This is a genomic window from Serratia sp. EC4, assembly GCF_059652115.1.
In genome coordinates this window covers 114566-172236 of the sequence record NZ_JBNIDE010000005.1, presented here as the reverse complement: position 1 = coordinate 172236, position 57671 = coordinate 114566, and the positions used below count along the sequence as shown (strand labels likewise).

Below are 57671 nucleotides of genomic sequence, written 5' to 3'. Positions count from 1 at the left end.
GAGAGTATAGTGCGCATCCATCGGACGCGGGGTGGAGCAGCCTGGTAGCTCGTCGGGCTCATAACCCGAAGGTCGTCGGTTCAAATCCGGCCCCCGCAACCAACCGATGCCGCATTGGCGGTATTTGCGTTTGGCTTCGATAACAAAGTATTATACGGACGCGGGGTGGAGCAGCCTGGTAGCTCGTCGGGCTCATAACCCGAAGGTCGTCGGTTCAAATCCGGCCCCCGCAACCAACCGAATGTCGTACCAGCGGCATAACATGAACGGTGGTTTCGTCGTAATACAGCATCAAGACGGACGCGGGGTGGAGCAGCCTGGTAGCTCGTCGGGCTCATAACCCGAAGGTCGTCGGTTCAAATCCGGCCTCCGCAACCAACTCTTGATGACAACAGATAAGCACCCTTCCGGGTGTTTTTTTGTATCTGCAATCCGCAAAAATAGCCGGACTCGCGCCCGGCCCTGCTTTTATCGGCTCGCCAGCGCGCCGCCGTTGGCGAAATAAGCCTTGATGCCCGCCAGAATCGACTCCGCCACCTGCTGCTGGAAGTGGCTGGTGCGCAGCTTGCGCTCCTCTTCAATGTTGCTGATAAACGCCGTTTCCACCAGGATCGACGGGATATCCGGCGCCTTCAACACCGCAAAACCGGCCTGATCGACACGATTCTTGTGCAACCGGTTGATTTTCCCCATCCGATTCAACACTTCCTTGCCAAACTTCAGGCTGTCGTTGATGGTCGCGGTTTGGATCAGATCGAACATGGTGTGATCGAGATAACGGTCGCCACTCTTGCTGACACCGCCGATTTGGTCCGACGCGTTCTGCGTCTGCGCCAGGAACTTGGCCGCCGAGCTGGTGGCGCCCTTGGTGGACAACGCGAACACCGATGAACCGCGCGCGGCGCGGCTGGTGAAGGCGTCGGCGTGAATCGAAACGAACAGATCGGCGCGCTGCTTGCGCGCCTTGGCGACGCGCACCTTGAGCGGAATAAACACGTCTTCATTGCGCGTCATGAATACTTTCATGTTTGGCTCGCGCTTGATCATGGCGCTCAGCTTGCGGGCAATCTGCAGCACGATGTCTTTCTCGCGCGTCTTGTACTTGCCGATAGCGCCGGGATCTTCGCCGCCGTGGCCGGGATCCAGCATGATGACGATCGGCCGATCGCGCCCCGCCTTGCCGGCCTGCGGCGCTTCCGGCGGCAGCGTGCGCTCCAGATCGCCCTTGTTGTAATCTTCCAGTAACGCCAGTAGCGGATCATACTCCTCACCCCCGCTGCCGCCCTTGGTCGGATAGAGATCCATCACCAGACGGTTGCGATACTCCGGCACCGGCGCCAGCGTGAAAATATGCGGGCTGACGCTTTGTTTGAGCTCCAGCACCAGCCGCACGGTATTCTGATCAAACTGGCCGACGCGCGCCTGCTTGAGATAAGGATCGTCGGCGCGCACCTGCCCGGCGATGCCTTTCAGCACGCTGTTGAGGTGAACACCTTCGATGTCCACCACCACGCGATCGGGATTGGTCAGGGCGAACTGCTTGTATTTCAGTTCGACGTTGGATTCCAGCGTGACGCGGGTATAGGTGGAGGATGGCCAGACGCGCACGGCGATCACGTGCGATGATGCGGCGAAGCCCGTACGACTCACACTCAGCAACCAGCTGGCGGCAACGCCCTGTAATAAACGACGGCGGCCCAGATTGTGATTAGCGTTTGGCATGCGGCTCCGGCAGTAATAGCTGTTTACAATAGATGAAAAAAACACCAATGAAATGGGGATGCCGAAAACTTTAACCAATCATTCCAGCCCTGTCATCAGAAAATCTTTTTATGGTTTTTCAATTTATTAACGATTTAGCGCCCTTAGCGCACGCTTCATGACGATTTCCCACTTGCCATCGGCGCAATAAAAGAATAAAAATACAAAAATATCGTATAAATATGCAAAGAGGTTTGGCCGTGAAGGAACGTAGTACAGAGCTGGTGCAAGGATTCCGTCACTCAGTCCCCTATATCAACGCCCACCGCGGCAAGACGTTCGTCATCATGCTCGGCGGGGAAGCCATCGAACACGAGAATTTCTCCAACATCGTCAACGATATCGGGCTACTGCATAGCCTGGGCATTCGCCTGGTGGTGGTTTACGGCGCACGGCCGCAGATCGACGCCAATCTGGCGCAGCACAATTATGAGCCGATCTACCACAAACACACTCGCGTGACCGACGCCCATACGCTCGAGCTGGTCAAGCAGGCCGCCGGCCTGCTGCAGCTCGACATCACCGCTCGGCTGTCGATGAGCCTCAACAACACGCCACTGCAAGGCGCGCACATTAACGTGGTCAGCGGCAACTTCATCATCGCGCAGCCGCTGGGCGTCGATGACGGCATCGACTACTGTCACAGCGGCCGCATTCGCCGCATCGATGAAGAAGCGATCCACCGCCAGCTCGACAGCAACGCCATCGTGCTGATTGGCCCGGTCGCGGTTTCGGTCACCGGCGAGAGCTTCAACCTGACCTCGGAAGAAGTGGCCACCCAGTTGGCGATCAAGCTGAAGGCGGAAAAAATGATCGGTTTCTGCTCCTCGCAGGGCGTGACCGACGCGGAAGGCAACATCCTTTCCGAGCTGTTCCCCAACGACGCGCAAAAGCGCCTTGAAGAGCTGGAGGAAGGCGGCGATTACCATTCCGGCACCGTGCGTTTCCTGCGCGGCGCGGTGAAAGGCTGCCGCAGCGGCGTGCGCCGCAGCCACCTGATCAGCTACCAGGAAGACGGTGCGCTGGTGCAGGAACTGTTCTCGCGCGACGGCATCGGCACCCAAATCGTGATGGAGAGCGCCGAACAGGTGCGCCGGGCGACGATCAACGACATCGGCGGCATCCTGGAGCTGATCCGGCCGCTCGAACAGCAGGGCATTCTGGTGCGCCGTTCGCGTGAACAGCTGGAGATGGAGATCGACAAATTCACCATCATCGAACGCGATAACCTGACCATCGCCTGTGCGGCGCTGTACCCGTTCCTGGAGGAAAAAATCGGTGAGATGGCCTGCGTGGCGGTGCATCCCGATTACCGCAGCTCTTCGCGCGGCGAGATGCTGCTGCAGCGGGTAGAAAACCAGGCGCGGCAGATGGGGCTGAAGAAGCTGTTCGTGCTGACCACCCGCAGCATCCACTGGTTCCAGGAACGTGGCTTTACCCCGGCGGAGGTCGACGTGCTGCCGATGCAGAAACAGGCGTTGTACAACTACCAGCGCCGCTCCAAAATTCTGCTGGCGGATCTGTAATCCCAGTGGGCGCGGCCGTTGCCGCGCCCGTTCATCGTTTATTCCGTTGCCTGCAGCCGTTCAGCCAATCCGCTGCGGCGCTGGGTCGGCATACGAATGGCCCGCAGCAACACCGCCTCCGTGGCATACAGCGAGAGCTGCTTACGCGCGCGAGTGATCGCGGTATAGACCAATTCACGCGTCAGCACCGGCAGGAAGTGATTCGGCAACACCAGAACCGTATGGTCAAATTCCGATCCCTGAGATTTGTGCACCGTCATGGCATAGGCGGTTTCATGCGCCGGCAAACGGCTCGGCTGCACCGACTTGATGCTTCCATCCGGCAATTGGAAATGCACGCGCAGATCGCCGTGCTCATCCGGCAGCGTAATGCCGATGTCCCCATTGAACAGCCCCAGCGCGCTGTCGTTGCGGCCGATCATCACCGGCCGCCCCCGATACCAACGGCCGAGCACGCCCGGTTTGCGGTCGATCAGACCGGCGCGCTGCAACCCGATCTCAATGCGCTCGTTCAGGCCGGCGACGCCAAACGGCCCTTCACGCAGCGCGCACAGCACCTGGAAGCGGCCAAAGGCCGCCAGCACCGCCGCCGCGTCTGCGCCTTCGGCGGTCAGCCGCAAATAGTCGCGATAGCCCGCCACGCAGGCATCCAACAGCGTCTGATACTCTTCGCTCGTCGCCAGCGCATAACCCATGACATCGCCGAAACTGCCGTTTAGTGCCGCCAGCGCGCGCTCCCCCGCTCCGGCGTTGACCGCCAACGCCAGTTGACCGATGCCGGAACGGGCGTCGAAGCGATAGCTCTTGCGCAGCAGGCACAGGCTGTCGCGCACCGCCGCTTCCGCAACGGCCTGCTGTCCTTCGATCGAACAGCCGGTCAGGCGGCTCAGCTCTGCAGCGCGCGCATCGCTGTATCCCTGCTCGGCAAAACGGCAAATATCCCCCAGCACCGCGCCGGCCTCCACCGAGGCCAGCTGATCGCGGTCGCCAAGGAAAATCACCCGGGCCCGATCGGGCAACGCGGCAATCAGGCGCGCCATCATCGGCAGATCGACCATCGAGGCCTCATCCACCACCAGCACATCCAAATGCAGCCGGTTGCCGCGGTGATAGCGCATGCGCTGACTGTTCGGTTGCGCCCCCAACAGGCGGTGCAACGTCGCCGCCTCCGTCGGGAACAGCGCCTGCTGCGCCGGGGTCAACGCCAGCTGACGGCTGGCGCTGCCAAGCGACTCCGTCAGGCGCGCCGCCGCCTTCCCAGTCGGCGCCGCCAGCTGAATGCGCAAGCGCGCGCTTTCATCCAACTGCACCAGCGCCGCCAACAGCTTGGCGACGGTGGTGGTTTTACCGGTGCCCGGCCCGCCGGAAATGACCGCAATGCGCCGCGTGGCGGCCACCGCGGCGGCGATCTTCTGCCAATCGGGTTCGTCGCTCGCCGAGCCGAACAAACGGTCAAGAATAGTGCGCAGTTCAGCCTCCGGCACCGCCAGCGACTCGCCTTCGCCGCCGATAAACGCCGCCACTTCACCTTCGTTTTGCCACATGCGCTGCAGATACAAGCGTGGCCCGCGCAGCACCAGCGGCGTAGCCTCGCTGCCGTCCCCGACCGCCGCGCTGGCCGCCAGGCGCTGCTGCCAACGCACGCCATCCGGCCGCCCGGCCGCCTCCCACACCGCCAGCGCCAGCGCCGGTTGGCGCCCTTCAAACAGCGTATCCGCCTGCAGCTGCTCCAGCAACAGGCAGACGTGACCGGCCCCCGCCTCTGCGCTCAGGCAGGCGGCGGCCAGCAAAATATCGGGCTCGTCTTCGTTCGCCACCACGCGGGCGAACTGCACGTCCAGTGGGCGCAACACGCCAAGCGCCACCGCCTGCTCCAGCAGTGCGATCATGATCCATCCTCCGTCGCAGCAGCCTCGCCGCTGAACAAGCGATCCATCCCCGCCACCAGCTCAAACTCGGGAAGACAGGTGAAAATGCCGTTGCCCGGGTGCGCCGCATCCACGCCGCGCAGGAACAGATAAATCACCCCGCCGAAATGGCGCCGGTAATCGTAATCCGGCAGCCGATGACGTAGATAACGGTGCAGCGCCAGCGTATACAGCTGATATTGCAGATCGTAACGATGCTCCGCCATCGCCTGCTCCATCGCCGGCCGGGTATAGGCGCTGCTGTCTTCCCCCAACCAGTTGGACTTGTAGTCCAGCAGGTAGTATTTGCCCTGCCAACAGAACACCAGGTCGATAAAGCCTTTCAGCATGCCTTGCACCTGATGGAAATCCAGCGCCGGACAGCGGGCGGAAAGCGGATCGTAACGCTTCACCAGGGCATCGAGCTCCTTCGCCTGCAACAGCCGGTTGATCGGCAAATAGAACTGCAGCTCGGCCTGCTTATGCTGCGGCGTCAGCGCCGCCAGCGTCACGCCGCTGTCGTCGAGCGACGTATTGAGCAGCACCTGCATCCACGCCAGCAGAATCGGTTGCCAGTGTTCGGCGAACCCTTGCTGCTGCAGCTGTTCCAGCAGCCACTGTTCGTCGAGCGGCTGGGTGAAGTCCAGCGTTTCAAACAGGCTGTGCAGGAAGGTGCCGGGCGTTGCGCCGCGCGGGAAGGTATGCGGTGTAAGCGCTGGCTCACTTTCTTCCCCGCGCTCACCGGCCGCGTCGACATCCAGACGCGGCAGCAGATCCTGCATCAAGCTCGCGCCGTGCTGTTGCAAACCGGTATAGCTGGTCACCCGCCAAAAATCCTGGATCCGCCGGGTAAAGCTTTTCGCCGCCAGCGCTTCGGCCAGTGACGCCTGGGGTTGCCAGGGTTCTTCGTCCGGCGGTTCAACCAGCGACAGCGCGATACCCCCGCCCGCCAATTGCTGCAGACGTTCCTGCAGATACACGGCGTCGCCGGCCTGCCCGCCCTGCACCAGATAACCCAATGCGCTGCGGTGCAGATCGGTATCGCCCTGTTTCTTGCGCGTGCCCTGGAACAACGGCGCGATGCCGATGCTGCAGTGGTACACCGAGCGGGTCAGCGCCACGTACAGCAGACGCAGATCTTCCGCCAAGCGCTCCTCCTCCGCCCAGGCCTGGCTCTCTTCATTAGCGTCGAGATCCAGCAACGCCTGGAAACTGTGGCGATCGTGATACAGCGCCTGTTGCTGCTGGCGGAAGTTGCCGACGAACGGCAGCCACACCAGATCGAACTCCAGTCCCTTGGATTTGTGGATCGTGATCACCTGCACCAGATGCCGGTCGCTCTCCAGCCGCAGCTGCTGATTATCGGACTGACGATTAGGCTGGGCGATCTGCTGCGCCAGCCAGCGCACCAGCGCATGCTCGCTGTCGAGCTGCGCCGCCGCCTCTTGCAACAGTTCCCCCAGATGCAGCACGTCGGTCAAGCGACGCTCGCCGCCGGCGCTGGCCAACAGGTTCTCCGCCAGCTGGCGCGCTTTCATCACCTCGCTCAGCATCGGCAACACGCCGCGGCGCAGCCAGAGCGTGCGGTAATTGTCGAACTCGTTAACCAGCGCGTCCCAGGCGCGCTCATCGCGGCTCAGGCCGTCCAGCGTCGGCGCGTCCAACCCCATCAGCCCGGTGGCCATGGCGCTGCGCAGCGTGCGCTCCTGCTCCGGCGCCAACACCGCCTGCAGCAACCACAGCAGGTCTTTGGCCTCCGGGGTGTCAAACACGCTGTCGCGGTTGGACAGATAGACCGACGGAATAGACAGCGCGCTCAGCGCATCGCGCACCAACGCCGCCTCATTGCGGCTGCGCACCAGCACCGTGATATCAGAGGCTTGTACCGGCCGTGACGCCTTGCCGCTCTGCAGCCGCGCCTGGCCCTGCTGCCCGGCGCTGAGCCAGTCGCGAATTTGCGTGGCGCACAGGCGCGCCATCAGCTGTTGGTAATCACTTACACCCGCGCCTTCCCCCTGCTGCAGCCAGAACTGCATCGCCGGCTGCGGCTTGCCGTGCAATTCAAACGCCAGCCCTTGGTTCTTTTCCGCCGCGTTAACTTCAATAAAGGGGATTTGGCCGAACAGGAAAGGCTTTTCTACCTGAGAAAACAGGTGATTGACGCTGGCGACCATCGACGGCGACGAGCGCCAGTTGGTCTCCAGCGTATAGTGGGCGCTCACCTCTGAACGCGCGCGCATGTAGGTAAAGATGTCGGCGCCGCGAAAGGCGTAAATCGCCTGCTTGGGATCGCCGATCAACAGCAGGCCGCAATCAGGCCGGCCGACGTAAAGTTTTTGGAAAATACGGTATTGCTGCGGATCGGTATCCTGGAATTCATCGATCATCGCCACCGGGTATCGCTGGCGGATCGCCTGCGCCAGCTGTTCGCCGCCGCCGCTTTGCAGGGCGCCGTCCAGCCGGCTGAGCAGGTCATCAAATCCCAGTTCGGCGCGCTGGCGCTTTTCCTGCTGAATGGAGGTGCGGATCTCGCTGAGCGCGCGCGCCATGATCAGGTCGCGCAGCGTCAAGGGTTCATCGCACAACTCATCTATCGCCGTGAACAGCGTATGCCGCGGCGGCTCACCTTTCTTGGTCTTCTCCAGCAGCACCGTCTGGCGAAATTTATCCAGTTCCTTCGGCAACTGGTAGTCCTGAGTCTCCTGCCCGCTCCATTCGCCGACCTTGTTCAGCCAGTTCGGCAGGTGTTTACTGCTGTAGCTGCGCTTATCGACGCCGGACTGGGCGATCAACGCTTCCAGATCGCCCGCCTCCGCCCGCCATTGCGCCTTGATGGCGTCGATGCGCGCGACGATCTGCTCGTGGCGCATCAGGACGGTTTCTTCATCCTTCGGCGGCCGACGCAGCGCCGGCGCTTCACCGTGCAGATAGCCGGAGAGATCGGCCAGCAACGCTTCCGGGCCGCTCCACTCCTGGCTGACCGCACGCGCCACGCCCAGCGGCAACGGATAGCAGTGGCGACGCCAGAAATCGGCGCAGGCCTGCCGCCGCAGCGGCAGCTCGTCCTGCACCAGCGTTTGTTCAAACAGCATGCCGGACTCGAAGGCGTTGTGCGTCAGCATTCGTTGGCAAAAGCCGTGAATGGTGTAGATCGCCGCTTCGTCCATCTGCCGCTCCGCCGCCAGCAGCTGCGAGGCGGCGTCGGTCAAATCGTCAATTTCAGCCATCAGCGCCGAAAACAGCGGGTTGGCGCTGACACCGCGCACGCAGGCGATGCGTAATCCGTGAATATTGTCGCGGATGCGCCCGCGCAGCTCCTCGGTGGCAGCCTCGGTAAAGGTCACCACCAGGATTTCTTCGACCGTCAGCAGGCGGGGAAACGCGGCTTCACCGCCCAACCCCAGCAGCAAACGCAGGTACAGCGCGCCGATGGTAAAAGTTTTGCCGGTGCCCGCCGACGCTTCTATCAGGCGTTCGCCGAACAGCGGCAGCGACAGAGGCTCCAACCTCTGCGGGGCAATTTCCGTCATGGCGTCGCCACTTTACGCGGCAAAATCTGCTGCAATGCCGACGCGTTCGGATAGGTGACCCAGTCCTTAGGCGCCGCGTAATCCGCCTTGTCTTGCCCGCTGCCGCTGACCTGCGACAGCACCGCCAGCCCCTGCGGCTGGATCACCGCCTGGTGGAAATAATCCGCCAGTTTGGCCGGCGTCAGCTGTTGCACCTGCGCGATCAGCTTCTGACGGGTATCAAAGGCGAAGTTGCCGCGATCGAAATCGTTGGCGAACCGGCTGGCCTCCTCGCTCAGGGTTTGCGGCCGCTGTTTCAGCTCATTGATCAGCGCCTGTTTGTACTGTTCAAAGTCCGCCTCGCTCATGTCACGCAGGCGTTTCTCGGTTTTCGGGTAGAAATCCTGATAGCGCTGGTACAGGTAGGCCGGCTGTTTGCTGTTGCTCTGCAACAGGAAGCCCACGCCCCACTGGCGCCCTACCGACATCGGGAAGGCGAAGACCGCGTACCCCAATTGCTCCTGCGTGCGCAGCTGGCTGTAAAACCACGGCTGAATAATCTGCCCCAGCAGCGAACTGTAGGCCATGCCGGTCACTTCGTCGTAGCCGGTCGGCACATAAACCGCCGCCAGCGCCGAGTCAGTGCTGCTGCCCACCTGTTGCAGGTTGGCCAGATGATTCTTGTCCACCACCACGTCTTCGCCGTGCCACCATTCGCTACCGGTACAGCCCAGACGATGTTTTAACGTCGACGCCAACGTGTCGACCTGCTGCTTGCTCATGTTGCCCACTACCAGCAGCTCCGGCGTGGCCTCGGCCAGCAGGCTGTCGCGATAGGCCAGCACGTCTTTCAGCGTTAACGTCTTCAGCACCTCGCGGCGCTCGCTGCGTTCGGAGTACGGCACGCGGGAAACCATCTGCACCGGCTGAATGGCCAGCTCAAACGCCTTGCCCTTCTCGGCGGCGTCCAACTGCTCCAGATACCAGGATTTGGCTTGCGCCAACTGATCTTCCGTCGGCGTGAAGCTGGAATAACCCTCGATCAGCGCCGTCAGCAACTGCGGCAAACGCTGGGTGAAGCCGTTGGCGTTAAACATCAGACCGTTGTTCGGCGAGGTCGAGAAGCTCAACCCGCCGACCGACGCCTGATAGCTCAACTGATCCAGCGCGAGGCCGGCCAGATAATCCGTCAGCGAGAACAGCACCTGATTGCGCGCGGAATCCATGGTTTTGGCGTTGCGGAAAGCGACGGTGACGTCGGCCTTCGGTTCGTCGGCGAAGTAACGACTCGGCATGTACAGCACGCGCAGGCCGGGTTTATCCACCACCCTTTCCGGTTTTTTGAACTCGTGCGATGGCTTGGTCAGGGTAAAGTCATCCGGGATGTACGGGTTGAGCGCCGGCAGCGACAGGGAAATGCCGCTCTCCAACTGCTGCCACTGCGTAAAGCGCTGCGGCGTGATTTTGTCGACCTGGTAAGGCGCGTTGACGAAATAGGCCGTCTTGTTGTGCGGTTCATCCGGGCTGACGAACCAGATGCGCGCGTTTTGCGGCGTCATGGCGTCCAGGCGTTCGGCGATCGCCTTAGGATCATAACGGTCGGCCAGATAAGGCGCGTCCAGCGCATGCTCAACCGGAACGCGCAGCATGGTGTCCACCAGCCATTCGATATAGTCCATGTCGCGCGTGATCGACGGATAACGGAAGTCCAGGTTCAGAACATGCGAGATTTCATCGAAGTAGCTCTGCTTGATGCCTTCGCTGCGCAGCATTTTCAGGTAGTTGAAAATAGCGGCGACGACTTGGTCGCGCTGGGCCAGGCCTTTGTCGGTCAGCGAGACGCTGATAGCGAAGACGCCGCCGTTGCGATCCACCATCGGATCGGCGCCGGCATTGATGGCGTCCGCCAGCCCCTGCTTCTGCAACCAGTCAGACAAGGTATTTTTGCTGCGGTTGCCGATCAGGTAGCTGATGTAGGTATCGGTTTTGCTGCGAAACGCGGCGCTGTTGTTATCGATGCGGAACTCGACCTTCAGCTGCTTGCGCGGCTGCGCCGGCACATAGTGAATGATGATGCCCTGCTGTTCCGGCGTCACGGCCGGCACGGTGATCGGCGGCACGCTGGCGTCATGATTCGGCACGCGGCCAAAGGTTTTCGCCGCAATGTCAGCCAGCTGCGGCAGCGGCTGATTGCCGTACAAAACGCCCATCATCAGATTGGCGGAATAGTAGCGCTTATAGAAGCCGGTCAGTTCATCGTGCAACTTGCTGTCCGGCTTGTCTTTCAACGTATCGAGATTGCCGCCGGAGAAGCGCGCGCTCGGGTGCGCCGGGTTAAGGGTTTCCGCGCCGACCTGCGCCATGCGCATGCCGTCGCGCGAACGCGCCATCGTCAACTCGGCGTTCACCGCATTGCGCTCGCGATCGGCATTGCCCGGATCCAGCAGCGGCTCGGCAATAGCGTCGGCCATGCGGTCGACCGCCGGCTCCAGCGCATCATTTTCCACTTCCAGATAGAAGGCGGTGCGATAAGAGGCCGTGCTGGCGTTGTGGCTGCCGCCGTGCTTTTTCAGGAATTCGGACAGGTTTTCCGGCTCTGGATAGCGTTTGGAGCCCATCAGCACCATATGTTCCAGATAGTGCGCCAATCCCAGTTGGCTGTTCGGATCTTCGAGCGATCCAACCGGCAATGCCAGCGCCGCCAGCGATTTCGGCGCCTGGGCATCAGACACCAGCAACACCGTCATGCCGTTAGCCAACTTGATCGCTTCATACTGACGCGGATCGTGTTCGCTCTTGTTGATCTTCTCCGTCAGCGGTTGCCATCCTTGCGCGGCCCAACTCAACGGTGCCCAACACATAGCCAATAGTACCAGCCCGGTGATACGGACCAACTGTCTGCGCATATCCAAAATAAACCCCTATTCTGACGTCGCTACGCCCACTCCCTGACGTTGGCGACGTGCATCAAAACCACATAACCAAATCTGTACTCGCCGGGATCTTCGCCAATGTGGCGGCCCGAAACACGGCGGGTATATGCCTGTACGTTATGTAAGACCGGGAATCACCCCAATGGTTGAATATAACCTTCGTTATTTTTACCACCTCCCGCCGTACAGCACCACCGGCGGATTGTTACCCCAGGTTATGCCGCGCCACCGGCAGCAGATAACGCTCTGTTTCGGCCAGTATTTGCGCTAAGTATTCATTATCCAATTGGCGGAACACGCGCTGCACGTAGGGATCTTCCCCTTCTCCGGGAATGCGCTGATCGCCCTGCCAAGCCTGCAGCAATTTGGCGCGTGCCTTAATTTGCGCTTCTTCCTCCCAGTCGATTTGCTGCGTTTCCGGCTGATAGCACTGACTCAGCCACGCCCAGCCGCTCTTGTTCAGCAACAGCAGCGGCTGACACAAACCGCGCTGATAGCCCGCCAGCAGTTCCGCCAGCTGCGCCTGCGCCTCTTCAGGCGCCAGCGCGGCAAAGCGCCAGGCGGAGTTCTTGCGACCGTAGATGCGGCTCTCGCCGGTGCCGCCGGCGCAGCAGTACACTAGGTGCTCCAGCCACAGCAATATGCCGTCCACCGCCGACAACGTGGCGGGCCGCCAGCGCAACAGGCCGTCATCCTGCACCTGATGCAGCCAGCCGCTGAGACGTACGCCGGCGATATCGATATCCAGCTCCAGGCTATGGCTCTCTGCGCGTTCCGCACGCACCTGCTCGGCCAGTTCGCTCATCTCTTCCTGCTGCTTTTGCCAATAGATCTCGCCGAAGGCGCCATAGGGCAAGCCGCCGGCGGCACGCACCCGTTGGAACAACCGTTCGGGATCGTCGCCGTCGATCAGGGTATTCAGCAGTTGGCTGTTGAACTGGTAGCGGCTGAGGTTATCCAGCGTGAAGGGCTCTTCGTCCGGCAGCTCAGTCTCTTCCAGGATAAAACTGACGCCCAGCCGCAGCTGGAAGAAGGCGCGGATAGGATGGCGGTAAAACCGCAGCAGCTCATCCAACGATATTTGCTGCAGCGCTTCGGCGGGCAGCGGTTGGTTGAAGGCCGGGTGCGCCGCACCGCGACCATCGGCGGCGGGCAGCCACTCGGCGGCATAACTTTGTTCCTCCGAGCCCGGCAAGAAATTCTCGGCGGCGAACGGCATGCGCGCGTGCCACTTAAGCAAATGCTCACCAACCCGCCGAGCACTGTCGTCTGCGCTGAGTTCTTCATCTCCCGGCAGGCAATAGCTTTGTTCCAGGTACTCCAGCAGCTCGGTGACCAGCACCGAAGGGTAGCGCGGGCTGTTGTCCTGAATGGAACGGCCGATGAAACTGATATACAGCCGCTGTTGCGCGGACAAAATCGCTTCCAGGAACAGGTAGCGGTCGTCATCGCGCCGGCTGCGGTCGCCGCGTTTGACCTGCTGCGCCATCAGATCGAAACCCAGCGGCGGCAGCGTGCGCGGATACACGCCGTCGTTCATGCCCAGCAGGCACACCACCTTGAACGGAATGGAGCGCATCGGCATCAGCGTGCAGAAGTTGATTTGCCCGGCAAGGAAGCGCTGGCTGATGCGCTCCTGATCGAGGCGCGCCGCCAGATCGTCGCGCAGAATGGTCAACGGCACCTCATCGGGATAGCGCGCCGCCAGGCCAAAATTGATGGCCTGCTGCCACTGCTGCTCGATCAATGCCAGCACCACTTCGGTGTCGCTCTCCGCTTCGAAGAAGGCATCCAGCAGTTGCCGGCACAGCGGTAGCCACGCCTCGAGCGGGCGCGCTTCGCTCAAAATTTGCCGCCAGTGGCTGAGCTGCGCCAGCAGGTCTGCCAACTGCCCCGCCAGTTCGGCGACCAACCCGCTCGATTCGTCGTAAGGTAAAATGCCCTGCCAATCGCCGGCATTGCTGTCCATCGCGTAGCCGAGCAGCATGCGCGTAATACCGAAGCGCCAGGTATGCTGACCGGTGGCGGGCAGATCCAGTTCGCGCACGTTATCGTCGTCCAGGCCCCAGCGCACGCCGGATTCACCGACCCAGTGGCGCAACAGACGCAGCCCCTCTTCGCCAATGGCGAAACGGGCGGCCAGGGCCGGCACCTCCAGCAGCGCCAGCACCTGTTCCGAGGTAAAGCGGCTTTGCGGCAGATCGAGTAGTGAAATGAACGCCTGCAGCGCCGGATGCGCCTGCCGCGCTTTGCGGTCAGAAATGGCGAACGGCAGGTAGCGCTCGGCGGGGGCATTGCCGAACACCGCCTGAATATAAGGCGTGTAGCTGTCGATATCCGCCACCATCACGATGATATCGCGCGGCGTCAACGTGGGATCCTGCGCCAGCATGGTCAGCAGTTGATCGTGCAGCACCTCCACTTCCCGCTGCGGGCTGTGGCAGGCGTGCAGGCTGAGGGAGCGGTCGTTCTCATCAAGCGGGCGTTTGCTGAAGCTGCTTTCCAGCGTTTCCGCGGTAATACCGATCACCGCATGATCTTCCAACTCCAGCATGTCGCGCTGAACGGCGTGCAGCATGGTATCCGCCGGGATATCGACAAAGGCGTCGACCTCTTGCGCCCCTTCCATCTGCGACAGCAAATAGAGGTGATCGCGCCCCAGCTTGCCCCAAGAGGCCAGCAGCGGGTTGCTGAGTTGCTGCTGCCCTTCGGCGTCAAACAGGCGCGCCGCGTCGGCCGGCTCGCGAAACAGCCCTTGCTCGCGAGCCTGGTGGTAATGACGACGCTTGCGGCTCTGCAAGCGGGCCAGGAAAGCGTAATCCTGAATGTCGCCCCAATAGTAGCGACAAGGGTTGGTGAACATCAGGTGGATGTCGATATGCCGCCCCAGCGCCTGCAACGCTTCCAGATAGACCGGCGGCAACGCCGAGATGCCGCAGATAAACACCCGCGGCGGCAAACCGGGCGGGCACGTTGTTGCCTGCTCGAGCGCGTGGATAAAGCGGCTGTACAGATTGGCGCGGTGCCATTCCGGCTGCCCCAATTCGCGCGTGTACTCCACCAGCCGCGCCCAGAGCGGCGCCTGCCACTGCTGAGCCTCGGGCAGACCGTCGATGCGCTCGCCGCGCTGCCAGCTCTCCAGCCACTGCGGGCGATAAACCAAATACTGGTCGAACAGATCGGCAACCCGGCCGGCCAATTGGTGGATTTTGCGCTTGTCGCCGTCATCGGTGAGATAGTGCTGCAGTGGCGCAAACGCAGGCTGAGTCAGCATCTCCGGCAACAACCACATCAGCTTCCAGGTCATGGCATCCTTGCTGAAGGCGCTCTCTTTCGGAATATCCGGCAACACCCGGGTGAACATGTCCCAAATGAAGGTCGCCGGCAGCGGAAACGCGACATTGGCTGCGATACCGAACTGTTCCGCCAGCTGCATCTGCAGCCATTGCGCCATGCCGGGGCTTTGCACCAGCACCACCTCCTGTTGAAAAGGATCGGTCAACGGATCTCTGGCTATCAGCGCGCTGGTCAGCGTTTTCAACAAATCCAGCTGATTGGAATGATAAACAGTGAACATGAAGACTCCTTTAAAACAAAAGACATACGGCTCAAAAACGGGCGCAATACCAGCGGCTCAGCGTTGCCCACTGCCGCTGCGGCGTTTGGATCCTGACCGTCAATCGGCGACAATCGCTCCCCGCATCGTCAAGTGCCGTCTCGCGCCGCCACCCTTCCGGCAGCGGTTCAGCCTCGAGCCGGCCGATGACGGCGAACGCCTCCAACTGCTGGTGCGCCAGCCCCCAGGCTTGCCGGTAGTGCCACTGGCGCTGGAACGACTGCAACAGCACCTGATGATACTGTAACAAGCCAAGCAGCGACACCGAGAACAGCAAGGCCGCCACCAACACTTCCGGCAGACTGAAGCCGTTGCGGGATATCCACGCTGCCCGAGCGTTAGCCGTCACAGTCGGCCAACCTTTTCTCGGGACAAAAATCCAGCCGACCGCCCGGCTGTGCTTGCAACTTGCCAGCAGCCTCAGCGCCGTTAAAGGTGCCCCATTGATACAGCCATACCGGTTCACCGCCGCGCATCTCACCAAGGCCGCGTACCGTCACCACCCCCGCTCTGGCTGACAGCCGAGCGCAAGCCGTCAGTTCCACGCGCTGCCTGCATAGCCAGGCCGCTGCACTCAGTTCGGCGCGCGGCCAACGCTGGCTCATGCCCCAACTCAGCGCCGAAGCTGCCTGATTGTAAGCCTGAAGGTAACGCTGCTGATCGGCGGCCAGTAACAGCGCGTTATCCAATTGCCGCTGTTGCGCATTGAGCAACATCAGCCCCAGCGCCAGCAGCAACATCACCGCCGCCAGGGTGCTACCACCTCGCTGGTTTCGCCGCTTCATGGCAGCGCCGCCATTTCGACGCTCCCGCTCAGACTGCGCCTGATACGCGTATCGCTGACGGAGCGCCCCGTCAGCGTCAGGCGAGCCAATGCCGCGCCGTGATCGCCCCGCTCTATCGCCACATGAAACCGCTCAATGCGCACTTCGTCATGATCGAGTAGCCGCTCCCAGCCACCGCCCTCGCATTGGCTCACGCCGCGCTGCCCTTCCAAGCCGCCATTACGTAGCCGATAACCGAAATAGCCTGCATCCTCACCCGAAGTGAGCCATTGCCCGCTGCGAGCAATGTCGTAGGCAACGATAACGCAGCTGCCAGCCGTTTCTCCCGATGCCTGGCCCATCAGCAGCGGCCGGCCAGCGCACTGCCCGGCGCAAAAACCGGCGCGGCGCAGATCTTTCTCAATGCCGAACGCCAACTGTCGCAGCGTTGACTCCAGCCGAAAGTGCTGACCGACGGCCACGTTCTGCTGGCGTAACAGCGGGTAAGTTTTCGCCGCGCCGAGCGCGATCATGCTGCCGAACACCAGCGCCAACATCACCTCCGGCAAGGTAAAACCGCGTTCGAGAGTCAGCATGGCGCGATCCCTCTTATCCGGAGCCCTTCGCTGCACAAACGCAGCCGCCCACGGGCGGACAGCACCAGCCGCAGGCTGCCTGCGTCGTTGCTGAGAAGGATGTGCCCCGCCTGCGCAGTATTGCGCAAACCATAAAACCCAATCTCTTTGCCGGAGTAGCCGCTCAGCACAACGTCGCGATAAGGCGGCAAGAAAACGGAGCCTTCGGCGGAAACGCAATCCGTCGGTGGCACACCGCCGCCCAGGCACCAGGGCGTGCCATTCTTGAACCACAGCAGCGCCGTGCGGTTACGCCAGTTGGCGTCCGCCTGTAATCGCAGCAAAAACGCCAGCAGTTGTTGGGCCGTGTGTTCCAGCCGCAGCGCTTGCTGATGATAGCGCCATTGCCCGACGCCCCAGCCGGTGAGCATGGCGGCGATCAGGATCGCCGCCATTAGCTCAATCAGCGTCATGCCCCGTTGGCGATCATCGATGTTCGAGAGAGTATTGTCGTTCATGCCGCCAGTGTAAGGGCCGTAACAACGCGGTAAAGCCGCATGCGCAAGCGCTGCGGCAAGCTGCGCAATGTTTTCTCTACGATGGCAGACGGCGACAAAAAAATGCGGCGCGGTACGCAATGCGGATAAAAAAAGGGGCGCAATCGCTGCGCCCCTGGTGTGATGCGGTTAAGGTCAGATCGCGACCGGCGCCTTGATGGCCGGGTGCGGATCGTAACCTTCGATCTCGAAGTCTTCGAAACGGTAATCGAACAGTGAAGCCGGTTTGCGTTTGATCACCAGTTTCGGCAACGGACGCGGTTCACGCGTCAGCTGCAGCTGAGTCTGTTCCATGTGGTTGCTGTACAGGTGGGTATCGCCGCCGGTCCAGACGAAGTCGCCAACTTCCAGATCGCACTGCTGCGCCATCATGTGCACCAACAGCGCGTAGCTGGCGATGTTGAACGGCAGGCCGAGGAAAACGTCGCAGGAACGCTGGTACAGCTGGCAAGAGAGCTTGCCGTCCGCCACGTAGAACTGGAAGAACGCGTGGCACGGCGCCAACGCCATCTGATCCAGCTCGCCGACGTTCCAGGCGGAAACAATGATGCGACGCGAATCCGGATCTTGCTTCAGCTGTTGGAGCACGTTGCTCAGTTGATCGATCTGACGGCCGTCCGCTGCGCCCCAGGCGCGCCACTGTTTGCCGTACACCGGGCCGAGATCGCCGTTTTCATCGGCCCACTCGTCCCAAATGGTGACCTTGTTGTCACGCAGGTAGGCGATGTTGGTATCGCCGTTCAGGAACCATAACAGCTCATGAATGATCGAACGCAGATGACATTTCTTGGTGGTCACCAACGGGAAACCTTCCTGCAAGTTGAAACGCATCTGGTGGCCGAAAATCGACAATGTGCCAGTGCCGGTACGGTCGGCTTTAGGGGTGCCCTCAGCGAGCACCTTATTCATCAAATCCAGATACTGTTTCATTTGTTCCTCACGACAGTTGTTGCTGTGGGCGACGACGGTACGCCCAAATCATCATAATAATACCGGCCACCACCATCGGGATGGACAGGATCTGCCCCATGCTGATCACGCCGTCGAACAGGCCGAGCTGGGCATCCGGCTGGCGGAACGCTTCAACGATAATGCGGAATGCGCCATACCCGATCAGGAACAGGCCTGATACGGCGCCCATCGGCCGCGGCTTGCGAATAAACAGGTTCAGAATGATAAACAGCACCACGCCTTCCAGCAGCAATTCATACAGCTGCGACGGGTGGCGCGGCAGTACGCCGTACTGATTCAGCAAGGGCAACAAAGAGGGATCGGCGGCGGCGAGGGCCACGTCTTCGCTGCGCGAACTTGGGAACAACATCGCCCAAGGGGTATCGGTGGTCACGCGGCCCCACAGTTCGCCGTTGATAAAGTTGCCGAGGCGGCCGGCGCCCAGGCCGAATGGGATCAATGGCGCGATAAAATCGGAAACCTGGAAGAAGGTGCGTTTGGTGCGGCGAGCGAACCAGAACATCACCAGAATCACCCCCATCAAGCCGCCGTGGAACGACATGCCGCCATCCCAGACCTTGAACAGATAGAGCGGGTTATCCAAGAACAGCGGCAGGTTGTAGAACAGCACATAGCCGACGCGGCCGCCGACGAATACGCCCAGGAAGCCGGCGTAGAGCAGGTTTTCCACTTCGTCTTTGGTCCAGCCGCTGCCCGGCTTGTTGGCGCGACGCACCGCCAGCCACATGGCAAAAACGAAGCCGACCAGGTACATCAGGCCGTACCAATGCAGAGAAACCGGGCCAATGGAGAAAATGACCGGATCAAATTTAGGAAACGCCAGATAGCTATTGCTCATCTATCACCACAACATGTCTGTTATTTTTCCCCATGCGGGGGCGGCAGGTGCCAAGCGGCGACGGAGATTATCCCGCGCCTTGCAAACGGCGGCATTGGCCGCTGCGGTCTGCAAGGCGACGAGCATGCGCCGCGCTGAGGTTGCGCATCATAACATAGGCTTAGCGCGGTCCGGTCCGGCAGGGCGGGAAAAGTTCTGTAAAAAAATCACACCGCGCGGCGGTTATCGGCCCCCGCGGATCAGCCCGCCCATGCCGCGCCGCTCCATAAACGCCGCCACCAGATGGCGCACTTCGGTGGTCATCTGGGTGTTCAACACCCGGTGAGCCAGCATTTCGGCGTCGGCCAGGTCGATATGTCGCAGCAGGTATTTGATGCGCGCCACGCTGCGGCCATTCATGCTCAGATTGCGATAGCCCATGCCCACCAGCAACAGCGCGCCCATGGGATCGCCGGCCAACTCACCGCAGAGGCTAAGCTGCAGCCCGGCCGCTTTCCCCTGCTCGGCGATCAAGTTCAGCACCTGCAACATCGCGGGATGCAAACTGTCATACAGCGCGGCGACCCGCGTGTTATTGCGATCCACCGCCAGCAGGTACTGGGTCAAGTCGTTGGTGCCGACCGAAATGAAATCAACGCGCCCGGCCAAATGCGGGATCAGGAAAATCATCGATGGCACTTCCAGCATCACGCCGATTTTCGGTTTCGGGATCGCGTAGCCGAGCACCTCTTCCACCTCGCGCCCGGCTCGGTCAATCAGGCGTTTAGCTTCGTCGACCTCTTCAAGGCTGGTGATCATCGGCAGCAAAATACCCAGGTTGCCGGTGCCAGCATTGGCGCGCAGCATGGCGCGTACCTGAATCAAAAAGATCTCCGGCTGATCCAGAGTGATGCGGATGCCGCGCCACCCCAGGCAAGGGTTCTCTTCGCTGATCGGCATATAGGGCAGTTGCTTGTCGGCGCCGATATCCAGGGTGCGCAGCGTAACCGGCTTGCTCGGATAAAGCTGCAGCATACCTTGATACTGCGCGACCTGTTCTTCTTCGGAGGGGAAACCGCTTTGCAACATGAACGGGATTTCGGTGCGGTACAACCCCACGCCATCCACTCGGCCGCCCAACAGTTGTTCATGTTCCGGGCTGAGGCCGGCGTTCAGCATCACCTGGATACGCTCGCCGCTTTTCAGCTGCGCCGGTTGCTCGACGTCGTCTTCCGCCAGCTTGCTCAACTCCAGCTCTTCGCTGATCAGCCGTTGATATTCCTGCACCAGCACCGGTTCAGGATCGACCAACAGTTCACCGCGATACCCATCGACGATCAGCAACCGCTGGCTGAGCAGAGAAGGCTGGATGTCGGCGCCCATCACCGTCGGCACCCCCATCGCCCGCACCAAAATCGCCGCATGCGAGTTGGCGGCGCCGTCGCGCACCACCACGCCGACCAGGCGATCCTGCGGCACTTCGGCCAGCAATGTCGCGGTCAGCTCATCCGCCACCAGCACAAAACGCGCCGGCCACTGGGTGGCGCCCTGGGTGGTGTCATCGAGGTGGAACAGCAGGCGCTGGCCCAGCGCGCGCAGATCGCTGCCGCGCTCGCGCATGTAGGTGTCCTGCAGTTTGGCGAACTGTTCGGCAAAGGCTTCTATCACCTGTTTCACCGCCCACTCCGCCACCGAGCCGTTGTCGATTTCGGCGAACAGTTCGCGCTTGAGGCGGGCGTCGTTTAACAGGTGAGAATAAAGATCGAAGATCGCCGCGCTCTCTTTTTGCGAGCTGGCGGCAAAACGCTTGCTGAAGCGGCGAAACTCCGCGCCGGCCTCTTCCAGCGCCAGCGTCAGGCGCTCGCGCTCGCTGGCGGTGTCCAGCGTCGACGCGCGGTAAACCTGATCGAGCGAAGGCTGGCTACTGTCCTGCCACCCTTCAGCCACCGCCACGCCGGGCGAGGCCGCCAGCGCGCGCACGCGCGTTTGGCGATACTGGCCGAAAATGGCGTTGAGCTGCGACTGTGACAAGATCCCGGCCATCTGCGTGGCCAGGGTGACCATGAAAGACTCTTCGCTTTCATCGAACTGGCGCAGCTCGCGCTGCTGCACCACCAGCACCCCCAGCAGTTGGCGCCGATGAATGATCGGCACCCCGAGGAAGGATCGGAAACGATCCTCTTTCACCTGCGGAACGTATTTGAAACTGGGGTGGCTTTGGGCATCGGCCAGGTTGATAGGCTCGGCTCGGCGGCCGACCAACCCGACGACGCCCTCGTCAAACGCCAATGCGATAGTGCGCCCACGCGGCTTTTTCAGCCCGCGCGTGGCCATCAGGTAGTAGCAGCGGCGATCGTTGTCCGCCAGGTAGATGGAACACACTTCGGTGTCCATCGCCAGACAGGTTTCATTGACCAGCAGATCCAGCGCATCCGTCAGACTGGCCGCCGCGGCCACCTTCTCTACAATTTCTCGCAAGCGCGTGAGCATAGTCGGCTTAACTTAACCTCTCTTTCGGCGATAAGCGGGAGCCTGCCGCGGCGCCGCCTGCTCTTGCATCGGCATCACGGTCACGGCGAATTCTTTCATCACCCGGCGGTAGACGTCGCGTTTGAACGACACCACCTGGCGCACCGGATACCAGAAGCTCACCCAGCGCCAACCGTCGAACTCCGGCGTGCTGCTGCGCTGCATATTGATATCAGCGTCATTGCACAGTAGCTGCAACAAAAACCATTTTTGCTTTTGGCCGATACAAACCGGCTTTGTGTCCCAACGCACCAAACGTTTCGGCAATTTATAGCGCAACCAGTTGCGGGTCGAAGCCAGGATGCGCACATCCTTTTTACTCAGCCCCACTTCTTCGAACAGCTCACGGTACATCGCCTGCTCCGCAGTTTCGCCAGGGTTAATCCCACCTTGGGGAAACTGCCAGGAGTGCTGACCGTAACGGCGGGCCCATAAGACCTGCCCCTGACGATTACAGATTACGATACCAACATTCGGGCGGTAGCCATCATCATCGATCACCGGACTACCTCGATAAGCTTAAATTCGCATAGATGTCCTGATTGTTTCACACAAGCTACAGGCGGTAAACCACTGCTTTACGGCGCTGCGGGCCGGATAACATTGGGATAACTCACAGATATTGGCAAAGTTATAAACATACCCCAGCCTTTCAGACCGGTTTTATTCACTTTTTCTGTGGATAGGTGTGTGCAGAACTCGAGGGATAAGCCGGTAAAACTCTCGTCCCCTAAAATCCGCCCTCATACCTAAAAACAAATATTAAGACTAAAAACATATAGTTAAGTAATATCTCGCAGTGATACACAGGACAAAAATGTGATCTATGCACGGTAAGGATCTTACCCTGGCGAAAGATCCACCAACGCCGTTTTTATCCACAGATTATCCGGGCAAGTTACGCACAAAACGGACAAATTCGTAAAAACCCGCCTGAGTCAAGGCTGTAAATTGAACCAGTGATCGGTAAAAATTTGGGTTATCCCATAAATCTGTGGATAAATAGGTGTAAGATCCTGTTTATTGTCGGTGGCTTCAGGTGAACAAGCCCCGCGAGTGCATTGTCGCCCGCGTAAAGAAAGAAAAAAAGTCATGTAAAATCATGCTACTATTATTCTTTTCCCCAGGCGATAGCGGTTATCGCTCGCCGTGTATAATTGCAGTACGTTTTTCAACCAAATTCGACAGGCTTGATTTATGGCATTTTTATCCCCTTTGCCGCCCCCGCCGGAAAATGAACGGCAGCTGTTCGAGCGCGCTCAGGCGCTGGCCGGCTTCAGCTTTGGCGAACTGGCCGCCCGTGCGCAATTGCCGATCCCCAAGGATCTGAAACGCGATAAAGGCTGGGTGGGCATGCTGCTGGAGCTGTACCTCGGCGCCATGGCCGGCAGCAAACCGGAACAGGATTTTCCCGAGTTGGGCATTGAGCTAAAAACCATTCCTGTCGACGCCGCCGGCAAACCGCTGGAAACCACTTTCGTCTGCGTCGCCCCGCTCACCGGCAACAGCGGCGTCACCTGGGCCAGCAGCCACGTTCGCCACAAGCTGGCACGCGTGTTGTGGATACCGGTAGAAGGCGAACGGCAAATCCCGCTGGCCCAGCGCCGCGTCGGTTCGCCGCTGCTGTGGAGCCCGAGCCTTGCAGAAGAAGAGAGGTTGCGCCGCGATTGGGAAGAACTGATGGATCTGATCGTGCTCGGTCACGTAGAACGCATCACCGCACGCCACGGCGAAGTGCTGCAACTGCGCCCCAAAGCGGCCAACAACAAGGCGCTCACCGAAGCCATCGGCGAACAGGGGCAACCTATCATGACGCTGCCGCGCGGTTTCTATCTGAAAAAGGGTTTTACCGGCGCGCTGCTGGCAAGACATTTCTCAATCTAAGCGATTTCGTTTAACTCTGGTTTAGCTAACCCTGTCAGCGCCGCGATAAACGCGTATAATTCACGCTTTGCATTTATTAAGGTGTGTCGGGCAATGTTCGAATGGATTATGGATCCCAATGCCTGGTTAGCGTTAGGTACGCTAACCATTCTTGAGATCGTACTGGGTATTGATAACATCATTTTTCTGTCGCTGGTGGTAGCCAAGCTGCCCAAAGCGCAACAGAACAAAGCTCGCCGGCTCGGGCTGGCCGCCGCCATGCTGATGCGCCTGGCGCTGCTGGCCTCCATCGCCTGGGTGATCCGCTTGACGCACCCGCTGTTCACCGTGCTGGATCACGCCATTTCCGCCCGCGATTTAATCCTGCTGCTGGGGGGATTGTTCCTGATCTGGAAAGCCAGCAAAGAGATCCACGAAACCATCGAAGGTTCGGAAGAAGAGCACCACACCAAGGTGCACAGCTTCTTCGGCGCGATCGTGCAAATCATGCTGTTGGATATCATCTTCAGTCTGGATTCGGTGATTACCGCCGTGGGGCTTTCCGACCATCTGTTCATCATGATGGCGGCGGTGGTGATCGCCGTCGGCGTGATGATGTTCGCCGCCCGGCCGATCGGCGAGTTCGTCAACCGCCATCCGTCGGTAAAAATGCTGGCGCTGGCGTTCCTGATCCTGGTGGGCTTCACGCTGATGCTGGAAAGCTTCCAGGTGCACGTGCCGAAAGGCTACATCTATTTCGCCATGTTCTTCTCCATGTCGGTAGAAGCGCTCAATCTGATGCGCAGCAAAAAAAATCACGCGCCGGAATAACGCGATATGGAAGCCGCCACCGGCGGCTTCCGCCGTTTCATTGCCCCCTCATTTCACTTTTTCTTATCAGATAAAGACTTATCTGAGACGCCCCCGGCCGAGAGTTTGCTAATCTTGAAAGAACATTGTTTTCTGCATAATCGAGGATCCGCAGGATGAAAAAGTGGGTAATGGCAGTGTCTGCGCTGGTTATGGCCGCCGGTTTGGCGGGATGTTCCAGCGACTACGTCATGGCGACTAAAGACGGCAACATGATCCTGACGCAAGGCAAACCGGAGATCGACACAGACACCGGACTCATCAGTTATAAAGACGAGAAAGGCAACCACCGCCAGATCAACGGCGATCAGGTTTCCCAGGTTATCGAACGCTAATCACCGCTCGCCGGCTATCGCCCGTTCAAGCGCGGTAGCCCTCATTCGCCTGCGCACTGAATCCGCTTCCCCCATCTTCACCGCTTGGTTATAGTCAGGAAAGGCGACATCGCCGCCCGACGGACTTTGCGCCGTCTTCTGAATTGGGCTCCTGTTTCACCGGGCCGCGCGGCCCGTCAGCGCTAACAAGAAAGGAAGGCCGTTAATGCAATACCACCGTATTCCCCACAGTTCTTTAGAAGTGAGCGTGCTGGGACTGGGCACCATGACCTTTGGCGAACAGAACAGCGAAGCCGACGCCCATGCGCAACTGGACTATGCATTGGCCGCAGGCGTGAACCTGATAGACACCGCCGAACTGTACCCGGTGCCGCCCCGCCCGGAAACCCAGGGCCTGACCGAGAGCTATATCGGCAGTTGGATCAAGGCGCGCGGCAATCGCGAAAAAATCGTCCTGGCCAGCAAAGTTTCGGGGCCGGTGCGCGGCACCGACAGCAGCATCCGCCCGCAGCAGGCGCTCGATCGCAAGAACATCCGCGCCGCGCTGGACGCCAGCCTCAAACGGCTGAACACCGATTATCTCGATCTTTATCAATTGCACTGGCCGCAGCGCGCCACCAACTGCTTTGGCAAACTCAACTATCAATACACCGACGACAAAGCCACGGTCACGCTGTTGGAAACGCTGGAGGCGCTGACCGAGCAGGTGCGCGCCGGCAAGATCCGCTATATCGGGGTTTCCAATGAAACGCCCTGGGGCGTGATGCGCTACCTGCAGCTGGCGGAGAAACATGAGCTGCCGCGCATCGTGTCGATTCAAAACCCGTACAGCCTGCTGAACCGCAGCTTTGAGATTGGCCTGGCCGAGATCAGCCAGCACGAAGGGGTGGAACTGCTGGCCTATTCCAGCCTGGCGTTCGGCACCCTGAGCGGTAAATACCTCAACGGCGCAAAACCAGCCGGCGCGCGCAATACGCTGTTCACCCGCTTCAACCGTTATTCAGGGCAGCAAACCCAGTTGGCGATCGCCGAATACGTGGCGCTGGCCAAAAAACACGGACTGGATCCTTCGCAGATGGCCTTGGCCTTCGTGCGTCAGCAGCCGTTCGTCGCCAGCACCCTGTTGGGCGCCACCTCGGTGGATCAGTTGAAAATCAACCTCGACAGCCTTGACGTCATTCTGGATGAGGACGTGCTGCAGGCGCTCGAAGAAATCCACACCCGGTTTACCATTCCGGCGCCTTAATTCCTCTGAGGGCGCAGCCAGGCTGCGCCCCGTTTCACCGCCGCTGAGACCACCACAATGCGCTAATCGCCAGCGCAAACACCACGCCAAACCCTACGCCGACGCCCACCACAGGCACGCCCAGCTTCACGACCAAAGAATACAGGCCCAGCATCAGCAACATGGCGGCGTTTTCACCCAGGTTTTGCACCGCGATCGCATTGCCGGCGCCGACCGAATGCTTGCCCCGCTCCTGCAGCAACGCATTGAGCGGCACCACGAAGAAGCCCCCCAGCATGCCGATGATCGCCAGCAAGACGTAGGCATTGAGCATGGTCGTTTGCAACGCAAACACCGCGACCGCGACGCCGATCAGGATCCCGGCCGGCATGCAGCGCTTCACCGTCTTCAGCGTGACGAAGCGCGCGGCGGCGCCGGCGCCGACCACGATGCCGACGGCCACCATGGCGTTCAGCAGCGTCGGCGTGGCGTTATCGGCGATGCCAAGCGCCACCGGCACCCACAGCACCAACAGAAAACGCAGCGTCACGCCGGCCCCCCAAAACAGGCTGGTGCCGATCAAAGAGAAACGCGTCTGCCCATCGCGCCATAATGTGACGCAGGCGGTAAGGAAGCTGTTCGTCATGGCCCGCGGCCGCCATGACGCCCCTGGGCGCGCCGCCGCCAGACGTGGAATATACAGGTTGGCGACCACCGCCCCTGCGTAAACCAACGCGCAGGCCGCCAGCGCCGCGACCACGTGCCAGTCCGCCAGAATACCGCCGGCCACCGAACCGGTGAGAATGGCGGCGATGGTCGAGGCCTCCATCAGGCCGTTAGCCTTGACCAGCTTCTCGCCGCTGGTGATCTCGCCCAGAATGCCGTATTTGGCTGGAGAATACGCGGCGGCACCCACGCCGACCAGGCTGTAACCCCAAAACGGGTTCCCCCCAAAACAGATCATCAACGCCCCCGCCAGCTTCAGGGCGTTGGCGAACATCATCACCCGCCCTTTGGCGAAGCTGTCGGCCACCTGGCCGACAAACGGCGCCAGGATGATGTAGGTGGCGACAAAGGCCATCTGCAGGATCGGCTGGCTCCAGTCCGGATACAGCTGCTGCTTGATCAGCGCCAGCGTGGCGAACAGCAACGCATTGTCGCCGAACGCCGAGAGGAACTGCGCGCTGATCACCGCGATCATGCCGCGTGACAACAAAGGGGATTCGGTCGAAGGATTCATCAGGCACTCTCCGGCTGTTCGGCCATATGACGCAGGGTGACGAAATCAGGTTTGCCGCTGCCGAGCACCGGCAGCGTTTTCAACAGGCGAATATCGCGCGGCACCGCCAGCTCCGGGCTGCCCAGCTCGCGCGCCACCCGCAGCAATGCCTCGCGGGTAATGGCGGGATCGGTGGTGAACAGCACCAGCGCCTCGCCTTTGCTGCTGTCGCTTTTGACCGTGGCGGCATGCAGCTTTTCCGGCGACAGCCGTTGCGCCAGCAATTCGACGCTCTCCAGCGACACCATCTCGCCCGCCAGCTTGGCGAAGCGCTTCACGCGCCCGCGAATGGTGCAGTAACCCTGCTCATCCAAGCTGACGATATCGCCGGTATCATACCAACCCGGCTGCAGCACGCCGTTCGCATCTTCCGCCGCCGGCGGTTCCAGCTCGCCGGGACGTTCAACCCGCAGATAGCCTTTCATGATATTCGGCCCCTTCAGCTGCAGACGGCCGCCGTTATCGATGCCCGGCACCGCGATCAAGCGCGCCTCCATCTGCGGCATGATGCGGCCGACGGTGCCCACCTTGGTCGCCAGCGGCACGTTGATCGACACTACCGGCGCGCACTCGGTCACGCCATAGCCTTCCAGAATGCGGATGCCGTATTTATCCTGATAGATCTGTTTGGTGCTGTCCGCCAGTTTCTCCGCGCCGGCCACCACATAGCGCAGGCGGGCGAAATCATACGGATGCGCGAAGCGCGCATAGTTGTTGAGGAAGGTCGCCGTGCCGAACAGCACCGTGCAGTTACGGTCATACACCAACTCCGGCACCACGCGATAGTGCAGCGGGCTGGGGTAGAGGAAAATGCGGCTGCCGGTGATCAGCGGCGTAAGCAGCCCCACCGTCAGGCCGAACGAGTGAAACAATGGCAGCGATGACATGAAACGGTCGCGCGGCGTGAAATCGGCGATGGTGCGAATTTGTTCTACGTTGGCCAGCAGGCTGGCATGCGAATGCACCACGCCCTTGGGGTGGCCTTCGGAGCCGGAAGTGAACAAGATCAGCGCCGCGTCCTCCGGGCGTTGCGGCAACGCCGCGCGCTGCGGTTGCAGCAAGTGCCGCAGGATCCACAGCTTGTCCGCCAGCGTAACGGTGTCTTTCAGATCCTCCAGATACACCCAGTTGGCCTGCGTCACCTGCTCCGGCAGGTGGGTCAGTTTGCCCTTCTCCAGGAACTGGCGCGAGGTGACGATGGTCTTGATGCCGGCGGCGGTCATCGCGCTGTTCAGGCCGTTGGCGCCGGCGGTGTAGTTGAGCATCGCCGGAATGCGGTTGCGCAGCGAAGCGCCGAAGATCGCCGCCGCGGTGATGGTGGCGTTCGGCAACAGCAGCCCGACGTGTTCCCCTTCGGCGGTAAAGCGCTGCAGAATGCGGCTGACGCCCAGCGATTTCTTGATCAGCGTTTGGTAGCTGTCCTCTTTGAAAGCGATGTCTTCGATACACGGCTTGCGACGCCCATAGCGGCGCTGCGCCGCCAGCAAGGCATGGAACAGCGTCTGCGGTTCGCGCGTCTCCATGCGCGCCCGCATCATGATCTGCATCAGCCGATCGCCAGCCAGCGCCCGACGCTCGCGCGCACGCGGCGCCTCCGGCATCGGCAGCGTGGTCGGCGGCAAGATGCGGATGCTGATTTGCGGAAACCAGCGGATCTTGAACACCCCGGCCATACGGCCGAACGGACTGAATTCGGGGCCGTCGATCCGCACCGGCACCACGGTGGCGCCCGATTTGGCGGCGATAAACGCCGCGCCGTCGTAGATTTTCATCAGCGCGCCGGTCACGGTGATGCGCCCTTCAGGGAACACGACGATCGGCCGCCCCTGTTCGACCATGCGCACCAGCTGCTTGATGGCCATCGGTTTGGTGGGATCGAGCGAGACGAAATCGATGTAGGGCCGAAGCCAGCGCATGAACCAGCTCTCGCCGATGCTGGCGTAAACCGCAAACACCGGTTTTATCGGCAGGAACAGCGCCAACAGCACGCCGTCGAGGAAAGAGACGTGGTTCGGCGTAATCAGCAGTTTTTGCCGTTCGAAGTGCTGGACGCCCCCTTCGACCCGAACCCGAAACAACAGGCGAAACAGCGCGCGCAGCAGTGAAAAGATCATGCCCTTCTCCCTTGGCCATGGAGGCGTAAATCGTTGTAGGGAAAAGAATACTATATGGCAGGCAAAAAAAAACCTACGCATCCGCGTAGGTTGGTGCAATTGAAAATGGCTTCAACATACAGAGTATGCTGATTTCTCACCAATCAATACCTCTGGGATCACCTACTCTAGAGAGATGGCGTGCAGGAAACTACCGCCGAATCGCAAGAGTTCTGCTCCAAATGCAACCAGCTGTAAATTTCCCGCGATCTGCTGTAATAACTCAATGAAACTTAAACCTTCCCGCAGCGACAAAAATAAATATAACAACGACGAGCCAGTGACCCAGACGTGAAATCTTCACTCATCGCGCGCTGACCTCGACCAGGCAGCTCATGGCGTTCGGCCCCTGCGTCAGCGGCGAGGTGCCAATATCCAGCGTCAGCACATTCGGGTTGCCCGCCTGCTCGAGCGGCCGGCGCTGCGCGTCGAAACCCGGCTCGAACCAGGCGCCGGTCGCCATCAACACCACGCCGCGCGTCACGCCATCGGTGAGCGATACCCCCGCCAGACAGCTGCCGCGCGCATTGCTGACCAGCACTTCGGCGCCGTCCGCCACCCCGCGCGGCGCCGCATCGTCCGGATGCATATACAGGGTTTCGCGCCCGGCGGTCTTGTTGCCCTGCGCCAGCGGCGCCGGATCCATCTGGCTATGCAGGCGATCGCTCGGTTGAATGGAGATCAGGTGCAGCGGCCAATGCTTGGCCTGCGGCGCGCCCAGCCACTCCACCGGCGGCCGCCACTGCGGATGCGGAGCGAAATCTTCGTAGCGATAGCCGGCGATCCGCTCGCTGAACAACTCGATCTTGCCGCTGGGCGTTTGCAGCGGGTTAACCTGGGGATCGGCGCGGAACGCGTCAAAAAATACAAACTCTTTGGCCGGCGCGGGCAGCTCGACATAGCCCCGTTGCCAGAACGCCTCAAACTCGGGCCAGGCGACGCCGGCGCGGCGCTGCGCAGCGCCGCATTGCAGGTAGATAGCTTCGATCCAGGCCCGTTCGTCGCGGTTTTCGGTAAAGCGCTCGCGATAGCCCAGACGCTCCGCCAGATCGGCGAAGATATCGAAATCGTTGCGCGCCTGATGCTGCGGCGCAATCGCCTGATGCATCGCCAGCACGTAACGATCGCGCGACGAGCCGCCGATGTCGTTGCGCTCCAGCGAACTGGTGACCGGCAACACGATATCCGCCATTTTGGCTGCCGCCGTCCACCAGATATCTTGGACGATCACCGTATCCGGCTTCTGCCAGCCTTCCACCAGTCGGTTCAACTGCTGATGGTGATGGAACGGGTTGCCGCCGGCCCAGTGCACCAAATGGATATCCGGATAATGCCGCGTCTCGCCGCAAAATTGATAGGCTTCGCCAGGGTGCAGCAGCATGTCGCAGATGCGCGCCACCGGGATCGCCAGCCCGGCCGGGTTATCGCCTACCGGCATGGTAGGCGCGGGGGTATCCACGCGCGGGTTGCCGACGCCGTTCATTGAGCCGTGGCCGAACGAGAACCCGCCGCCCGGCAGCCCCACCTGGCCCAGCATCGCCGACAGCGCGATCATCATCCAGTACGGTTGCTCGCCACGATGCGCGCGCTGCACGGAGTAGGAACAGGTGATAAAACTGCGCACGCCGATCAGCTGCCGCGCCAGCAGCGCGATGCGCGCCGTCGGAATGCCGGTAATGTCGCTGGCCCAGGCCGGCGTTTTCGCCACGCCGTCGCTCACGCCGTTCAGGTAATCCGCCAACTGTTGATAACCCACGCAGTGGCTGTGCAGGAAGGCTTCATCCTGCGCGCCCAGCCGCTGGATTTCGTAAGCCAGCGCCAGCATCAGCGCCACGTCGGTATTCGGCCGGATCGGGATCCATTCCGCATTGACGAACTCGGGGCAGTCGTCGCGCATCGGGCTGATGTTGATCACCGGCGTGCCCTTGCGCGCCAGCTTTTGCAGCCAGGGCTTGAGCGCATGCTCCGCCGCGCCGCCGGAAGACACCTGAGCGTTTTTCAGCGCCAACCCGCCAAACGCCACAAACAGTTCGCAGTGCTCCACCACGCTTGGCCAACTGGTGACGCGCCCGGTCAACGGCGAGAAAGTGCCGATCACATACGGCAGGAAAAACTGCGCCGCGCCCCAGCTGTAGTTGCCCTGCTGATCGACGCCGCCGCCGCCGCTGAAGTAGAACCGCCGCACCAGCGAGCGGGCATGGTGCAGCCGCCCGGCCGACGACCAGCCATAAGAGCCGGTAAACAGCCCTGAGGCACCGTAGCGATCGCGCACCCGGCGATTCTCCTGCGCCACCAAATCGAGCGCTAACTCCCAATCCACCTCGACGAAATCTTCCCTGCCGCGCAGCGTACGGTCGCTGCCCTCGCGCTTTTGCAGCCACGAGCGGCGCACCGCCGGCTTGCGGATGCGTTTGTCGGAGTAGACCATCGGGACGATGGAATCGAGCAGCGGCGAAGGATCGGGATCGTCGACGAAGGGTTCACAACGGATAAGCCGGCCGTCTTCAACCACGGCGGTATAAGCGCCCCAATGGGCGAGCTGCGGATAGCGTTTAATGGACATGGCGTTCTCGGCGCAAATCGGAATGCACAGACGTTACCTCAGCCCGCCGCCAGTGCCAACGTACAAATTGCGCTATCGTTCGGTCTTCGATGGTTATGCGTACAGACTCGAAGAGATTCTGCAACGGCCGCCACAAGTTGCGCACGAGACCGCTTGCAGCCCCGGTTTTTTTCCGCAAAACTGGGGGATGTAAGCGATTACCCAGGATGTGTTGACTGATATGGCTACGATAAAGGATGTTGCCAGGCTGGCGGGGGTTTCCGTGGCCACGGTATCCCGCGTGATAAACAATTCCCCCAAGGCCAGCGAAGGGTCGCGCACCGCGGTGCAGGCCGCCATGGAACAGCTGCAGTATCACCCTAACGCCAACGCACGAGCGCTGGCGCAGCAGTCCACCGAGACGCTGGGCCTGATCGTCTCCGACGTTTCCGATCCCTTCTTCGGCGCGATGGTCAAGGCGGTCGAGCAGGTGGCCTACGCCACCCACAATTTTCTGCTGATTGGCAACGGTTACCACGACGCCGAAAAAGAGCGTCAGGCGATTGAACAGCTGGTGCGGCACCGCTGCGAAGCGCTGGTGGTGCACGCCAAAAGGCTGAGCGATCAGGAACTTTGCGGCTGGATGCAACAGATCCCGGGCATGGTGCTGATCAACCGCACGCTGCCGGGCTTCGAAACGCGCTGCGTGGCGCTCGACGATCGCTACGGCGCCTGGCTGGCGACCCGTCATCTGATCCAGCAAGGGCATCAGCGCATTGCCATCATCTGCTCCACCCACCAGATTTCCGACGCCACCGACCGGCTGCAGGGCTATCTCGACGCGCTGCGGGAACACGGCATCGCGGTGGATGAAAAGCTGATCGCCTATGGCGAACCGGACGAGATCGGCGGCGAACAGGCGATGACAGAATTGCTCGGCCGCGGCCGTTCGTTCTCCGCCATTACTTGCTACAACGATCCGATGGCCGCCGGCGCGCTGTCGGTGCTGAGCGATAACAGCGTCGACGTACCGGGGGAGATTTCGCTGATCGGTTTCGACGACGTGCTGATTTCGCGCTATCTTCGGCCGCGCCTGACCACCATTCGCTACCCGATCGTGGCGATGGCGACCCAGGCGGCGGAGCTGGCCCTGGCCTTGGCCAATCGCCAACCGCTGCCGGAAATCACCAACATGTTCAGCCCGACGCTGGTGCGCCGCCACTCGGTCGCCACCCTCAACAACGCGCACGAACAGCCGTAATCATGCCGCCGCATAACGCTGTGAAGCGGGCGCCAGGCGCCCGCCCGCTGATCAGATAAGTTCCAGCGCGATCAGTTCTTCGATGGTTTGGCGGCGGCGGATCAATCGCGGCTCGCCGTTTTCGAACAGCACTTCAGGCAACAGCGGACGGCTGTTGTAGTTGGAGGACATCGACGCGCCGTAGGCGCCGGTATCGTGAAACACCAGATAATCGCCGATCTGCACCGGCGGCAGCTCTCGGGTTTCCACGCCGCCGCCCGCCTGCTGGGTGAACACGTCGCCGGATTCGCACAGCGGCCCGGCGATCACCGTTTCGCGCAGCGCTTGCCCCGAGGTATCGCGCCCATCGGCCGGCAACAGCGAAATATGGTGGTAACTGCCGTACATCGCCGGGCGCATCAGATCGTTAAAACCGGCGTCCACCAGCACGAAGTGGCGGCTGCCCATGTCTTTCACCGCCCGCACCTCGGCCACCAAGACGCCCGCTTCCGCCATCAGGAAACGCCCGGGTTCAATCTCCAGCTGCACCGGGTGCCCCAGATGCGCGGCGATGCGTTCACGCGCCCGATTCCACAAACCGAAATAGTGTTCGGTATCGATCGCCTCTTCGCCGTACTGATACGGGATAGACAGGCCGCCGCCGGCGGAAATGGCGCTGATGTCATGACCGAGATCGATCACCTGCTGCACCATCGCATCGCAGACGCGCTCCAGATGCTGGTAATCGACGCCGGAACCGATGTGCATGTGCACGCCGATCAGTTGCAGGCCATAGCGGCGGATCCTCTCCACCGCCTGCGGCAGGTCGGCATACCAGATGCCGTGCTTGCTGTTCTCGCCGCCGGTGTTGGTTTTCTGGCTGTGGCCGTGGCCAAATCCCGGGTTAACGCGCAGCCACACCGGATGCCCTGCGGAAACCTGGCCGAGCTGATCCAGCATGTCGATGGAACCGGCGTTAACCGGGATCTTCAATTCGCTGACGCGCGCCAGCGTGGCGTGATCCAACACGTCCGCGGTAAACACGATCTCGCTCGGTTCGCCGCCCGGCTGAAAACCGGCCTGCAGCGCCCGTTCGATCTCGCCCAGCGACACCGAATCCACCTTCACGCCCTGCTCGCGCATCAAGCGCAAAATATGAATGTTCGAACAGGCCTTCTGCGCGAAACGAATGGTGTCGAAATGGCGCAGCTGAGCGATGCGCTGGCTGATGATGTCCGCATCATAAGCCCAGACCGGGCAGCCGAAACGCTGCGGCAAAGCCAGCAGGTTAGCGGCGTTCAACGCGGTGGAGGTGTCGTGCAACGGGCGTGGCATGGCGATATTCCCAATTCGAAAATGACGGCAGATAAAGCCATAGTGCCGCACGCTGAATCGAGTGGAAAATATCTATTTAGCCGTAGTCTATTCATTTATGATATGGCTTTCTCTACAGTCGAGCGGCCTCGCCATGCACAGTATCTCTTTGCGGCAGATCGAAATCTTTCGGGCGGTGATGACCACCGGCAACCTGACCGAGGCGGCGGCCCTGCTGCAAACCTCGCAACCGACCGTCAGCCGCGAGCTGGCGCGCTTTGAAAAGCTGATTCGGCTGCAGCTGTTCGACCGGGTGCGCGGGCGTTTGTCCCCTACCGTGCAAGGGTTACGGTTGTTCGAAGAGGTGCAACGCTCCTATTACGGCCTCGATCGCATCGTCAACGCCGCCGCCGGCATCCGCCAGTTTCAGCAGGCGCAGCTGTCGATCGTGTGCCTGCCGGTATTTTCCCAATCGCTGCTGCCGGCGGTGTGCCAGCCCTTTATCGAACGTTATCCGGAAGTCAGCTTCAGCGTGATCCCGCAAGAGTCGCCGCTGCTGGAAGAGTGGCTGTCTGCCCAGCGCCACGATCTCGGGCTGACGGAAACCACCCTCACGCCGGCGGGCACCGAACGGGTGACGCTGATGACGTTGAACGAAGTGTGCGTGCTGCCGACGGGCCACCCGCTGCTGGTAAAAGACCAGCTGACGCCGCAGGACTTCGCCGGGCAGAACTTCATCAGCCTGTCGAGCACCGACAGCTATCGTCACTTGCTGGATGCGCTGTTCGCCGAGCAAGGCGTCGAGCGCCGCATGGTGATGGAAACGCACAGTGCGGCGTCAGTGTGCGCCATGGTGAGAGCCGGCGTGGGGGTGTCGATCGTTAACCCGCTGACGGCGCTCGACTATGCCGGCAGCGGCGTGCACGTGCGGCCGTTCAGCATCGACGTGCCGTTCACCGTCAGCCTGATCCGGCCGCTGCACCGCCCTTCATCGGCGCTGGTCACGGCCTTTATCGACCATTTGCATCAGCAGGCGGCACGCTTCTCCGCCCGGCTGGCCGCCGCTGTCAGGCGCTGAAAGCGGCGTGGGAATATTGCCGAGGCCTTAGCGCAGCGTCGCCTGCCACTGCGGATCGGTGGCAAACCACTCCACCAGAAAGTCCAGCATGGTGCGCAAGGTGGCGGGCATCTGGCGACGCGAGGTGTAGATGCCGTAGATGCCCATCGACTGCGGCCGGTAATCCGGCAACAATTCGACCAGTTCGCCGCTGGCCAGCAGCGGGGCCGCCGAATAATAGGGCTGCATGGAAATGCCCGCGCCCTGCACCGTGCCGGCCATCAACACCACCGACTCATTGGCGCTCAGGTTGCCGCTGACCGCCACCGCCGATTTCACGCCCTGAGCATCGAAGTGCCACAGGCTTTTGCCGAAATAGGAGTAGGTCAGGCAGTTGTGCAACGCCAGATCCTGCGGTTGGCGCGGGGTGCCGTGTGCCGCCAGATACGCCGGCGCGGCGCACACCACCGATGCGCAGGTGGACAGCGGGCGAGCGATCAGGTTGGGATCCAGCTCGTTGGTGATGCGCAGCGCCAGATCGATGCGCTCTTCCACCAGGTTCACCGCCCGGTTGTTCATCTGCAGATCGACCGCCACCTGCGGGTGACGCTTCAGATACTGAGCGACCGCCCCCACCAGCGCCGTTTGCCCGAGCGACTGCGAACAGGTGATGCGCAGCAGGCCACGCAGTTCGTCGCTCTGCCCTTCCTCCACCAGATCGATTTCCCCCGCCAGCGCCAACATTTGTCGGCAACGTTCCAGAGTACGCTCACCGGCGTCGGTCAGACTAAGCTTACGGGTAGTGCGGTGCAGTAAACGCGCCCCGGCCCATTGCTCCATCTGCGCCAGGTAGCGCGTCACCATCGCGCGCGACATCTCCAGCGTTTCCGCGGCGGCGATCATGCTGCCGCGATCGACGATGGTGACAAAAACCTCAGCGGCGGTAATGCGATCCATGATTAGTCCGATTTATGCAACGAATAATTGCTTATTATCCGGTTTTTCTATCGCTTTATGCAACCTAACATCGTTACAACATTAACCGATACCTAAGGACCTCTGCCCATGTTTAAGAAATCACTGTTAACTCTGGCCTTCACCGGCGTCGCCACACTGAGCACTTACGCCACCGCTGCCGATACCCTGACCATGGAAGTGTATAACCCGGGCGAGAAAAGCGTGTTCCCGGTGTCTTCCGAAATCGTCAGCGGCCAACACGAAGTGGCGCTGATTGACGCTCAGTTCCAGCGTAACGATGCCGAAGAGCTGGTGAAAAAAATCAAGGCGACCGGCAAGAAGCTGACCACCGTCTACATCAGCCACTCAGACCCGGATTTCTATTTCGGTCTGGACGTGATTAAGGCGGCCTTCCCGGAGGCGAAAATCATCGCTTCGCCAGGCACCATCAAGGACATCAACGCCACCAAAGACGGCAAAGTCGCCTATTGGGGCCCGATCCTGAAAGACAACGCGCCGAAAACCGTGATCGTGCCGCAGCCGCTGCAGGGCGACAGCTTCACCATCGACGGCCAGAAAGTGGAAGTGAAAGGCCTGAACGGCCCGACCCCCGATCGCACCTTCGTCTGGATCCCGGCGCTGAAAGCGGTCGTGGGCGGCGTCGCGGTCGCCGGTGACAATATCCATCCGTGGATCGCCGACAACCAGACCGAGGAATCGCGCCAGCACTGGCAGCAGACGCTGAAAAACATCGAAGCGCTGAAGCCGCAGGTCGTTGTGCCGGGCCACTTCCTGCCAGGCGCCGCGCAAACGCTGGCATCGGTGCACTTTACCCAGAAATACCTGACCACGCTGGAAGCCGAACTGCCGAAGGCCAAGGACTCCGCCGCGCTGATTGAAGCGATGAAAAAGCACTACCCGACGCTGAAAGACGAATCGAGCCTGGAACTGAGCGCAAAAGTGCTGAAAGGCGAGATGAAGTGGCCGCAATAAGCGCCCCTGCGTGATCGAACCAGCCCCGGCGCCGCGGCGAGTTGCCGCGCGCCAAGCGAGGAGTAAAGATGACCGAAACCACGTTACATTACATTTTCGATCCGCTGTGTGGCTGGTGCTATGGCGCCGCGCCGCTGGTGAAAGCGGCTCAGAGCCTCCCCGGGCTGAAGATCGTGCCGCACGCCGGCGGCATGATGACCGGCAACAATCGCCGCCAGATCACCGACGAGTGGCGCAACTATGTCATTCCGCACGACAAACGCATCGCCGAAATGACGGGCCAGCCGTTCGGCGAAGCCTATTTCAACGGCCTGCTGCGCGACACCACGGCGGTGATGGATTCCGAACCGCCGATCACCGCTATCCTGGCGGCGGAAAAGCTGTCTGGACGCGGGCTGGACATGTTGCACCGCATTCAGCAGGCGCACTATAAGGAAGGTCGGCGCATCGCCGACACGCCGGTGCTGGAAGCGTTGGCGAAAGAGCTGGGGTTGCCTTCGGCGGCGTTTATCGCCGAAATGCGCTTCAACAGCGGCGCACCGACCGCGCAACACATCGCGGAAAGCCGGGCGCTGCTCGCCAAAGTGCAAGGCCAGGGCTTCCCGACCTTTGCGCTGCAGGACAGCGAAGGCCGCCTGCATCTGCTGCCGGCCGGGAACTATCTGGGCAATGTGGAAGCCTGGAAGAACCTGCTGGGCGCCGCCGCGCTGGCGTAACCCTTCTCGCCCCGCTCGCCGGGGCGAGTCATTCGACCCGCACGAACCGCCCTTCCGCCCGCACGTTGTGACCGAACCCGCAATCCCCCCGCGTATGCATCTCCAGCGCTTGTTCGCCAAACGCCATCGTCACGTCGCAGACCTGCGCGCTTTCCGCTTCATGCTGGTGGTAGACAGCCTTGCCGTGTTCGATCGGCAGCTCGGCGGTGAAGTCGCCCATGTTCGGCCCGTAATACAGTCCCATCTGCGGCATGGCGTAGCCGGAAAACGCGATCAACCAGCGCTCGCCCTGCGGCTTCACCGCCACTTCGCTCCACACGCCGCGCCCGGCGTATTGCCAATACACGCCGCCCGGCCCCTTGGGCTGCGGCTGCTGCGCCAGGCGTTGGCGCAACAGGCTCATGTTGTGCTGCGATTTGTCGTCGTGCGGCGCCAGCGCCAGATAGGCCTGCGCCTTGAGCAATTCCCCGGCGTGCATCAGCGACAGCGCCACGTTGTTGTAAGCCGTGGCGACAGCCTGCTCGCTCAGGCCGCAAAACTCGCTCCAGGCCGCCTGATCGCGAAAGATGTCGGCGGCTTTGGCGTAATCCTGCCGCTGATAGGCCTTTTTTCCCAGTTCGGCGTAGCTCGCCACCTTTTGACAGTCGGCGGCGATGTCCGGCTCGTCAATGTGCGCCCAGGCCCGGGCGCTGGCGAAGACGCCGCAGGTCAGCAACAGGGGAAACCAAGCCTTCATCGTTTATCCTTTCTGCAAAAATTCGGCGCCAGTATAACCGCCCTGCGCCGGAGTGTATGCCGCAATTGCGCCCGCCAGCGCGCCGCTGACGATTCAGCCGCCTTATTTCAAACGGTTAGCGGAGTCAAAACTGCTTACAGTCGCGGTTTGTTTGTTACCGGCCCGCAGCCCATGCTGAACAAAACATCGCAATTATCGAGCCGTTATGAACGCAACCCCCTTGCAGAAACACGCCGTGTGGCAGTTGATCAAACCCTTTTGGGTGTCTGAGGAGCGGTGGCGCGCCTGGATGATGCTAACAGCCATCGTCGTCCTGTCGCTTGGTCTGGTCTATATCAGCGTGCAGATCAACCAGTGGAACCAGGTGTTCTACGATGCGTTGCAGAACAAAAACTACCCGGTGTTCAAGGCGCAGCTGTGGCGCTTCACCTATCTGGCGCTGATCTTCATCGTGCTGGCGGTCTACAAGATCTACCTGACTCAGGGGCTGCAGATGCGCTGGCGGCGCTGGATGACGGAAAAGTTCATGGGAAAATGGCTGGCGCACCAGGCGTATTACCATACCGAGCAGCAGCAGATCGTCGATAACCCCGATCAGCGTATCGCTGAAGATCTCAACGTACTGACCCAATATACCCTGTCACTGTCGCTCGGGCTGCTCTCCAGCCTGGTGACGCTGTTTTCCTTTATCGACATTTTATGGCACGTCAGCGGGCCGATGACCTTCGCGCTCGGTCAACACGCCATCACCTTGCCCGGCTATATGGTGTGGTTCGCGCTGCTGTATGCGGTGCTGGGATCGCTGCTGATCTGGTGGGTCGGCAAACCGCTGGTCATGCTGGGCTTTAACCAGGAGCGGTATGAGGCGAACTTCCGTTTCGGCCTGATCCGCATCCGCGAAAACAACGACGCCATTGCGCTATACCACGGCGAACCGCGCGAGGCGCAACAGTTGGGTGACCGTTTCGACACCATTCGCAGCAACTGGTGGGCGATCATGCGCATCACCCGGCGGCTGAACATCGCCACCAACTTCTACGGCCAGTTCGCCATCGTGTTTCCCCTGCTGGTGGCGGCGCCGCGCTACTTCTCCGGCGCCATTCAGATGGGCGGCCTGATGCAGATCGCCTCGGCCTTCGGCCAGGTGCAGGGTGCGCTGTCGTGGTTTATCGACGCGTTTAACGACTTGGCGACCTGGAAAGCCTGCGTTAACCGTTTGGCCGGCTTCAACGCCGCCGTCGATCAGGTTCACCATCAGCCGCGCGGCATTCAGCTGCGGGAAGAGACCGCCCATCCGTTGACGCTGGATAACCTCAGCCTGAACTTGCCCAACGGCCAACCGCTGCTGGCCGGCGCAGAGATGACGCTGCAACGCGGCGATCGCCTGCTGATCGTCGGCCCTTCCGGCTGCGGCAAGTCGACGCTGCTGCGGGCCATCGCCGGTATCTGGCCTTACGGCGCGGGCGCCATCGGGGTGGCGGCCAACGCCAACACGCTGTTCCTGCCCCAGCGCAGCTACATTCCGATCGGCACGCTGCGCGAGGCGCTGAGCTACCCGAGCCTGGCGTCAGAATACAGCGACGAACAGCTGATGCGGGTGCTGGAAAACTGCCGTCTGAAACACCTGCAGCGCTGGCTGGATACATCCGCCAACTGGAGCCATCGCCTGTCGCCGGGAGAGCAACAGCGGCTGGCGTTCGCCCGCGCCCTGTTGATTCGCCCGAGCATCCTGTTCCTCGACGAGGCCACCAGCGCGCTGGACGACGAAACCGAGCAGCTGATGTACTGCCTGCTGGTGGATGAACTGCCGGACATGACGCTGATCAGCGTAGCGCACCGCAACAGCGTGGCGAAGTACCATCAGACCTGCTGGCGCTTCAGCCGCGGCGAAGACCAACCGGCGCGCCTGGCGCTGAGCCCGTTGCCGGCATAACTCACGAAGCCGGGCGCGGGCGCGCCCGGTTTTCGTTCAGATGCCATCGGCCTGCGCGTCTTCGCACTTCACCCGGCGGCGTTCATGCCACAGGCTGGTCAGGCCGCGTTTACCGCACGCCAAAGCCATCTCGCGAAATTCATCCAGATTCAGCCCATCGCGCTCCAGCATCATTTCCGCCGCCAACTGCATGTTGACGCCGGTGAGCACTTCGCAATCGCCCTGCGCATCCGCCAGTTCGCAGGCGCTGCGAAACGGCGAACCGCCGAGCATATCGGTCAGGAACACCACACCGTCCGGCTGCGCCACCGCCGCCAGCGCCGAGCGTAGGGCGTCGTTGAGTTGCGCGGTGCTCATCTGTTCGGGGAAATCGACCGCCGCACAGTGCCGCTGCGGCCCCACCACTTGTTCCACCGCCTGCAACAGCCCGGTGGCAAAGCCGCCGTGGCCGGTAATCACAATGCCTGGCATAGCCCGCTCCTCACAAAATACCGATAAATTTGCCCGCCACGCCGATCGCTACGGTGACGCCAATCAGCTTCACCGGCGAGAAACCGCGCTTCATCAGGAAGAAAATGAGCAGCGTGAAGCACAGCGGCAACAAGTTGGGCATCAGCTTGTCCAGCACGTCGGTCTGCAGCGCCACGCTGGCCTTGCCGGCGCGCATCACCAGCGGCGTGGACAGGTGCACATACGAGGCCACCAGCGCGCCGATCACCGTCATGCCGACGATCGACGCAGCGTGAGAAATGCGCCGGGTGTGGGTCTTCAGCAGCGCCAGCGCGCTGGTGCCGGCCTGATAACCGTAGTGCGCCAGCCCAAAACGCAGGCCGAAGTGGAACAGGTTGAACAGCAGCAGGAAGACGATCGGCCCGAACAGGCTGCCCTCCAATGCCAGCGAAGCGCCTATGCCGGCGCAGATCGGCAACAGCGTCAGCCAAAACAGCGCGTCGCCGATGCCGCCGAGCGGCCCCATCAGCGCCACTTTCACCGCGCGAATGGTGGAGATCTTCTCCTTGTTCTGCTCCATCGCCAGCACCAAACCGGACAGGAAGGTGACGTCGAACGGGTGCACGTTGATAAATTCCATGTGCATCTTCATCGAGTTGGCCAGATCCTGCGGGTTGCGGTGGATCTTGCGCAGCCCGGGGATCAACTGATACAGCCAGCCGCCCGCCTGCATGCGCTCGTAGTTGAACGACGCCTGCAACAGCAGCGAACGCCAGGCCATGCGGTTGATGTCGCCGCGCGTCAGCGCTTCGGCGGGCTGGCTGTCCAGATAATCGTCCTGCTCCACCTGGCTGGTGGCCAGCGCCTGCGCCATGCGCTGCTCGGCCTTTTGCGCCAGCAGATCGTCGGAATCGTTAAATGCCATCTTCGGCGTCCTCCTGCGGGGCGGGCCGGGCGGTCGCCTCTGCCGCGCCGCGTTGCGTGTTGAAGAAATCGATCAGGGCGATCGCCAGGGCGCCCAGCACCACCGCCAGGATCGGCAGCTTGAGGAACGTGACCGAGATGAAACCGAGGATAAAATAGGCCACGTAGGTTTTTTTCATCATCACTTTCATCAGCAGCGAGAAGCCGATCGCCGGCATCATGCCGCCCGCCACCGCCAGCCCGTCCAGCAGCCAGCCCGGCGCCTTCTGCACCATGGCGCTGGCCGCATCGGCGCCGAAGTAAATCGGCAGGAACGCCACCACGAAATAGAAGATGAACAGAATGCTGATGCCCAGGTAATTCACCCGTTCGATGCCGCGCCAGTTCAGCGCTTTCACCATGCGATCGCAGCGGTGCATCATCGGTGAGTACAGCGTAAACAGCAGCGTGATGCAGCCCTGCACCGCAATCGAGAACGGCACCGCCACGCCGATCGCCACTTTAGGGTCGGCCTTGGTCAGAATGGCGAACGCGGTGCCGATCACTCCGCCGATCACCACGTTCGGCGGTTGGGCGCCCGCCAGCGGCACCATGCCCATCCACACCAGCTCCAGCGTGCCGCCCACCAGCAACCCGGTGTAGACGTCGCCCAAAATCAGCCCCACCAGCGGCCCCATCACCACCGGCCGGTGGAAATGGGTCAGACCGTCGAACAGGTCAACCCCGGCCAATCCGGCCAACAACGCAATCAATAGCGCATCCGTCAACATGCTTCCCCCCTGGCTCAAAAGAGCAGTTTGCCGATCGCCTCGCCCGCTTCATCCGGCACCCGGCGCACTTCGCACTCCACGCCCAGTTCCGCCAGCGCGCGGAACGCGGCCACGTCGCCGTCGTCCAGCGACACCGTTTTGTGCACCTGCCGCTTCCCCTCGGCGAAGTGCATGTTGCCGACGTTGACGAAACGGATCGGCACCCCGCCGCGCACCAGCGTCAACACATCCTGCGGCGTTTTGCACACCAGGAAGATCTTCTGCCGATCCGCCGCCTTGTGGATCACGTCGATGGTTTTCTGCAGCGTGAAATAACGGGTCTGCACCCCTTCCGCCACCACCATGTCCATCAGGTTCTGCTGCACCGGATCGGCGGCGGCCTCGTCGTTGGCCACCACTACCAGGTTGGCGCCGAGGGTATTGGTCCAGGTCACGCCCACCTGGCCGTGCACCAGACGATTGTCGATGCGAGTCATTAAAATGTTCGGCATGTCAGCGGCCCTCCGGGTAACAGGCGGCGTGGTAATCGTCGAGCACCTGCGTCACTTTATGCAGCACCCACTCCTGCGGATCGGCGCTCAATTCGCCGGCGTTCAGCGCCCGCGCCTGATCCGGCAGGTACTGGCTGAGCAGCGCCAGCGGCGCCGGGCTGCGGCGCAGGTTGTCCAGCAAACCGTCGACCGCCTGCTGCACCTGCAGCTGCGGCCAGTAGTAACGCACCCGATCGCTCAGGCTGTAGTGGCGATCGAGATACTGTTGGTGCGGCGTGCCGTGGTAATAGCGGCTCCACTGCTGCGGCTGCTCGCGCATCACCTGCTCCAGCGTGGCGCACAGCTGCGCCGACTGGCGTTCCCCCAGCCATTCGCGTTCGATGCGATCGAGGGCGAACAGCGCTTCGCGCAGCGCGAAGGTCAGCGCCGGCCCCACCTTCAGGATGGCGAAGTGATCGCGCACCAGTTGGCGGTAGGCCTGCGGCGGTTGGTAATCCGTAGAGTGCGCTTCATAGATCATACCCGGCTGCCGTTCGATGAAATGGCTCAATGCGTCGGCGCGCTGCGGTTGGTAATGCTCAACGCTGTGGTGATCGAACTCGACGCCCGGCTGCACCACCAGCGCGATAGTTCGCTGCCAGGCATCGTTCAGCTCGGCTTTTTGCCAGGCGATACGATGCGTTTCCAGCGTTTGCGCCACCGCCTGCGGCGTGGTGACCTGCAGACCCGCCAGCGCCTCCTGCGCGCCGCCCGGCACCGGCACCTCGGTGCCGATCACATAGACCGGCGCTTCGCCGCCGCTCTGCGCCCAGGCGCGTTCCGCCACCGCGCACAAACGCGCCGCCCGCTCGGCAACCGTGGCATCCCCCAGGGGCGAGGGATCATCAGCGCACGACATGGAACAATCGAGGTGAATTTTGCGAAATCCGGCGCGAACGTAATCGTCTATCAAGGTTTCCGCCAGCGCCATCGCTTCCTGAGCCGGGCGATCTTGCCAGGCGTTTGGCCCCAGATGATCACCACCCAGCCACACGCGCTCGCGCGCCAGGCCCACTTCATCCGCCAGACGCCACAACCCATCGCGGAACTGGGCCGCCGTTTGGCCGGTATAGCCGCCGAATTGATTGACCTGGTTGGACGTCGCCTCCACCAACACCGGCGTGCCGCGGGCTTTGGCCTGCCGCAGCGCGGCCTTCAGAACCCAGGGATGGGCGGAACAGACGGAAAAGATCCCGACCGGCATACCGGCCTTGTGCTGCTCGACAAGCTGTAACAACTGCTGCATGAAGCCCCCATGCAGGCGCCCTGCTACCGATCGGCGATGATGACCTCCACGCCCAGCTCGGTTAACGCCCGCTCGTAATCGTCCGGAAGACGGCTGTCGGTGATCAGCCGATGGATTTGTCCGGCTTCGCGAATCATGCAAAAGCTCTTGCGACCAAATTTGCTGGCATCCGCCACCGCGATAATCTCGCGCGCCACCTCGCACATCACGCGATTGAGGTGCGCTTCACCGGGGTGAGGCGTGGTGATGCCGGCGCTCAGGTCGAACCCGTCGACGCCCAAAAACAGCTTGTCGAAGCGGTACTGACGCAATTGCTGCTCGGCAGCCGGACCGTAGAGCGAGTAAGAGTTGCGGCGCACGCTGCCCCCCAGCACCATGACTTCCACCCCGTCGTTTCCCGAAAGCTCGTAGGCAATGTTCAGCGCATTGGTCATCACCACCAGATCGCGCCGCCCCTTCAGGAACGGCACGATCTGCGCGGTGGTTGAACCGGAATCGAGGATCAGCGCATCGCCGTCGCGCACATAGCCGGCCGCCGCGTTGGCGATCAGCGTTTTGACGTCGCGATTCAACCGCCCTTTGTCCCGCAGCGGCCGATCGAAAGCGAATTGCTGATTGAGCATCGCGCCGCCGTAAGCGCGCAGCGCACACCCTTTTCGTTCCAGAAAGCGCAGATCGTTGCGGATCGTCACCGTGGATACCGCAAACTGTTTGCTGAGCTGTTCCACGCGCACGCTGCCGTGCTCGCATAACAGATCGATAATGTGTTCACGTCGCTTTGCGGTATTCACTGGCATGAGCTGCGGTCCTCAGGTTTCCGGCATCGCCGGGGAGAAGATGGCTTTCGCTCTACTGCGCTCGCATTACAGCAAAGCGAAAGCAATGAAATTGTGATCGGGATTACAGCCCCGTTTTAGCAAAAAAACCGCCAAAAAACCTTTCGAATCGAAACGGATCGAAAAGCCCAAAAGCGGAAGGGGGAAAAAGTGAAATGCCATGACGGGCGATCCCCCCGGAGCGCTGAGGCGTGGGCTGCACGGAAAGCGAAAGCGGCGCATGGTGCGCTCCGCGCCATGACTTTTAGTTCACTCAGTGACCAAGATCACATAATGGCAATTATCCGGCGGCCGGCGGGGATTAACCGCCGCCATCCCGCCGGGCCGTACCCTTGTCAGCACGAGCCATCTTCCCTACACTGGCGATCGGATACCGTCGATTTTCGGTACGTAAGCGTTAACGTCAATCAACGCATCACGCCATGCAGCACTGATTGACTGCATGCCTTGGTGCGAGGAACCCATGCCGCAACCCGCTTCACCCCCAGCGTCCACCGCGACCCCGCGTCGCCGGTTACACCGCCCTATTCTGCTTATCGTCGGCATTATGCTGATCGCGGCCAATTTGCGCGCCGCCCTGACCAGCGTCGGCCCGCTGCTGGAACAGATCCAGCAACAGCTGGCGTTGTCCGCCACCGCCGCCGGCCTGATCAATTCGCTGCCGCTGATCCTGTTCGCCATCCTCTCGCCGTTGACCCCGGCGCTGGCGAAACGCATCGGTATCGAGCGCACCCTGGGCCTCGCCCTCGCGCTGCTGATCTGCGGCATCGCCCTGCGCTCCCTGCCGCAAGACGCCATGCTATGGCCGGGCAGCATCCTGATCGGCGCCGCCATCGCCTTCGCCAACGTGGTGCTGCCGACGCTGGTGAAAAGAGATTTCCCACATCGCGCCGCCGCGATGATCGCCGCCTATGCGGCGGTGATGTCGCTGGTTGCCGCCATCGCTTCCGGTCTGGCCGTGCCGCTGGCTTCGCTGGCCGACCTTGGCTGGCGGTTCTCCTTGTTATGCTGGGGCTTGCCTGCGCTGTTGGCGCTGCTGGTGTGGTTGCCGCAACTGCGGCGCTCCGCCACTCCCGCCACTAAAGAGCCGCAGCCGACGGAGCCGCAACGCTATCGCTCTCCCTGGGGCAGCGCGCTGGGCTGGCAAGTGGCGATGTTCATGGGGCTGCAATCGATCGCCTTCTACACCATCATCGGCTGGTTCAGCGCTTTTGCCGCCAGCCACGGCACCTCCGCTCAGCAGGCGGGTTTCGAACTGTTCGTTTACCAAGTGGTGGCGATCGTCGCCAACTTTGCCATGGTGGTGATTTTGCCGCGGGCGCGCGATCAGCGGGCGATAGCGTTGGGCAGCTCACTGCTGATCTTCATCGGCGTCGGGGGATTATTGGTGCAACCCGCCAGTTCACTGGTGTGGCTGACGTTTGCCGGGTTGGGGGCGGGGAGTTCGCTGGTGCTGGCGCTGTCGTTCTTTGGATTGCGCAGTCAGCATCATCATCAGGCGACGCTGCTGTCGGGTATGGCGCAATCCGTCGGTTATCTGTTGGCGGCGCTGGGGCCCACCCTATTCGGCCTGCTGCACGATCTGACGGAAGGCTGGCGCTTGCCGTTAATCGCCCTGCTGGGCCTGACCGTCTTGCAAATGCTGTTCGGCGCGCTGGCCGGCCGCAGCCGCGTGATCAGCTAACGCTGCGGCGCAATGGGGGACGCGCCGGCTCAGAGTCGGTGTCCTGCCATAAATCTTCAATAAAGGCGCGCTGCTCATCGCTCAGCACCCATGACGGCGGAATTTTGGACTGTGCGCGACGCTCAGCGCCCTCACGGTTTTTAGCCTGCTTTTTGTTCACGAATCGCCTTCCTGCTTAACCTGCTAACTCAGTAACCAATAAATCACGGCGGCGGTTAACAGCCAGAACAGCCCGCTACCGATAAACACACACAGCCATGCTCTACGTTTGATATCAGATCCATCCTTGCTCACCACAGCGCCCTCAACCAATAGATTAAACCATTCAAACGACAATTATCGATCTGTTTTAACGATCGATAAAGTCGTTTTTTCCTATGGAAATTTAAAAAACAGCTGCTAGCCATAGACCTGCATCACCGCCTCAGTAAGAACGGCACCGTGGATATCACTGTTATCGGCAGGCGATAACTTGAATTGATAGGCGAACGAACGTGCAGTGTGCCATATCTTTAAAGGTCAAAATTAAACCACTAGTAAATAATTCAACTATCAATTACTTGACTGGCCATAAGCCAAATCGGCAACAGACAGCGCTGAAGGCGGGGGATAAAATGAAGCGACGTACTGGGATCATGCGGAGAGAAGCGCCGGCCCGCTTTAGTCTCGCTCGGGCCGGTGTGAGTTAACCGATTCTGCTGACGGAATCCCGACTGGCGTGTTCACGCTCGCTGCCGGTCAGCTCACGTAAATGACCCGAGCGCATCTCAAGCAGCCGATCGGCGTGTTCGAAATAGTGATCGTCATGGCTGATGGCAAACACCGTTTTGCCCAGCGCGCGCAGTTCTGGCAACAGCTCGCGATAGAAAATGCGCCGGAATTGCGGATCCTGATCCGCGGCCCATTCATCCAACAGCAAGATATCGCGCTGTTCCGCCACGGCCAGCAGCAAAGCCAGACGCTTGCGCTGCCCCTGCGACAGTTGCGGGTTGGTCACCCTGGCGCCGTCGAACTGCAGTTTGCTTTTCATATTCAACCGCTCGAGCCAGCCGGCGACCAGTTCCGCATCGGGCTCGCCGCCTTCCGGCCCTTGCAAACGATCGAACTGATGAAAATCAGTGAAAATCGCCGAAAACAGCCGACGATAGCCCGGCATATCCGCCGCGGTCTGTGCGACGCCATCCAGAACGATGTGCCCGCTCACCGGCCGGTACAACCCGGTCAACAGCATCGCCAGCGTTGACTTGCCGCTGCCGTTGCCGCCGATCAAAAAGACCAGCTCGCCACGCCGCAGCGTCAGATTAAGCGGCCCGACGGCAAAACCGGGCTGTTGCTCCGTATCGGCATAGTGAAAAACCACGTCGCGCAGCTCCAGCGTCTGCCAGGAACGGCCTGCGGCGGCAGGAAACGCCGGTTGGTACTCGGCCAGGCGCAGCGTCTTCAGCTTGTTGAAGGCGACTTCGGCGCTGACCAGCGTCGGAAACGCCCCGACCGCCTGCAGTAATGGCGTGCGCAAGAACAGCAGCGTCAGGGAATACGTGGCGGCCACCGCCGAGTCCGCCCATCCCAGGCTGTTAGCCATAAAGAACACCAGTCCGATCGCCCCCAACATCATGATATTTGACCAGTTGAGCGCACTCAAATGGAAGGTATCGGCGCGAATGATATGGTGGCGGTAAGCTTGCGCATCGGGTTGATAGGTCTGTTCGTACAGCGCCTGCGCTCGCTTGCGGTTTAACGTCAGCTCCTTGCGACCGTCAATCACCGATTCGTAATGATGATAGAGGCGCTCTTCCGACTCGCGCAAACTGGCCATATGGCGATAAACCCGCGAGACCAGGCAGCCGCTGCCCACCACGGTGACGGCGACCCACACCGCCGTCACCGCCAGCATTTTCGGCGATAGCCACCCCAGATAGGCCGCCGACCCCAGGGTTAAAATCACCCCTTGCACCAGTTCGGGCAAGCGCACGAAGGCGACGGTGATATTGCGGACATCGCTGGAGAGGCTGGCCAACAATGAGGCGCTGCCTAACTGTTCAAGGCGTTCAATATCGGTATCCAGGATGCGCTTCACTAACTGCCCGCGCAGACGGTAGACGAAGTAATGGCCCAATGTCGTCAGCGCCAATTGCGATCCCAGCGTGACCGCCATCAGCAATGCCAGCAGGGCGAGAAACATCGGCAGCACAGCCAATGCATCGCCGCCGGCCTCCATCAGGTATTGATTGATAAACGCAATGATACCGATGCCCAAGCCGGCGCTGGTCATGGTCAATGCCATAACCGCCAGAAATGACCAACGATACTGGTGATAAACCACCCGTAGCAGTTCCATGAAAAAACCTCTGAAGTCGCGATCTGGCAGGCATTGTAAGCGGCGCGAGAATGAGATCAAGACGAATTCTCATTGTTCGCGCAGCCTCTGATTTCGACGCCAAGGGCATTTTGATGATTGCTTATTGAAACGAGAGACTTACACTGGCGCCACTTGCCGCTGAAGGGAACAGCCGATTATGCTCGCCACTCACGAATACGCCAACGACCTGATTCTGTTTGCCCTGATTGTCGACTGCGGCTCGTTCAGCAAAGCCGCGGAGAGCGCCGGCATCACCAGCTCGGTGGTCAGCAAACGCATCGGGCGGTTGGAAAAATCGCTGGGCGCCCGCCTGTTGTACCGCACCACCCGCAGCCTGACGCTGACCGAAAGCGGCCAGGCGCTCTACCAGCAGGCCAAAGAGATCGGCGCCAAAGTGCAGGAGGCGCTGTACGCCGTCAGCGAAAAGAGCGAAGAGTTGACCGGCACCATCCGCATGTCGGTGCCGACCATTTCGGGCGAGCTGCTGCTGAGCGAAAGCGTGGCGGAATTTTGCGCCCTGCATCCCAGCCTGAAGGTCGAAATGCGGCTGGAAAACCGCTTCGTCGATCTGGTGGAAGAAGGCATCGATCTGGCGATCCGTACCGGGACCATGCCGGACTCCAGCCTGATTGCCCGGCCGATCTTCGATTCCCGCTGGGTGATCGTCTGCTCGCCGGGCTACCTGGAAAGCCACCCGGAACCGCGCAGCGCCGACGATCTGCTGAGCCACAACTGCCTGACCTACACCTACCAAGAGAGCGGCACCGCCAACTGGCTGATGAAGCGGCCGGGGCGCAACGACATCTACGAGCTGCAGGTTAACGGCAACCTGTCGGCCAACAATGCGCGGGCGATCCGCAAAGCGGTGATCGGCGGCCACGGCATCGCCATGGTGCCGCGCTGCATGGTGTATGAAGATTTGCAGGACGGTAAACTGACGGAGATCCTGGCCGGCCACTGCGGCAAAGTGCTGGGCATTTACGCCGTTTATCCTTACACCCGCAATCTGCCGTTAAAAACCCGTCTGCTGATCGAACATATCATCGGTTCCTACCAAAATATCAGCCATTATTTTTGAGTTTTCCTCTCGGATTATTTCCCCGCTACCGCAAAAGACCGTGGGGATTACGGCATTTTTGGACATAATCTATTGAACATTACCGCCTAATTAATGTGAGCTCGCGCACTTACCGCACATCCATACTCCCTATCATACTGATTTTAAATCAATTAATTTAACCCCTTCTACCGGCGTTTTTCCCTGCGCCGACGCCGTTCGCCGATGTTAAAAAATTACCGCATGGCATCATCGCCAACGTTGTGATTAGAATGAAAATGTTGCGGTAATTAACCTTTCAGCTACATCTCTCTACCCATAAAAATAATAACCCTGAGGATCTTATGCCCCTGCTTTTCAGTATTGCGCCCATCATCCTGCTGATTTGGATGATGACCAAAAGGAATGGCGTGCCCTCTTACCTCGCCCTGCCGCTGACGGCCGCCGTGGTGTATGCCGTACAGCTCCTGTGGTTCGATGCCTCGCTGCGGCTGCTGCATGCCAATATCATCACCGCGCTGGTGTCGACGCTGACGCCGATCACCATCATTGCCGGCGCCATCCTGCTCAACAAACTGATGCAGGTAAGCGGCGCGGAAAACGTGGTGCGCCGCTGGCTGGAAACCATCAGCCCCAATCCCGTGGCCCAACTGATGATTATCGGCTGGGCATTCGCCTTTATGATCGAGGGCGCCAGCGGCTTCGGCACACCGGCCGCCATCGCCGCGCCGATTCTGGTCGGGCTGGGCTTCAACCCGCTGCGCGTCGCCCTGCTGACGCTGGTGATGAACTCGGTGCCGGTCTCCTTCGGCGCCGTAGGCACCCCCACCTGGTTCGGCTTTGCCAACCTAGGCCTGTCGGACGCCAGCCTGCTGGAGATCGGCCGGCAAACCGCGCTGATCCACGTTGTCGCCGGCTTCGTCATTCCTCTGCTGGCGCTGCGCTTTATCGTTTCCTGGCAGGATATCCGCCGCAACCTGCCGTTTATCCTGCTCAGCGTGCTGAGCTGCACCCTGCCCTATCTGCTGCTGGCCCAGGTGAACTATGAGTTCCCGGCGCTGGTCGGCGGCGCGATCGGCCTGGCGCTGTCGGTGCTGCTGGCGCGCGGTGGCATCGGCCTCGCCCGCGGCGACAAACCGCAGAGCGCCGCGCAGGCGGTGCCGTTCATGCAGGTGGTCAAGGCCATGACCCCGACCCTGCTGCTGATTGCTATTCTGATAGTGACGCGCGTCCACCAGTTGGGCCTCAAGGCGCTGCTCAACAACACCGCGCTGCTGTGGCAGGAAAACCTCGGCTGGCTCGGGGAGCTGCGCATCAGCCGGGCGCTGATCGTCGAACTGCAGCAGGTGCTGGGCACCGCCGCCGCCGCCGGCTACAAAACGCTGTATGTCCCGGCGCTGATCCCGTTCCTGTTGGTGGTGCTGCTGTGTATTCCGCTGTTCCGTCTGAATGGCGGCCAGGTGCGGCAAATGTTCAGCGAAACCGGCGGGCGCATCGCGCGGCCCTTTATCGCCCTGTTCGGCGCGCTGGTGATGGTTAACCTGATGATGCAGGGCGGCGACAACGCGCCGGTGATCCTGATCGGTAAAGCGCTGGCGGCGCTGACCGGCGACAGCTGGCTGCTGTTCTCGTCGTTCCTCGGCGCGCTGGGCTCGTTCTTCTCCGGCTCCAATACCGTTTCGAACCTGACGTTCGGCGGCATTCAGCAGTCGATCGCCCAGAGCAGCGGTCTTGATGTCAACCTGACGCTGGCCTTGCAGTCCGTCGGCGGCGCCATGGGCAACATGGTGTGCCTGAACAACATTATCGCGGTCTGTTCGATCCTCGGGATCGGCAACGCCGAAGGCAAAATCATCAGAAGGACCGTACTGCCGATGCTGGCGTACGGCGGGATTGCGGCCGGTATGGCAACGATCCTCACGCTCTGACCGAACACTCGTTATCGCAAGCAAGACAAGAAGGTAAACACTATGATCATCTCCGCGTCAACCGACTACCGGGCCGCCGCCCAGGCCAAACTGCCGCCGTTTCTGTTTCACTATATCGACGGCGGGGCCTACGCGGAGCATACGCTTAAGCGCAATACCGCAGATCTGGCCGATATTGCCTTGCGCCAGCGCGTGCTGCGCAATATGTCCGAACTCAGCCTGGAGACTACGTTGTTCGGCGAGCAGCTGGCGATGCCGGTGGCGCTGGGGCCGGTGGGGCTGACCGGCATGTACGCCCGCCGCGGCGAAGTGCAGGCCGCGCGCGCCGCGGCCAAAAAAGGCATCCCGTTCACGCTGTCCACCGTGTCGGTCTGCCCGATCGAAGAGGTGGCGCCGGCGATCGATCGGCCGATGTGGTTCCAGCTCTACGTGCTGAAAGATCGCGGCTTTATGCGCAACGCGCTGGAGCGCGCCAAAGCCGCAGGCGTGAAAACGCTGGTCTTTACCGTCGACATGCCGGTGCCCGGCGCCCGTTACCGCGACGCCCACTCGGGGATGAGCGGCCCCAACGCCGCCCTGCGCCGCGTGCTGCAGGCGTTTACCCATCCGCAGTGGGCCTGGGATGTCGGCCTGTTCGGCAAGCCGCACGACCTGGGCAACGTCTCGGCCTACCGCGGTAAACCGACCAGCCTGGAAGATTACATCGGCTGGCTGGGCGCCAACTTCGATCCGTCGATTTCCTGGAAAGATCTGGAGTGGATCCGCGAGTTCTGGGACGGCCCGATGATCATCAAAGGCATTCTGGATCCGGAAGACGCCAAAGACGCGGTGCGCTTCGGCGCCGACGGCATCATCGTTTCCAACCACGGCGGCCGCCAACTGGACGGCGTGCTGTCGACCGCGCGCGCCATGCCGGCGATCGCCGACGCGGTGAAAGGCGACATCACCCTGCTGGCCGACTCCGGCATCCGCAGCGGCCTGGACGTGGTGCGCATGATCGCGCTGGGCGCCGACAGCGTGCTGCTGGGGCGCGCCTTCGTCTATGCGCTGGCGGCGGCCGGCGAAGCCGGGGTGGCTAACTTGCTGGATCTGATCGACAAAGAGATGCGCGTCGCCATGACGCTCACCGGCGCGAAAACCATTGCGGAGATCAACGCCGGATCGCTGGTCAGAAACGCCTGAATCAAAGCGGCTGTACCCCTTCCGGGTAGGCGTTGTAGCTCATCTTGCTGATGAACGCCCCGGCCGGTGACACCAACACCCGGCCGGCGGCGTCCAACCCGAGGAAGGTGCCGGTGCAGCGCCCGGAGACAAAGTCGAAGAAGAACACCGAGCACACCGGGATAATCTTTTCCCGGAAGGTGAACAGGAACATCTCGTCCTCAAACTTGTAGTAAGTGGCGTAGTCCATGTCGCCGTGGCCGAATTGTTCGCCGCGCAGGTTTTGCCAGGCGTAGCGCTCGGTGTTGACGTAGAAGTGTTCGTAATAGTGGTTGGGGCTATAGACGTTCAGCGTGCGATAACCGATCAGCTCGCGGGTCAGATGCGGCGCGACGCCGCCCGGCGTGACGCCGGCAATCAGCCCAACGTGGAAGCTTTGCTTGAGGCGGGATCCCTTTTCCACCGTTTGCTCGGGCAGCAACGTGCTGCGCACCAGCAGCGCCCGGCCGCTGTCGCGGTTGAGCACCAGCGTCAGGCATTCGTTGCCCGGCGTCTGCAGCGGAATATTGAAGAAATAGCGCGCGGCGGAGGTTTGCACCTCTTCGTAAGCGTCCTCGCCGCTCTCCCCGCCCCAGGCCCACAGCACCCGCTGCCGATCGGCGCTGAAACGCAGCGTGATTTCCCCGCCGCCTTCAAAGGCGATCTGCAACGTTTTGCCGCGCCAGTCCTGAGTGCCCGGCAGCCGGTTGGTGTCGATGCCGCGCGCGAAATCGTCGTAATTCTTCCAGTCCGGTTCGGCATTTTGATTCAGTACGGATGGTTCTGCTGACATCTTCGCTCTCCTTGATTGAATGGGATGAAAACCGCCTCAGACGTCGGCGACGCCCGCCGGTTTCACCGCTCGGCGGTTCACCACGGCAGGGGCGGTTTCATCGAGAAAACAACTCAGTACCCCGGCGCACACGGCGCCGGCGGCCGCGAGCCACATCACGCTGACCAGCCCGTAGCGATCGGCGATCAGCCCGGCGATAAACGGCGCCAGGCAGCCGCCAATCACCTCGCCAATCCCCATCACCAGCCCCAACGCGGTAGCGATGCGGGTCGGCGACACCGTTTCAGACGGGATGGTGGCCATAAACAGCGTGAAACAGCCAAGGCCGGTATAAGACAGGAACACCAGCACGCCCAGCAGCCACGGATTATCGACGTAGCTCAGAAACAGCGGGCAGCACACCGCCAGCAGCGAAAAGAAGATCAGCGTCGGCTTGCGGCCGAAGCGATCGGAGATCGCCGGCACCGCCACGCCCCAGAATACCCAAGCGGCGCCGATGGCGCTCATGATGCCGCCCATCGTGCCTTCGCCGAAGCCGCGGTCGGTCACCAAAAAGTTGGGGGTGAAGGTAATGATGATCATGAACCAGGTGACGAACACACAGGAGATTAGAATGCACAGCGCCACGTTCTTGATTTTGAACAGCTCGCCGTAAGCACCTTTGTTCGCCGCCTTGTCGGCCGCCGGCGCGGCGCTGAAAGCGGGATCCTTCTTGCCGTTCACATAGCGATAGATCAGCCACGCCAGAATGACGCCCGGCACGGCGGTCAGGTGAAACGCCATGCTCCAGCCCCACTTCTGCGCCAGATAGATGATCAGCGGCGGCGCGATAATGCCGCCCAGCAGCCCCGGCGCCGCGCCCTGAATCAATCCCATGTTGAAACCGCGGCGCTGCGGCTGCGATTTTTCCACCATCAACGACTGTGCGATCGGCAATACCGGCCCTTCGGCGATCCCCATCAACGCTCGGAAGATCAATAGCATGGCAAAGCCGCTGACCAACCCCGACAGCGCGGAGAACAGCGAAAACACCAGGATCGACAAGATCAGCATCGGTTTACGGATATTAAAACGATCGGCTATCGCCCCCAGCCCGGCGCCAGACAGCGCCCAGGTTAACGCCAGCACCGCCGACAGGGTGCCGAGATGCACGTTGCTGAGCTTGAGGTCGGCGGCAATCATCGGAAACAGAAACGAGATGGTCAGACGATCGACGAACACGCAGCCGAAAACGAAAAATAAAATAATCAGCAACCGGTTCTCTTCACTTAATGCGCTGCGAGGCTCTGGCGATGTATTCATAGCGTCATGTGTCCATAAGTTAACTTATGAATGGCAAGCCGCCATGGCATAAGTGTGTTAAGCGCACGGCCAAGAGAGATATTGGCCCTCCGTCACGACAACAACTCATTAACATGTTAATGACATAAAATTATCGTAAGCCGGCGGTCTGTCAACCGGCGCTTTCTTAGAGACGAATGAAGTTTTTATTCGGTACTATTTCAAAATCGCATTATCACAAAAAGATATTTTACCCCTCTGTTTTTACAGACAATAAAATAATAACGGGTATTTTTCTTCGGTTAAAAATGCCTATTTCCACGCCATTTGCGAATAATCTCAACGATCACTCTTCAGGCTTATTAATTTTTTATCCGTATTGAATGAACGCTGGGGAATATTCAGTTTGACTTTTATCTATTGAATCATTTCGTTTTATTTTATTGCCGCACAACAAACTAACTCTTATGAGGGAAAGGCTATCGGCAGGATTACATAATTTCATCTGGACAATAGCAAAAGCGCAGAGCGTGACGTAAATCACGACAAGCATGCCGTATCCTGCAAAGCAATTATGCTCGCAACAGCAATTATCTATTGCGATTAGGGCTGTTTATCTCAATTTAGCGCCATGCAACACTTCGGGCCATCGTTCGACACCGCGCCGCAAGGCCTGAGACGGAGTGACACATGAGCATCGAAAGACTAACCCGGGAGCCGCTTTCCATCGGCATCGAGTTGCCGCTGGACAACGATTGGTCCACCAGCGGGCAGCTGAAACGCCAGCAGGACGGGCGACCGTTCGGCGTGCCGGACATGAGCGAACACGCTGCGCGCATCAAGCTGGCCGATGAGCTCGGCTTTCGCGCCGCCTGGGTTCGCGACGTGCCGCTGTACGATCCGGACTTCGGCGACGCCGCGCAGGTGTTTGAGACCTTTACCTACCTCGGCTACCTGTCCAGCCTGACGCGCAATATTCTGCTGGGCACCGCGGCCGTGGTGCTGCCGCTGCGCCAGCCGTGGCTGGTGCGCAAAGCGGCTTCCACGCTGCAAACGCTGAGCGGCGATCGTCTGCTGCTCGGCGTCGCCAGCGGCGATCGCCCCGTGGAGTACCCGCTGTTCGGCGCCGATTACGCCGCGCGCGGTGAAAACTTCCGCACCAGCGTCGGCATTCTCAAAGGGGAAGCCGACAGCGCGCTCCAGCCTGGATTGCGCCTGCTGCCGGCCACGCCGCCGCCGCCGCTGCTGGTCGCCGGGTTGGCGCAGCAAACGCCCGAGTGGGTGGGCAAAAATATGGATGGCTGGCTGTCGTATCCCGGCACGCCTGCGGACCACGTTTCGCGAGTCAAACTCTGGCGCAACGTAGCCGGTGACAAGCCTTACGTCAGCTTTATTCATCTCGACCTCACCGATAACGCCGATGCGCCGATTCAGCGCCATCGCTTCGGCATCAAGAGCGGCCGTAATGGATTGATTCAGGAACTGAGCGCCATGCGTGACGCCGGGGTCAACCACATCGGCCTGCATTTCCGCCGCAACCAGCGGCCGCTGGAAGAGACGATGCAGGAGATCGGTCAACTGGTGTTGCCGGAATTCCATCGCGCCTGACGCCCGCTTTAGCCCGCTATTCCGACCTGAGCTGGTCTTTGCCCCGTTACCGGGGCTTTTTTATTTCCGCCGCTGCTATTTCATAGCAACTCAGTCTAATCCCTGCGGCCAAACGGCGGCATGATGACGGGGAAACGAGCCACCATGAGGAATGAGCAATGACGGCAAAACTGACAGAAGCGGGCTTTTGGCGCAAAACCGCCGACTCTTCATCGCTGCGCGAGCCGCGCGTGCTGATCCGGGTCTACGTCAACGAAGGTGAAATTGACCGCGCCATCGCGTTTTACGAGCAGCTGCACGGCGTGGAAGCGGATATGCGTTTCGAC

46 protein-coding genes and 3 tRNA genes (1 of these 49 cut by a window edge) are annotated in these 57671 nt (G+C 61.0%); 19 read left to right on the top strand and 30 right to left on the bottom strand.

The window, feature by feature from the left end; translation table 11 throughout:
* The first annotated feature begins 25 nt into the window (after positions 1 to 25).
* The 3 genes from ACP39K_RS16820 to ACP39K_RS16810 all read left to right on the top strand — a co-directional run bounded on the left by ACP39K_RS16820 (position 26) and on the right by ACP39K_RS16810 (position 378).
* Positions 26 to 102: transfer RNA gene (locus ACP39K_RS16820), tRNA-Met, on the top strand.
* A gap of 57 nt (positions 103 to 159) precedes the next feature.
* Positions 160 to 236 (top strand) — tRNA-Met (locus ACP39K_RS16815).
* A 65-nt stretch (positions 237 to 301) separates the two neighbouring features.
* Positions 302 to 378 (top strand) — tRNA-Met (locus ACP39K_RS16810).
* 90 nt (positions 379 to 468) lie between these two features.
* Here the strand turns inward: ACP39K_RS16810 and amiC are convergent.
* Positions 469 to 1722, bottom strand: a complete 1254-nt coding sequence (gene amiC, locus ACP39K_RS16805) for an N-acetylmuramoyl-L-alanine amidase AmiC (RefSeq protein WP_004931882.1) — start codon at positions 1720 to 1722, stop codon at positions 469 to 471.
* Positions 1723 to 1961: 239 nt separating this feature from the next.
* Between amiC and argA the strand changes: the two genes are divergently transcribed.
* Complete coding sequence (gene argA, locus ACP39K_RS16800) at positions 1962 to 3287, top strand: amino-acid N-acetyltransferase (RefSeq protein ID WP_004931881.1); 1326 nt, start codon at positions 1962 to 1964, stop codon at positions 3285 to 3287.
* A gap of 38 nt (positions 3288 to 3325) precedes the next feature.
* Here the strand turns inward: argA and recD are convergent, their stop codons facing one another.
* From recD to rppH, 12 genes are all read right to left on the bottom strand, one after another.
* On the bottom strand, positions 3326 to 5176 hold the full coding sequence (gene recD, locus ACP39K_RS16795) for an exodeoxyribonuclease V subunit alpha (RefSeq protein ID WP_244757779.1): 1851 nt from the start codon (positions 5174 to 5176) through the stop codon (positions 3326 to 3328).
* Positions 5173 to 8724 carry an exodeoxyribonuclease V subunit beta gene (gene recB / locus ACP39K_RS16790; protein ID WP_497008699.1) on the bottom strand — a complete coding sequence of 1184 codons (3552 nt, stop codon included), beginning with the start codon at positions 8722 to 8724 and terminating at the stop codon, positions 5173 to 5175. The genes recD and recB overlap by 4 nt, the downstream gene beginning before the upstream one ends.
* Entirely contained in the window at positions 8721 to 11609 is a 2889-nt protein-coding gene (ptrA, locus tag ACP39K_RS16785; protein WP_060445384.1) for a pitrilysin, read from the bottom strand. Before ptrA ends, recB begins: the two co-directional genes overlap by 4 nt.
* Before the next feature lie 232 nt (positions 11610 to 11841).
* Complete coding sequence (gene recC, locus ACP39K_RS16780; RefSeq protein ID WP_147826903.1) at positions 11842 to 15213, bottom strand: exodeoxyribonuclease V subunit gamma; 3372 nt, start codon at positions 15211 to 15213, stop codon at positions 11842 to 11844.
* A gap of 31 nt (positions 15214 to 15244) precedes the next feature.
* The gene (locus ACP39K_RS16775) at positions 15245 to 15601 is read right to left on the bottom strand and encodes a prepilin-type N-terminal cleavage/methylation domain-containing protein (RefSeq protein WP_033639507.1); all 357 of its coding nucleotides are present in this window, start codon (positions 15599 to 15601) and stop codon (positions 15245 to 15247) included.
* Positions 15591 to 16037 (bottom strand): YgdB family protein, encoded by a 447-nt coding sequence (locus tag ACP39K_RS16770; RefSeq protein ID WP_261280688.1) that lies wholly within the window; start codon positions 16035 to 16037, stop codon positions 15591 to 15593. Before ACP39K_RS16770 ends, ACP39K_RS16775 begins: the two co-directional genes overlap by 11 nt.
* Positions 16034 to 16612 carry a prepilin peptidase-dependent protein gene (locus ACP39K_RS16765; RefSeq protein WP_497008698.1) on the bottom strand — a complete coding sequence of 193 codons (579 nt, stop codon included), beginning with the start codon at positions 16610 to 16612 and terminating at the stop codon, positions 16034 to 16036. Before ACP39K_RS16765 ends, ACP39K_RS16770 begins: the two co-directional genes overlap by 4 nt.
* Entirely contained in the window at positions 16606 to 17109 is a 504-nt protein-coding gene (locus ACP39K_RS16760) for a prepilin peptidase-dependent protein (protein ID WP_033639503.1), read from the bottom strand. Before ACP39K_RS16760 ends, ACP39K_RS16765 begins: the two co-directional genes overlap by 7 nt.
* A 174-nt stretch (positions 17110 to 17283) precedes the next feature.
* Positions 17284 to 18078 carry a thymidylate synthase gene (gene thyA / locus ACP39K_RS16755; RefSeq protein ID WP_016929918.1) on the bottom strand — a complete coding sequence of 265 codons (795 nt, stop codon included), beginning with the start codon at positions 18076 to 18078 and terminating at the stop codon, positions 17284 to 17286.
* 7 nt (positions 18079 to 18085) lie between these two features.
* Positions 18086 to 18958 carry a prolipoprotein diacylglyceryl transferase gene (gene lgt, locus ACP39K_RS16750; RefSeq protein ID WP_016929919.1) on the bottom strand — a complete coding sequence of 291 codons (873 nt, stop codon included), beginning with the start codon at positions 18956 to 18958 and terminating at the stop codon, positions 18086 to 18088.
* Positions 18959 to 19180: 222 nt separating this feature from the next.
* Complete coding sequence (gene ptsP, locus ACP39K_RS16745) at positions 19181 to 21427, bottom strand: phosphoenolpyruvate--protein phosphotransferase (RefSeq protein WP_016929920.1); 2247 nt, start codon at positions 21425 to 21427, stop codon at positions 19181 to 19183.
* A gap of 12 nt (positions 21428 to 21439) precedes the next feature.
* Positions 21440 to 21967, bottom strand: coding sequence for an RNA pyrophosphohydrolase (rppH, locus tag ACP39K_RS16740; RefSeq protein ID WP_004931849.1), 528 nt, complete (start codon positions 21965 to 21967; stop codon positions 21440 to 21442).
* Positions 21968 to 22663: 696 nt separating this feature from the next.
* Between rppH and mutH the strand changes: the two genes are divergently transcribed.
* The 4 genes from mutH (at position 22664) to ACP39K_RS16720 (ending at position 25780) form a co-directional block, all read left to right on the top strand.
* Positions 22664 to 23350, top strand: a complete 687-nt coding sequence (mutH, locus tag ACP39K_RS16735; RefSeq protein ID WP_033632226.1) for a DNA mismatch repair endonuclease MutH — start codon at positions 22664 to 22666, stop codon at positions 23348 to 23350.
* Between the two features lie 93 nt (positions 23351 to 23443).
* On the top strand, positions 23444 to 24160 hold the full coding sequence (locus tag ACP39K_RS16730) for a TerC family protein (protein WP_016929922.1): 717 nt from the start codon (positions 23444 to 23446) through the stop codon (positions 24158 to 24160).
* A 155-nt stretch (positions 24161 to 24315) separates the two neighbouring features.
* Positions 24316 to 24534 carry a YgdI/YgdR family lipoprotein gene (locus tag ACP39K_RS16725; RefSeq protein WP_016929923.1) on the top strand — a complete coding sequence of 73 codons (219 nt, stop codon included), beginning with the start codon at positions 24316 to 24318 and terminating at the stop codon, positions 24532 to 24534.
* A 205-nt stretch (positions 24535 to 24739) separates the two neighbouring features.
* Positions 24740 to 25780 (top strand): NADP(H)-dependent aldo-keto reductase, encoded by a 1041-nt coding sequence (locus ACP39K_RS16720; RefSeq protein WP_016929924.1) that lies wholly within the window; start codon positions 24740 to 24742, stop codon positions 25778 to 25780.
* A gap of 34 nt (positions 25781 to 25814) precedes the next feature.
* On the opposite strand, the gene lplT is transcribed toward ACP39K_RS16720, so the two are convergent.
* The 3 genes from lplT to ACP39K_RS16705 all read right to left on the bottom strand — a co-directional run bounded on the left by lplT (position 25815) and on the right by ACP39K_RS16705 (position 31754).
* Complete coding sequence (lplT, locus tag ACP39K_RS16715) at positions 25815 to 26999, bottom strand: lysophospholipid transporter LplT (protein ID WP_016929925.1); 1185 nt, start codon at positions 26997 to 26999, stop codon at positions 25815 to 25817.
* Positions 26999 to 29152, bottom strand: a complete 2154-nt coding sequence (aas, locus tag ACP39K_RS16710; RefSeq protein ID WP_016929926.1) for a bifunctional acyl-ACP--phospholipid O-acyltransferase/long-chain-fatty-acid--ACP ligase — start codon at positions 29150 to 29152, stop codon at positions 26999 to 27001. The genes lplT and aas overlap by 1 nt, the downstream gene beginning before the upstream one ends.
* A gap of 343 nt (positions 29153 to 29495) precedes the next feature.
* Positions 29496 to 31754 carry a molybdopterin guanine dinucleotide-containing S/N-oxide reductase gene (locus tag ACP39K_RS16705; protein ID WP_497008697.1) on the bottom strand — a complete coding sequence of 753 codons (2259 nt, stop codon included), beginning with the start codon at positions 31752 to 31754 and terminating at the stop codon, positions 29496 to 29498.
* A 220-nt stretch (positions 31755 to 31974) separates the two neighbouring features.
* Between ACP39K_RS16705 and galR the strand changes: the two genes are divergently transcribed.
* Positions 31975 to 32994 (top strand): HTH-type transcriptional regulator GalR, encoded by a 1020-nt coding sequence (gene galR, locus ACP39K_RS16700; RefSeq protein ID WP_004931832.1) that lies wholly within the window; start codon positions 31975 to 31977, stop codon positions 32992 to 32994.
* Between the two features lie 51 nt (positions 32995 to 33045).
* Here galR and lysA read toward each other — a convergent pair whose 3' ends face one another.
* Positions 33046 to 34308 (bottom strand): diaminopimelate decarboxylase, encoded by a 1263-nt coding sequence (gene lysA / locus ACP39K_RS16695; protein WP_048324786.1) that lies wholly within the window; start codon positions 34306 to 34308, stop codon positions 33046 to 33048.
* 133 nt (positions 34309 to 34441) lie between these two features.
* Between lysA and ACP39K_RS16690 the strand changes: the two genes are divergently transcribed.
* On the top strand, positions 34442 to 35365 hold the full coding sequence (locus ACP39K_RS16690) for a LysR family transcriptional regulator (RefSeq protein ID WP_016929930.1): 924 nt from the start codon (positions 34442 to 34444) through the stop codon (positions 35363 to 35365).
* 27 nt (positions 35366 to 35392) lie between these two features.
* Here ACP39K_RS16690 and ACP39K_RS16685 read toward each other — a convergent pair whose 3' ends face one another.
* Positions 35393 to 36301 (bottom strand): LysR family transcriptional regulator, encoded by a 909-nt coding sequence (locus ACP39K_RS16685; protein WP_015378928.1) that lies wholly within the window; start codon positions 36299 to 36301, stop codon positions 35393 to 35395.
* A gap of 108 nt (positions 36302 to 36409) precedes the next feature.
* On the opposite strand from ACP39K_RS16685, the gene ACP39K_RS16680 reads away from it, so the two are divergent.
* Complete coding sequence (locus ACP39K_RS16680; protein WP_016929931.1) at positions 36410 to 37294, top strand: MBL fold metallo-hydrolase; 885 nt, start codon at positions 36410 to 36412, stop codon at positions 37292 to 37294.
* A gap of 68 nt (positions 37295 to 37362) precedes the next feature.
* Positions 37363 to 38010 carry a DsbA family protein gene (locus ACP39K_RS16675; protein ID WP_016929932.1) on the top strand — a complete coding sequence of 216 codons (648 nt, stop codon included), beginning with the start codon at positions 37363 to 37365 and terminating at the stop codon, positions 38008 to 38010.
* 28 nt (positions 38011 to 38038) lie between these two features.
* Here the strand turns inward: ACP39K_RS16675 and ACP39K_RS16670 are convergent, their stop codons facing one another.
* Positions 38039 to 38746 (bottom strand): hypothetical protein, encoded by a 708-nt coding sequence (locus tag ACP39K_RS16670; protein WP_033639498.1) that lies wholly within the window; start codon positions 38744 to 38746, stop codon positions 38039 to 38041.
* A 205-nt stretch (positions 38747 to 38951) separates the two neighbouring features.
* Here ACP39K_RS16670 and ACP39K_RS16665 point away from each other — a divergent pair, with 205 nt between their 5' ends.
* Positions 38952 to 40679 (top strand): ABC transporter ATP-binding protein/permease, encoded by a 1728-nt coding sequence (locus tag ACP39K_RS16665; RefSeq protein WP_497008696.1) that lies wholly within the window; start codon positions 38952 to 38954, stop codon positions 40677 to 40679.
* Positions 40680 to 40715: 36 nt separating this feature from the next.
* Here ACP39K_RS16665 and agaF read toward each other — a convergent pair whose 3' ends face one another.
* The 6 genes from agaF to agaR are packed head-to-tail and all read right to left on the bottom strand — an operon-like array spanning position 40716 to position 45396.
* On the bottom strand, positions 40716 to 41150 hold the full coding sequence (gene agaF / locus ACP39K_RS16660) for a PTS galactosamine/N-acetylgalactosamine transporter subunit IIA (RefSeq protein ID WP_016929935.1): 435 nt from the start codon (positions 41148 to 41150) through the stop codon (positions 40716 to 40718).
* Positions 41151 to 41160: 10 nt separating this feature from the next.
* Positions 41161 to 42054 (bottom strand): PTS system mannose/fructose/sorbose family transporter subunit IID, encoded by an 894-nt coding sequence (locus ACP39K_RS16655; RefSeq protein ID WP_089184978.1) that lies wholly within the window; start codon positions 42052 to 42054, stop codon positions 41161 to 41163.
* On the bottom strand, positions 42044 to 42823 hold the full coding sequence (gene agaW, locus ACP39K_RS16650) for a PTS N-acetylgalactosamine transporter subunit IIC (protein ID WP_497008695.1): 780 nt from the start codon (positions 42821 to 42823) through the stop codon (positions 42044 to 42046). The genes ACP39K_RS16655 and agaW overlap by 11 nt, the downstream gene beginning before the upstream one ends.
* Before the next feature lie 14 nt (positions 42824 to 42837).
* On the bottom strand, positions 42838 to 43314 hold the full coding sequence (gene agaV, locus ACP39K_RS16645) for a PTS N-acetylgalactosamine transporter subunit IIB (protein ID WP_004931808.1): 477 nt from the start codon (positions 43312 to 43314) through the stop codon (positions 42838 to 42840).
* Position 43315: 1 nt separating this feature from the next.
* Positions 43316 to 44599 (bottom strand): D-tagatose-bisphosphate aldolase, class II, non-catalytic subunit, encoded by a 1284-nt coding sequence (locus tag ACP39K_RS16640; RefSeq protein WP_089184979.1) that lies wholly within the window; start codon positions 44597 to 44599, stop codon positions 43316 to 43318.
* Positions 44600 to 44622: 23 nt separating this feature from the next.
* On the bottom strand, positions 44623 to 45396 hold the full coding sequence (gene agaR / locus ACP39K_RS16635; RefSeq protein WP_004931804.1) for a transcriptional repressor AgaR: 774 nt from the start codon (positions 45394 to 45396) through the stop codon (positions 44623 to 44625).
* A gap of 502 nt (positions 45397 to 45898) precedes the next feature.
* On the opposite strand from agaR, the gene ACP39K_RS16630 reads away from it, so the two are divergent.
* Positions 45899 to 47119, top strand: coding sequence for a CynX/NimT family MFS transporter (locus ACP39K_RS16630; RefSeq protein ID WP_089184980.1), 1221 nt, complete (start codon positions 45899 to 45901; stop codon positions 47117 to 47119).
* Here ACP39K_RS16630 and ACP39K_RS16625 read toward each other — a convergent pair.
* The 3 genes from ACP39K_RS16625 to ACP39K_RS16615 form a co-directional block, all read right to left on the bottom strand.
* Positions 47112 to 47279: a YciX family protein gene (locus tag ACP39K_RS16625; RefSeq protein WP_016929940.1), complete on the bottom strand. Its 168-nt coding sequence runs from the start codon at positions 47277 to 47279 to the stop codon at positions 47112 to 47114. The genes ACP39K_RS16630 and ACP39K_RS16625 overlap by 8 nt on opposite strands.
* Positions 47280 to 47302: 23 nt before the next feature.
* Complete coding sequence (locus tag ACP39K_RS16620; RefSeq protein WP_049232362.1) at positions 47303 to 47416, bottom strand: YmiA family putative membrane protein; 114 nt, start codon at positions 47414 to 47416, stop codon at positions 47303 to 47305.
* A gap of 388 nt (positions 47417 to 47804) precedes the next feature.
* A complete protein-coding gene (locus ACP39K_RS16615; protein WP_048795933.1) occupies positions 47805 to 49457 on the bottom strand; it encodes a multidrug ABC transporter permease/ATP-binding protein in 1653 nt (550 codons plus the stop codon).
* A 178-nt stretch (positions 49458 to 49635) separates the two neighbouring features.
* Between ACP39K_RS16615 and ACP39K_RS16610 the strand changes: the two genes are divergently transcribed.
* The 3 genes from ACP39K_RS16610 to lldD all read left to right on the top strand — a co-directional run bounded on the left by ACP39K_RS16610 (position 49636) and on the right by lldD (position 53645).
* Entirely contained in the window at positions 49636 to 50556 is a 921-nt protein-coding gene (locus ACP39K_RS16610) for a LysR family transcriptional regulator (RefSeq protein ID WP_016929942.1), read from the top strand.
* 323 nt (positions 50557 to 50879) lie between these two features.
* Positions 50880 to 52463, top strand: a complete 1584-nt coding sequence (locus ACP39K_RS16605) for an L-lactate permease (protein WP_060445366.1) — start codon at positions 50880 to 50882, stop codon at positions 52461 to 52463.
* Positions 52464 to 52505: 42 nt separating this feature from the next.
* Entirely contained in the window at positions 52506 to 53645 is a 1140-nt protein-coding gene (lldD, locus tag ACP39K_RS16600; RefSeq protein ID WP_033632193.1) for an FMN-dependent L-lactate dehydrogenase LldD, read from the top strand.
* A 1-nt stretch (position 53646) separates the two neighbouring features.
* On the opposite strand, the gene ACP39K_RS16595 is transcribed toward lldD, so the two are convergent.
* Positions 53647 to 54456 carry a MoaF C-terminal domain-containing protein gene (locus tag ACP39K_RS16595; protein WP_060445365.1) on the bottom strand — a complete coding sequence of 270 codons (810 nt, stop codon included), beginning with the start codon at positions 54454 to 54456 and terminating at the stop codon, positions 53647 to 53649.
* A 36-nt stretch (positions 54457 to 54492) separates the two neighbouring features.
* Complete coding sequence (locus tag ACP39K_RS16590) at positions 54493 to 55758, bottom strand: MFS transporter (protein ID WP_497008694.1); 1266 nt, start codon at positions 55756 to 55758, stop codon at positions 54493 to 54495.
* Positions 55759 to 56427: 669 nt separating this feature from the next.
* Here ACP39K_RS16590 and ACP39K_RS16585 point away from each other — a divergent pair.
* Positions 56428 to 57345 carry a TIGR03571 family LLM class oxidoreductase gene (locus ACP39K_RS16585; protein ID WP_004931740.1) on the top strand — a complete coding sequence of 306 codons (918 nt, stop codon included), beginning with the start codon at positions 56428 to 56430 and terminating at the stop codon, positions 57343 to 57345.
* Between the two features lie 158 nt (positions 57346 to 57503).
* Positions 57504 to 57671: the start of a VOC family protein gene (locus ACP39K_RS16580; protein WP_048795930.1), read on the top strand. 264 nt of this gene lie beyond the right edge of the window; 168 of the gene's 432 nt are visible here — the first part of the coding sequence; it begins with the start codon at positions 57504 to 57506; its stop codon lies beyond the right edge, outside the window.

What these genes read in the sequence shown, in the direction of transcription:
- amiC (WP_004931882.1), bottom strand. Translation starts at nt 1,722, where the DNA reads ATGCCAAACGCTAATCACAATCTGGGCCGCCGTCGTTTATTACAGGGC.
- recD (WP_244757779.1), bottom strand. Translation starts at nt 5,176, where the DNA reads ATGATCGCACTGCTGGAGCAGGCGGTGGCGCTTGGCGTGTTGCGCCCA.
- recB (WP_497008699.1), bottom strand. Translation starts at nt 8,724, where the DNA reads ATGACGGAAATTGCCCCGCAGAGGTTGGAGCCTCTGTCGCTGCCGCTG.
- ptrA (WP_060445384.1), bottom strand. Translation starts at nt 11,609, where the DNA reads ATGCGCAGACAGTTGGTCCGTATCACCGGGCTGGTACTATTGGCTATG.
- recC (WP_147826903.1), bottom strand. Translation starts at nt 15,213, where the DNA reads ATGTTCACTGTTTATCATTCCAATCAGCTGGATTTGTTGAAAACGCTG.
- ACP39K_RS16770 (WP_261280688.1), bottom strand. Translation starts at nt 16,037, where the DNA reads ATGAAGCGGCGAAACCAGCGAGGTGGTAGCACCCTGGCGGCGGTGATG.
- ACP39K_RS16765 (WP_497008698.1), bottom strand. Translation starts at nt 16,612, where the DNA reads ATGCTGACTCTCGAACGCGGTTTTACCTTGCCGGAGGTGATGTTGGCG.
- ACP39K_RS16760 (WP_033639503.1), bottom strand. Translation starts at nt 17,109, where the DNA reads ATGAACGACAATACTCTCTCGAACATCGATGATCGCCAACGGGGCATG.
- thyA (WP_016929918.1), bottom strand. Translation starts at nt 18,078, where the DNA reads ATGAAACAGTATCTGGATTTGATGAATAAGGTGCTCGCTGAGGGCACC.
- lgt (WP_016929919.1), bottom strand. Translation starts at nt 18,958, where the DNA reads ATGAGCAATAGCTATCTGGCGTTTCCTAAATTTGATCCGGTCATTTTC.
- ptsP (WP_016929920.1), bottom strand. Translation starts at nt 21,427, where the DNA reads ATGCTCACGCGCTTGCGAGAAATTGTAGAGAAGGTGGCCGCGGCGGCC.
- mutH (WP_033632226.1), top strand. Translation starts at nt 22,664, where the DNA reads ATGGCATTTTTATCCCCTTTGCCGCCCCCGCCGGAAAATGAACGGCAG.
- ACP39K_RS16730 (WP_016929922.1), top strand. Translation starts at nt 23,444, where the DNA reads ATGTTCGAATGGATTATGGATCCCAATGCCTGGTTAGCGTTAGGTACG.
- ACP39K_RS16725 (WP_016929923.1), top strand. Translation starts at nt 24,316, where the DNA reads ATGAAAAAGTGGGTAATGGCAGTGTCTGCGCTGGTTATGGCCGCCGGT.
- ACP39K_RS16720 (WP_016929924.1), top strand. Translation starts at nt 24,740, where the DNA reads ATGCAATACCACCGTATTCCCCACAGTTCTTTAGAAGTGAGCGTGCTG.
- lplT (WP_016929925.1), bottom strand. Translation starts at nt 26,999, where the DNA reads ATGAATCCTTCGACCGAATCCCCTTTGTTGTCACGCGGCATGATCGCG.
- aas (WP_016929926.1), bottom strand. Translation starts at nt 29,152, where the DNA reads ATGATCTTTTCACTGCTGCGCGCGCTGTTTCGCCTGTTGTTTCGGGTT.
- ACP39K_RS16705 (WP_497008697.1), bottom strand. Translation starts at nt 31,754, where the DNA reads ATGTCCATTAAACGCTATCCGCAGCTCGCCCATTGGGGCGCTTATACC.
- galR (WP_004931832.1), top strand. Translation starts at nt 31,975, where the DNA reads ATGGCTACGATAAAGGATGTTGCCAGGCTGGCGGGGGTTTCCGTGGCC.
- lysA (WP_048324786.1), bottom strand. Translation starts at nt 34,308, where the DNA reads ATGCCACGCCCGTTGCACGACACCTCCACCGCGTTGAACGCCGCTAAC.
- ACP39K_RS16690 (WP_016929930.1), top strand. Translation starts at nt 34,442, where the DNA reads ATGCACAGTATCTCTTTGCGGCAGATCGAAATCTTTCGGGCGGTGATG.
- ACP39K_RS16685 (WP_015378928.1), bottom strand. Translation starts at nt 36,301, where the DNA reads ATGGATCGCATTACCGCCGCTGAGGTTTTTGTCACCATCGTCGATCGC.
- ACP39K_RS16680 (WP_016929931.1), top strand. Translation starts at nt 36,410, where the DNA reads ATGTTTAAGAAATCACTGTTAACTCTGGCCTTCACCGGCGTCGCCACA.
- ACP39K_RS16675 (WP_016929932.1), top strand. Translation starts at nt 37,363, where the DNA reads ATGACCGAAACCACGTTACATTACATTTTCGATCCGCTGTGTGGCTGG.
- ACP39K_RS16670 (WP_033639498.1), bottom strand. Translation starts at nt 38,746, where the DNA reads ATGAAGGCTTGGTTTCCCCTGTTGCTGACCTGCGGCGTCTTCGCCAGC.
- ACP39K_RS16665 (WP_497008696.1), top strand. Translation starts at nt 38,952, where the DNA reads ATGAACGCAACCCCCTTGCAGAAACACGCCGTGTGGCAGTTGATCAAA.
- agaF (WP_016929935.1), bottom strand. Translation starts at nt 41,150, where the DNA reads ATGCCAGGCATTGTGATTACCGGCCACGGCGGCTTTGCCACCGGGCTG.
- ACP39K_RS16655 (WP_089184978.1), bottom strand. Translation starts at nt 42,054, where the DNA reads ATGGCATTTAACGATTCCGACGATCTGCTGGCGCAAAAGGCCGAGCAG.
- agaW (WP_497008695.1), bottom strand. Translation starts at nt 42,823, where the DNA reads ATGTTGACGGATGCGCTATTGATTGCGTTGTTGGCCGGATTGGCCGGG.
- agaV (WP_004931808.1), bottom strand. Translation starts at nt 43,314, where the DNA reads ATGCCGAACATTTTAATGACTCGCATCGACAATCGTCTGGTGCACGGC.
- ACP39K_RS16640 (WP_089184979.1), bottom strand. Translation starts at nt 44,599, where the DNA reads ATGCAGCAGTTGTTACAGCTTGTCGAGCAGCACAAGGCCGGTATGCCG.
- agaR (WP_004931804.1), bottom strand. Translation starts at nt 45,396, where the DNA reads ATGCCAGTGAATACCGCAAAGCGACGTGAACACATTATCGATCTGTTA.
- ACP39K_RS16630 (WP_089184980.1), top strand. Translation starts at nt 45,899, where the DNA reads ATGCCGCAACCCGCTTCACCCCCAGCGTCCACCGCGACCCCGCGTCGC.
- ACP39K_RS16615 (WP_048795933.1), bottom strand. Translation starts at nt 49,457, where the DNA reads ATGGAACTGCTACGGGTGGTTTATCACCAGTATCGTTGGTCATTTCTG.
- ACP39K_RS16610 (WP_016929942.1), top strand. Translation starts at nt 49,636, where the DNA reads ATGCTCGCCACTCACGAATACGCCAACGACCTGATTCTGTTTGCCCTG.
- ACP39K_RS16605 (WP_060445366.1), top strand. Translation starts at nt 50,880, where the DNA reads ATGCCCCTGCTTTTCAGTATTGCGCCCATCATCCTGCTGATTTGGATG.
- lldD (WP_033632193.1), top strand. Translation starts at nt 52,506, where the DNA reads ATGATCATCTCCGCGTCAACCGACTACCGGGCCGCCGCCCAGGCCAAA.
- ACP39K_RS16595 (WP_060445365.1), bottom strand. Translation starts at nt 54,456, where the DNA reads ATGTCAGCAGAACCATCCGTACTGAATCAAAATGCCGAACCGGACTGG.
- ACP39K_RS16590 (WP_497008694.1), bottom strand. Translation starts at nt 55,758, where the DNA reads ATGAATACATCGCCAGAGCCTCGCAGCGCATTAAGTGAAGAGAACCGG.
- ACP39K_RS16585 (WP_004931740.1), top strand. Translation starts at nt 56,428, where the DNA reads ATGAGCATCGAAAGACTAACCCGGGAGCCGCTTTCCATCGGCATCGAG.